The sequence below is a fragment of the Bradyrhizobium sp. CCBAU 11357 genome, assembly GCF_028128865.1.
GTDB lineage: Bacteria > Pseudomonadota > Alphaproteobacteria > Rhizobiales > Xanthobacteraceae > Bradyrhizobium.
Window position 1 is genome coordinate 1 of record NZ_LBJW01000012.1, and the last position, 41,789, is coordinate 41,789.

A 41,789-nucleotide genomic window follows, 5' to 3' on the forward strand; every position below is an offset into this window, starting at 1 on the left:
GTATGCTGCCAAAAATCCCTTGCATCCGCGGGGCCGTCTATACATGAAGCTTTCGATGAAGCCATTCTGCATGGGCTTGCCGGGAGCGATATAGTGCCAGGCGACGCGACTCCGATCGGCCCAAGTCAAGATGGCGTTGCTGGTGAGTTCGGTGCCGTTGTCGCTCCGTAAGCGGCTACGCTTCATGCTCTGGTCCTCGTCGTGGGCCAGAACGAACTTCAAACTGGATTAGGCCCCGGGGGCAAGGTCAGCGGCCACGATGCCCAAATCACCGTCGCGTCTTCATCTCCGGCCAGAAGCGCGGCGTCTTCGGTGTCATCAAGCGGGAGCTGCGCCGTCGCTCTGCCATCGAGCCCATCATCGGGCACATGAAGGCCGAAGGCGACCTCGGCCGCTGCTACCTCAAAGGCCGCGCCGGCGGCGCCGCCAATGTCGTCCTCTCAGCCGTCGGCCACGACTTCCGCCGCATCCTCGCCTGCCTCAAGAACTCTTGGGCCTCTTTCTGGAGTTGCTAATAGCGAACGCTCGCCACTCCAACACAGCTCAATCCGGCTTCTTAACTCAGGAGTTGGAGCCTGTGGGAGCCCAAGGTGCGGTTCATTCGGCCACTGGATCCGGATGCGAAGAAGACCGATGCCGTACCACAAGCGGCACTCTATCGAGTCGTTTAGCTAGTCTCGTATCGGCTCACCTGCGCCCCGCGCTGCGTTCCGGCAAAAGGATACCCTGGATGGGCGCTAAAAGCGGAACCTAACAGGGACTTGCAGAACGCAGGCGTGAGCTTGCCGCGATGGATCACGACGTCTTCGTGACCCGTTGCAGCTCGAGCGTTCTGCCAGAGGCGATTGTAGCCGCGCTGTTCGTTGGATTTCACGTGGCAAGCGGCAAACTTGGCGTCATCCAATGTCGTTAACTGCCACGCATAGACCGGCCGCTTCGTATGGATGTGCACCCACATCGGATTCACCGTACCATTGCGCAGTGGCGTAGGCTGCAGCTTGATCTCGAACAGCGTTCCTGGCTCCCCCTTCAACGCGCGCGGTATCTCCAAGGGAGCCAACTCCTCGGCCGCCTGCAACCGTTCGAGGTACTTCTGCGAGGGAAACGCATAGGTTTTCATGCAATCGATCCCGATCGAAGCCTTTTGCGCCTTCAAAGCACGTGCCTGCCCCTTAACCTCCGACAACATCGCCTTGAGGCGGACTATTTTTTTTGCACTTCGGGCACTTGCATAGGCGTGAGTAGGCCGCGTCGGCGAGGTTCGTCCAGCGCGGCTACACAGGCCTCAATCTCCGCGGATTGGCTCTGCAGCCGCTCAACCACGGTGTCCACGACGTGCTCGGCATCTTCGGGCTTCATGTGGCGCGCATGCGAAATGGCTCTTTGCTCACTGCGCAAATCGGTTCGCAAGAGTTCGTCCAATCGCGCGCCATCGAAGGAGACACTGACGCGCCTGCTCGCGCAGCCTGCCATATCGCCAAGTGTTCCCTCGCCGACGATGACATCCTCGTATGCGCCTCCTCCGCGCTCGCGAGTTTCTTCGTGCCCAGATCCGAGAGCACAATAACCTTGGTGGTTCGCGTCGTGTCGGCGTCGGGCCTAGCGAGCTGCGGCTCGGGCTGCCCGGCTGCCGAACTCCCCGCACCTCCGGCCTGCCTGCGCTTGCCCTTCCCTTTCCTGCGCGCTGGACTGCCTTCGGCCGCCGGGTCGTTGCCGGCAGCGTCGGCCGGTAACGCAAGGCCAGCCTCCGTTGGCGGTGCAATCATGGCTGGCTTCGGCTGCACTGCTAGGAGGCGCATGACCTCATGGGCAGTGACCCACGATCCTTCCACGATCTGATCCAACAGATCCAACGGAAGCTCGGGACTTGCTTCCTTATTCCTTAGCTCGGCAACCATGTTGGGCAACGCCGACGCAAATTCCGATAGCCGCTCCATGACCCCTTCCAGAACGGCACAGTGCTCCGCGTCGAGGGCTTGTCCTTTGCTCTTCAGAACAGCGTCGCCCGTTGAGAGGAATGCCGGAACAACATCGCCCATGAAGGTTCCAAGTAGACGTGCCCGACCGTTCTCACCCAAGAGGATTTGCCTGAGGGCCGGGTCGAGCGTGCTCGCAGATGCACGCACCTCGTATTCAGTGCCCAGCCGGTATGCAGCCGTAGTGTCGCCTGTTCGGCCTGTCGCATTTCGGCCGTTGCACTTGGCAAGTTGGCAGTGGCTGCGCAGACGGACTGCATCCGTTCAGAGCGCAATGCCTTCTTTTCCCACCACTCCGTGCAGGCCAAATAGTGTTTCGCCGCACTGGAAGCCGCTCGGATCAGTTGGTCGGGCGGAGCATTGGATTGGCGCATCCGCTCGAGTATCTTTCCCGCATTCTCCCTACGCTGCTCCAAGGCGTAGATAGTCGGTGCGGCCAGCGCGTTGCATTCGTTCCCCGCGTCCAGAGTCCGGTCACGAACTCGGCGAGCCTGATCTACGCAAAGAATGCTGCGCGCCACATCTGGAGACAGGCTCGCGTAGTAGTCCAGAACTGCTGCGCCTGCTTTGACAACCTGATCGACCAGCTCTTGCGCCTCAGACGAGCTCTGAGCGCCCATGGCAGCACTGTGGCAAGCATCAAGTTCCTCAAGCAGGCCATCCATGTTTTGTTTCGCTGCGTTGATCCCCTCACCGCTTGAGGAAATGGGGCCAGCCAGACCCGAACCTGAGGGCACGCTCGCGAGCGTCGCCATTCTATCTTCAGGCGCTAAGCACATCCGCTCCAAGACAGAGTTGAAAACTCGGTGGCCTTCCGCAGGGACAAAATTTGGCTCCGAATGCGCACTGCTCGATCCCGACGTGCTGTCGGCTCCTGCAGCCCCAACGTGCGCTTCCCCAGGTCGGCCAATGCCCGTCATGTTCCATCTCCCATACGGTCAACAATGCGCAGCGTCCCTGGGCGTCGTGGCCGCGGTATCCCTTGTCGACATAGGCCCGCTCGATCGCGCAGCCGGTGAGTGTCTCGGTGCGGTCGATGACGTCCCGCAAGGTGTGACCGTCGTACGGGTTGTCGGGTAGCGCCCTGGCGTGCAGCACGAACAGGCCCCCGGGAGAACGGCGGTTGTTGGTGACGATGGAGGCTTTGACGCCGAACTCGTAAGGCGCGGCTGCTTTGCACTTGCCGATGCACTCCACCTCCGGGGCGTGGAAGGAATAAAGCTTGAAGCCGCGCTGGCGCTGCTGCTGCGAGCGGATCTGCGAGGCCCGGCTGAGCGGGAGGGCGAACGTGTTCTCAAGCACAGCCTGACCTTCGTCGACTGCGCAGGATGCGCAACTGCCGCTGATGCCGCTTGAATTGCTTGGCATGGCCGTAGCGTCCCGCCATCATTGTCGCGGTTTTGGCAGTGCGCAGATAGGAATGCCGCAGCTTGACCCCGTGGCTTCCTCGCCAGACGGTTGAGCCGCTTCTTATCGTTTCCGATAAAGCTGCGGCATTCTTCAACGCCTGGGCAATCGACGAAGAGCGCCACACTGACGGATTCATCCGGATCATTGAACTTGTCGCCAATGAATCCGAAAAGGATCTCCGGGAGAGATTAGACGCTCGATGTCATGATTTTGGTCCGGTCATGGAACACCTGAAGGACGAATTCTCTCTATTGGCCATGATCGCATTTGATGAGATGTGCACTTGCCGCGCCTATGCAGCGGAAAAGCCGTTTTATGACACACTTGGGAACAACACATTCCATCATTGGCTGCGGGAGGTAATTGCCGACGAGGCCGTCCACTCGATGAACGCCGTTAACGTTATCCGCGCGCGCTATCGCGACCGCATTAGCCAAGTCGGCACAATTCTCGATAACCTAATCCGCGCGGCCGATAATGTGCGCTATTCTGGCACCTTCGTCCTGGACTACTTCGGCGCAGTGTACTCCAAGGAGCTGCTCGCCGACTCCCGTCGCGCGACCATGAGAAATATTGCCAAGCCACTGTAGAGCGAGTTCGGTAACAGCGCGCCGCCGAAAGATGCACCGACGTCATATCGCCGCATAATCCACTTTTCTGCAAGTTTCCCATTTGATCAGTTGACGCCATGTTGTCCTACGGCGTTGAGCGCAACGTCGTGTTCACGACATGGAGACGGTCACCTTTGTCCAGAATAGTGGCGCCGGTTCTATTTTGTGTCTAGTTGGCGTGCGCGGCCGTGAGTACGCCACCCCGACAATTGGTCCGACCCTTGCTCTGCTGGCTCCCCGCTTTGTCGGATTGTCAGCCACAAACATGGATCAGTATGGAACGAAAGGCGATGCCATGAACCGGATTCCGGTCACCGCCAAGGCGGGAGGTAACACCGCTAATTCCTCCAACTTGACGACGCCCACGCGCTGGCGATCGAGCACAGAACGGATGATAGCACGGATTTATATCTTCCGAAGAGGGTAGCGACGTTGCCGACGCGGTCGGATTAGATCGACCAGCTGGTTTCAGGCTTCACAAAGCCTGCAGGTGGTCGATGATCCCGGATCATCGCACACCTGCTGTGACTCAGATGATCTTGTATAAGGTCAGTCCCGCCGACGAGCCGCCTGGCAAATCGGGCTTACGCATTTCCTCGAACACCTGATGTTCAAGGGCGCCTCCAAACACCAGGCGAATGAATTCTCCAAGGCCGTGCTGCGCGCCGGCGGCAATCAGAACGCCTTCACCGGATTCGACTACACCAACTACTTCCAGCACGTGCCGCGCGAGTACCTCGGCAAGATGATGGAATTTGAAGCCGACTGCATGACCGGTCTCGCTTCTCAAAGATGAGAACGTGCTGTCCGATCGCGACGTCGTGCTGGAGGAGTTCAATAAGCGCGTCGCCAACCATCCAGGTGAACGGCTCGCTGGCCCTTCGATCCACCACGCTCGCATTCTGACGCTACGTAAGATACGATCGCTTCATAGAGAGCGACAGCGATAGATAACGACGGCAATAGCAACGATCACCACAGACTGACCGTTGATTCTTGGCGACGCATTCCAGCCGCCCACAAACCTCACGTAGATCACCAGTACAAGCGATTTAATCACCTTCTCGGGCCTGCTTCGTCGTTGTGATCTAAGGACATCACTCGCTTCATGTTGAAAACGTTCATCGGCAGCAGAGCTCTCGCATCGAAGATTCATTGCCCCTTCTTTCTGCCATCTTCGCACCCAAAGCAGAGACGCGCCGGCGGCGCAGCTTGCGCCCGGCAACAGCGAGTGTCTCAGGAGATTTCTATGGTGAAGCCAGTTGTAATTGTGGTAGGTGCGGACAAGGGTGGAGTCGGCAAAACGACCGTATCACGAACGCTACTGGACTACTTCAGCGTCAACAACGTGCAAACGCGTGCCTTTGACACGGAGTCGCCACGGGGAACGCTGAAGCGCTTTTATCCCGAGATCACCGAGATCGTCGACATGACGACGACGGCGGACCAGATGAAGATCTTCGATACACTGAACGCAGGGCTTTCCGTCACTGTCATCGATGCTCGCGCAGGGTTACTATCCTCTGCGCTGGCTTCCTTGCGCGACATCGGATTTCTGGACTCGGCGCGGTCTGGCCAGATCACGTTTGCAGTGTTCCATATTCTGGGATCATCTATCGCTTCGCTAGACGAGATCGCAGAGACCGCGACCTTCATGAGCGGCGCGAAGTACTACCTCGTCAAGAACTTTATCAACGACACTCAATTCTTCCAGTGGGATCAAGCGACGTATAATTCCTATTTTCACCGCATCAAAAATGCGACTGAGTTGGTGATACCGAAGCTGAACGAGATGGCATATGAGCAGGTGGAAGTCGCATCCGTGCCTTTTGTAGACTTCGTCGCAAACAAGGGCCGCAACGATGAACCCGCGAACAATTCCTTCGTACTTCGCGGCTATGTCCGACACTGGCTGACAAATGTCTGGAGCGAGTTTGATCGCATCAACTTGACGGAATTGGCCGGCGCCAAGTCCGCGACCCGCTCCGGCGAGAAGTAGCGCATATTCGGTGAGCTGGGCCCACGCACGAACCGCAATTGACCTGCAGGCTATGTTAGCGACCCCCATCTACATTATCTGCTCTCCTAGCCCGCAGGTCGGCAAGACCCTCATAGCCCGGCTCATGAGCGAGTTCTTGTTGCTAAAGAACGGCACAGCGCTGTCGTTTGATGTCAACCTAAATGAGCCGTCGCTGCTCGACTACCTGCCCAAGATCACAGAGACCTCGGATCTGATCGACACTTACGGTAAGATGCAGCTGATGGACCCTCTTATTATCCACGACGGTGTACCCAAGGTCATCGATCTCGGCTTTCACGCGTTCGAAGAGTTCTTCAAGATGTGCGAGGAGATCGGCTTCATAAAAGAGACGGCGCGCTGCTATGTCGCTCCCATAATCCTCTTCGTCGCGGGCGCTGAACGCATTTCCTTTCGTGGTTATGAAATGCTGCGGCGGCGAATTCCGGCGGCGTCGCTGGTCACCATCCACAATGAGTTCGTGCTGCGCGGCGAGTTACCTGAGGCGATGGATGGCGGCCGGGTGCTTCGGATTCCCGCGCTTCCGCTGTTCCTCAAGAGATATATAGACCGACTTAGCTTTTCTTTCACTGGCTATCTGCGCAACGAGAAGGATTGGTCAACGGAGCTTCATCAATGGATCAGGCGGAACTACAGCATGTTTCGGGACCTGGATTCGAGCGTGATGCTGCGGACGTCCTATCGATGTCGGGGCACGGACATCGACAGTCTACGCTGCACGCGGGCTACTTGAGTTTCCGGTCGGCTCGGCATCATTCGTCGGGCTGGAGCCTTCTGCGTGCCGGACACGGATTAATGCTCCCCAGTCTTCGGTTTCTGTTCGCGGACCACCAATTCGGGTGCAGCGCAGGAATTGTGCAAATCACACGACGGCAGCGCCGTAAAACACGATTATCTGCGACGATTTCTCGTCACACGCGCGGTGCGGTCGTGATATTCGCCTGAGAAATGGTAGGAGTAGCGACTCATCGTATCTCACTATCCGGCAGCAGTGCGGAGCCAAGGAATGGGGCTCGATAAGGTCCCGATGCTTGACTTTCTAGGACGAAGCGAACCACATCGGTGATGACTTCAATTGACGATACGTTAAGTGAGATCAGATGGCTACGGAGCGAAATCTGGCGCTGCCGTCGACTACTTAAAAGCGGCCCATCTGGGGCGGAGCGCAAGATCATTCAGAAGCGTCTGACTGAACAGCTTGCTGCGTTTGAATACCGCTTGGCGACGGCATTTCCTTTGGCCCTGAGCGCTAAAATGTATTCGCCCCAAAGCACTACAATCAGGCGCACCGACTCCCCCGAGGCTCCCACCCCAAGCGCAATGCCATCAAGCGATCCCTTCGGGAGGTCGATGGGCAGCTGACAAGGAGGGTTTTCCTAGCCCTACCTGTACTTTGAGCCTAGCAGGTCGGGTCCAAGCTAACTCACCGCTGGAGCAGCGCTGTAAAGTCGTACTGCTACACTCCACAATTCTAGGTTCAGAACGGATTACATCTTCGTAACACGCAGGCGCACGATCGATCTTTGATCGAGCCCTACTGGTTCAGGGAGCCCAGTCTTCTGATGGATGAACGGTGGCTGGGTAGGCTGACGCTTCCGGACAGACCGATATTCGGCCACCCAGGCTAACCAAACTCCGGCGCCCGCCGGCCTGAACTCATCGCGGCCGCTCGGCTTTTGCAGCTGCCACTCAGCACCCTCACTCTCGATGGAGGACAAGCGGAAACCTGTTGAGATGTCGCATCGACCCGTGATTTCTCTCTGCCGCAGTTGGCATCATTCGGCGGCATTCGCTGCGCAAGTTCTTGAAATTATCCCTAAGACAAAAAATAGCCACGTCCACATCGCTACGCCCTGTAAACCGGTCACAGAAACGCATCATGTCAGGTCTGCACGACGTCAAGACCTGCTCGGCCCGCCGATCTCGCGCATGTGCGTGTCCTGTCCACCGCGTGACTGCGACCGCGATCATGATCACAGCGAGGGCGGCCGTACAGGGATGCGCACTGCAAATGCAGCTCATTCGTTGATCTCGATTCCCCAAGCCTGTCCTAGGCTGCATATCTTTCATTATTGTTCTTTGCTCCGCGAGCATATCTGTTGATCCGATTGAGTGTCTCGGCAGCGGCTGTCGCAATGTTGCAGGTAGCCGCAATGATTACGAGCTCCTGCATTATCGCCCCGACACGCGCAACACGTTCATTGGTAATACAAATTAAAGCAGAGGTTGGCCATTTAGCGCTTGTGCGGCGATGCTCGCTCCGAACGCCGCCTTCTCCTTCGCTAGGTTTACAACCTGACGCCACTGTCGATTCAAGCACTTTGACGTTCCGAGAGGGAGATGCCGGGGGCAGTCCAACGAACTTCCCACAACTGCATGCTTAATCGGCTGTCCGCAAGGTACGAAGGTCCCGGTGTTGCTGGATGACGCTTCACCTCTTGTAGGAGTTAAAGGTGCAAACAGCTTGTATCGGGACTATCAACGACCAAGCTGCGTCCGCGCAGCTCGGCCGCATGAAGGTCGAGGTATCATCTCCAATGCAAGAGGCGCCGGATGATCCTTCTTCAATGACGTCGCCTCCGTATGTGCGGTTGGTGACGCGAGCGTCTAAAGCCCGACAAGAAGTGCGGCTGATGACGGCGAGTGGAGCCGGATACAGGGCCTGTCTTGCTCGCTAGTTGCGGCGGTCTTTGTCGAAAGGCACGCGAATTGCTGGGCAAGGATCAACCAAGCGCTGCGAAGAAAGTGGTGGCGGCAGGACCGGAGTTCCAATGAGGCTTATCCGATACATTCTGATCGACCTGGCTTTGACGCTACTCGGACCCAAGAATGCACACGCCATCGCTATCGCGCCCGGTGCAAACCAGATCAGCTAGTAAGGCTCGGGGTTTCTTGATGGGATTCCCGGCCCCGAGGCCAGCATTCAACTCTGGCCGTGAGCGGACATGTACGCCGTCAAATCTCTCAAGGCGCCATTTGGACATTCAGCAGAAGCGCTTGGCACCTCGAAGTGAGCTGATGCCGGAAAGGGGTCTCGATTCTCTTTCGCAAGCGCACGGGACAGGACCCGGCTGTCTCGATCCTCACGGCGCGAGCACGTACCAAGCCACTGATATTAACATGGCTCTGCAGTCCGCCGCCGCACCTATGCCCTTCCGCTGGCGGAGGCGCCGTCCTGGAGCGGCGGAGTGAATGGTCAAAGTCAGAGCCATCATCTCCATTTCCGCGAGTTGTGTTCGCGGCTTGATGGGAAGATACAGCACAGGCACAGGTTCATGAGAGAAGTAAAAGCAGGCTATATTGAGGTCTCCTTCGACGGCTCTCTCGCGAACATTCCGCTGGATGCGCAATTCAGCTTACCAGCCAAAGGCGTCACAGCGATCTTTGGTCCGCCCGGGTGCGGCAAGACCACGCTCGCGCGCTGCATAGCTGGCGTGCAGCGTCTGCACGACGGGTTCTGTGCGATCGATGGAGAGATTTGGCAGGATAAGACAACCTTTCGACCGCCTCATCTGCGTCCGGTCGCATACGTATTCCAGCTGCCTACCCATTTTTCTGGCTGGTCTGTACGGCGCACCCTTCTCTACAACACATCAAAATCGACATCGGCACTGATCGATTTTGATGGTGTGGTCGAATTGCTCGCGTTGGCGCCACTGCTCGAGCGTTTGCCGTCACATCTTTCTGTGGCCGAGCGACAACGACTTGCCCTTGGCAGAGCGTTGTTAAGCCAGCCTCGACTGCTTTTGCTGGACGATCCGCTCATTGTGCTCGATCGCTCCGCCAAACGCGAGATCATGCCATTTCTCGTGCGCATGCGGGACAAGCTCCCATTGGCGATGATATACGTTAGTCATGACATGGCTGATATTGAGCATTTTTCCGATCATCTTGTCATGATGAAAGATGGCGCCGTGACTGCAGCCGGACCGCTCAACGTCGTTCAGAGCGCTCCGGAGCTTGCCAGGCAGGACGAAGCGGCAGTCTGTCTTGATACCCTGGTCGGCGGCTATGACGGACGCTATGGGCTGCTCAAGCTCCGCCTCAAGGGAGAGCGGCTTCTGATACCCGGAGCGCCGCTGAGACCGGGCACGAAACTGCGGCTCCGAATCGCAGCCGGCGACGTCAGCATTGCGTGCAAACCCCAGCGTACAAGCTCTATCCTTAATGTATTTCCGGCACGCATCAAAGCCTCTCTGCCGTTCGACGAGGCTGAAGTCACCTTGGTTCTGTCTATGGGAGCTTGCAATTCTGGCGTGCCGCTTTTGGCCCGCATCGCGCGTCGCTCCTTTGATGCACTAGGGCTCAGCGATGGAGCGGACGTATTGGCGGAAATCACGCGCGCTGTTCCACTCGGGGCTGCCCAGCCGCTGTTGCAGCGTCTGCCAAATCCGTATGAGAACGTTCGATAGCTGTGCCTCATGCGAGAACCACATCAACAGATCCCGTTCGAGAATCGATACTATGAATAGATGAGATTCGAATACGGTGGCGCAATTATCGACTACCGTATCCCTAAGCTACGGGCCGATTTTGCTTACGATCTCGCGCAGCAACCGTACGCATCGATGGCATCGTCCAAAATCGAGGCGATCTGGGGAGATCTGGTGCCCCATCTGAGCGACTAGAAAATTGTTTGGCTCTTCCCTCCAGATTTGGGGCAGCTGGCCCGCTCGACTTAACTGTCCTGTTGATTTTATCGCTACCGGTTTGGAGCAAACTCGGCAACTTGGCGCAACCGATTGATCTCGTGCGGCATAACTGGAGTGGGGGACAAATCATGCGCTTGCAGTGGACATCCCAGTCGCTAGCCCGGCGGTATGAGAGCTTGGGTATAATCACGGCAATCGCGCCGAAGGTCTCTGCTGGTTCGCAAGACGAGATGGGCAAGGCAATCCCGGCGCATGTACACATCAGCCGCGCAGCCGATCGTGATCTCGGGATGGGCTTGCGAGGGGGAGCCGCCACACCTAGCCAGCTGGATCGCAACAGAAGGCCATCTTTCTGCAACGAGGAGGCGCTCGCGCGCCCTGTGCCGTGCGCGCCGGCACAAAAATCACTATTTCGGCTTGCCAGCAGCCAAAACGGGCTGAGGCGATCCCTCGGTTCTTAGCGAAGCTGAACTAGGAGTCAGGCCAAGGATCCAATACTCACTCTGACGATGGGGGCAAGGTAAACGACGGCCAGGAGATTTCTCGCAAGCTTGTCGTAGCCGGTTGTAACGCGCTGAAACCTCCTTGAGCCGGCAGAAGCACGCATCGATAACTCCGCATGCTCGTCGGCGAGTTGGGGGTCCACCCGTTTAGATTTGTATGCACGGAGGGAATTCGCCCTTTGTGCGCGCACGCGGTGATGATGACGACTACTGGCTCTAGTGGGTTTGCTGTACCCCCAAATGAGTTAGCGATCAGAAATGCTTTGATAAATGGGTTCCGCGCACAGGGTGCGCGCCGGGACAGGAGAAACTCGATGCATTTGACCGCGCTGCGCCACACCTCTCTGGCGCTTATCCTGTTTGCCTGCGGGGGAATGGAGAGCGCTCTAGCCGCCGATTCGGCGCCTGTTCAGGTCACTACGCCGCCCGGCCAGAACGCTGGCGCCGGGCAAACGCCGAGTATGCGATCGCCGGCCGAGCAGCATCGCCTGCCGCCGGACTCCAGCACCGCGCAAACGCTTGAGCTCCCCGGGCGGACGCTTTCTTTCGTCGCGACCGCCGGCTCCATCCGCCTATTCGACGACAGGGCGAGCCCCAGGCCGACATCGCCTATACTGCCTATCAGCTTGACGGAGCCGACCGCGGCTCGCGCCCCGTAACATTCTTCTTTAATGGTGGACCGGGCTCATCATCGGCCTGGCTGCACCTCGGCAATGCCGGACCGTGGCGGTTGCCGATCAATGCGGACGAGGTCACGCCATCGACCTTTCCGGAGGCGCGGCCAAACGCGGAAACTTGGCTCGATTTCACCGATCTCGTGTTTCTTGACCCCGTAGGCACCGGCTATAGCCGCTTCGTCGGAACCGGCGATGATGCGCGCAAGCAGCTCTATTCCGTTGACGGCGACGTCAACGCGCTCGCGCTGGTGGTCCGCCGCTGGCTCGAAATGCATGACCGGCTGTTGTCGCCGAAATACATCGTGGGTGAAAGCTATGGCGGGATTCGCGGGCCAAAGGTTGTCCAGCAGTTGCAGATGCAGCAGGGCATAGGCATCAAGGGACTGATTATGGTCTCGCCAGTGTTCGACTACAGTCAGTTTACCAGCACGAGCCTGCTGCGATACGTCGCAACCCTGCCAAGCTATGTCGCGACCCTGCGCGAAGCCGAGGGTCCGGTAAAGCGATCTGATCTTGCCGACGTGGAAGCCTATGCACGCGGCGAGTTTCTGGTCGATCTCATGAAAGGCCAGGCGGACAATGAAGCGACCACGCGCCTGGCCGACAAGGCCGCAGCGCTGACCGGCATCGACCAGAAGGTCAGTCGTAGGCTCGCGGGCCGCTTCGGCCTCGTGGAGTTCCGCCGTGAACTCGAGCGTAAAACCGGTAAGTTAATTGGCAATTATGACGCCTCGGTGCGTGGCCTCAATCCGTATCCGGACTCCGATTTCCCACTTTCCGGCGATCCCTCCAGCGATACGCTATTGGCGCCTCTGACCAGCGCCACTGTCGATCTGCTTACGCGCAAGCTTAATTGGCGGCCGGACGGGTCTTACGAGCTGCGCAACGGCGCGGTTGGCCGGGCTTGGGATTTCGGTCGCGGCTCTCCAGAGTGGCTTTCGCAGCTGCGCCAGATTCTGGCAACGGACCGGAAGATGAAATTGCTCGTCGCACACGGCCTGTTTGACCTCGTCGCCCCTATTTCGCATCGCAGATCGTGCTGGATCAGTTGCCGCCATTTGCCTCGGCGCCGCGCCTCAAGCTTGTAGTCTATCCGGGCGGCCATATGTTCTATTCACGAGATGCCTCGCGCCAAGCTTTTCGTGCAGAGGTCGAAGCGATGATGACGTAACGCCGACGATTTGGTCACAAGCAAGTTCGCGTGAGGCGAATGACTCGCCGAAAGACTTGTATCTCACCTAAAGTCAGGAGCAATGCTCCTGGACGGCCGCGGTTATGATGCGCACCGGAAGAAGGCGCATCGGCCAACATTCCGCCGCGCTGCGCCCGCATCTCTATTTGAGCCCGGAATTCCGTCGATCGCTTCCTCAACAAGGTCAAGCATACCGGCGGGTGGCACGCGAAGACAAATTCACCGCCAACTACCCGGCCTTCGTCCAACTTGCGTCGCATCAATCAGGCTGTGGGTGGATGTTGATGAATGCCCGTGCCAAAGCTGGAACGATCTTTGCTACCCGCTCGCGGCTGGCTCAAGCATGCAAGGAGAACCGGCGCGGTGAGAGTACATCGGGTCGGGCACGAGGCAAATGTTGTACGGCTGTGAATCAAGATATGTCGCTTGCAAGAGCAAACTCATCTTGCTCCTGGCCTCGACCATCGTTTCGCTCTCTGCAGCGGCACCGCCATCCGCCGCGACTTTTGCGTTGCCATCCGCCGCCTCTGAGACATCCCCGGCAGCGACCCCAATTCTGCTAGCCCGCGACGTCGCACAGCCTCTGCCTGGAGCGCCAGAACGCCACAAAGCGGGGACGGCACTAATAGCTCCAATGAAAGTGGACAATTGTCGCTGCAACGACCCCCTAGGGACCCTCGAGCCGGCGACATTGCACGTCGTAGAATTCTTAGCAGCATTTTTCGGAATATGCGGGTTGGTGCTTTACCAGTTAGTGAAGCTCCACGACAAATACAAAGGTGGGAGATTTAGCTAACACTACCTGGCAAAAACTGACGTCGCGCAACCGGCTGAGGGTGAATCGGTCACGAGCAATGTCAGTACGCCCTCTCAGAGGCGAGAGCACCGTTGCGCGCAGCGCACGGGAGTTGTCTCGGGTCAAGGACCGGTTCGAGTCCGAGCGAGGTCCGCCAAGCACTCGGTGCCCGTTCATGGCTTCTGCAACACGGTGGAGAGCGCCGAACCATCGTTCAAGATCGAGAAGATCTCCCGCGAAGACAAATGCTCTGCGGCCTCCTCGAAAGTCTCGCTCGCATCGACCTTGGCAAGGCCGACGGCCAGGTTGGCGTCGACCGTGTCGGGCCTGGCGGCGCGAGGAGGCGGCAGCTGCGCGAGGTGGAAGGCCAGGAGCGCGGGGTCTTGGCGCAGCTCCAGCAACGCGCGGTTGCCTCCTACGTCCGCCGACGCGCTTAGCTCGTTCGCTCGCCGCAGTACGGAAGGCGGTTCTCGTTCTTCGGGGGTGACAAACAATTTTCCGGAGGCGGGCATGGCGGTCAGCGCGCCTATGGGAACGGCGAACAGCAGCCCAACGATGACCGGCGACATCCAAAGCAGAAGGGGCAGCGAAACGGCGTACGCGCATGCGACCATCGCAACGCCGCACAGGGTTGGAATGCCGTACTTCCGATAGAGTTCGCGGCGCTCCACCGCGCCGTCGTCGCGCCTCTGCGTCTGCCAGCCGGCATCGCGCCCGGCCAGAATCTCGACCACCGCGATTGATTGAAAGATCATCATCACAGGCGCCATCAACGCGGAGACGACGATCTCTGCCAAAACTCCGGCCGAAGCACGCAACGCGCCGCCGAATTGGCGCCCCACCGAGCGGCGCAGCCAAAGCAGGACCAGGCTGAGCAGCTTCGGCAACAACAGCAGACCCATGGTGGCGACGAACACCCAGATGGCGAGCACAGGATCCTGGGCCGGCCACGTCGGAAATAACGAGAAACCCTTCGGAAAATACTCCGGCCGCACGAATCGAGCCTGCAGCGAGATGAGCATGCCCAGCAGCAGGAACAGCAGCCAAAGCGGCGCCGTCAGATATGCACCTATCCCCACCATGAAATGCAGGCGCGACACCCAGTGGAGACCCCGCGCTGGCACGACAGCCAGATGCTGAAGATTGCCCTGACACCAGCGTCGGTCGCGCGCCGCGAAATCGAGCAGCGAAGGCGGCACTTCTTCGTAGCTTCCGCCGAGCGTCGGCAGCATGTAGATGCCCCAGCCGGCACGCCGCATCAGCGCAGCCTCGACGAAATCGTGGCTGAGGATGTGCCCGCCGAATGGCTTGCGCCCGCGCAGCTGCGGCAGCGCGGCCGATTCCGCGAACGCCTTCACGCGGATGATTGCGTTGTGGCCCCAGTAATTGCCTTCGGAGCCGTGCCACCAGGCGACGCCGGCGGCGATCATCGGTCCGTACAGGCGGCCCGCGAATTGCTGGACTCGGCTGAACAGACTTCGAGCGTTGACAACCATGGGGAGCGTCTGGACGAGTCCGGCGCTCGGATTGCTCTCCATGGCATGGACCAGTCGGACGATAGTCCGTCCGCTCATGAGACTGTCGGCATCGAGCACGATCATGAAGTCGTACGTGCCGCCGAACCGCGTGATCCACTCGGAGATGTTACCGGCTTTGCGCGCCGTATTCTCGGCTCGATGGCGATAGTACAGCCGTGGCGTCCCGACGGCCTGTCGCAGCGCGAGCAGCGCTTTTTCCTCGGCGACCCAGATGTCCGGATCGGTGCTGTCGCTCAGAACGTACCAGTCGAACAGCCTTCTTTGCGAGGTCGTCTCCAAGGATTCGATGATTGCGCGGAGCCGCGCGGCCAATCGGTGCGGGTCTTCGTTGTAGGTAGGAAGCAGCATGGCGGTGCGGCCTGCGATCGCAGGCAGCTCCTCCTCTGGCGCGAGGGCGCCCGGACGATGGGCCAGCAGCACGAAGAAGCCGGCCAGCGCGGACGCGAACGAGAAGGCGATCCAGGCGAGCAGGACCAGGAAGAGCGCCAGCACCATGGCTTCAAGGACGGTGACGCCCCCGACCTCCAGCACGCGATACATCTCATATCCGCCGGCCCCCGTGAGCGCCGCCGTCGAGAGCATGATGAGGCTGCGCCGCCAGGCCATTGCGGGCGCCACTGGCGCAGGAATGCGTTCGGGTACACGGTTTTTTCCGAGGTCGCCAGGAACCATCGGAAGGGGAGCCTCGGGCGGCAGCAGGCGCTGGGTCGCGATATCGCCGGCAATCGGCCGCGGCGCCGTGCTCAGGGTGCCCATCGGTAGACCCAGATTTCCGACAAGGGCTTGTCGCCTTCTGCCAGAAACGCCCGCAGCTCGATGGGCTCGCTTTTCACCTGGCACTGGAAGCTCAACCGCCACCCACCGGTGTGGGGATTGGGCTGCGTGACGATGTTCTTCACTTCGGACTTTTCCGCCGTCACGACGCCTTTGACAGCGGCAGGATCGATGCCTTTGAAGTTGTCGCCGAGCAGATCGAGCACGAACAGGCGCGCGTCCTCACCCCTCGCCCCGATGCCACTTCGCGTAAATCTGGCCAGCGAATGCGGCTTCGGGCTATCCGGCCCCCAATGCAGCCGATAGGTGTAGTTGTGTTCGCCCTTGGCCTGCAGCGGGTTTTTCGGCCGCCAGAATGCGGCGATGTTGTCGTGGACCTCCTCCTTGGTCGGGATCTCGAACAGCACGACCCCGCCCTCGCCCCAATCGCCGATCGGCTCCATCCAGAGACTTGGGCGTTTTTCGAAGCTGGATTCGATGTCCTGATAGGCGAAGAAGTTTCTCTCCCGCTGCATCAGCCCGAAGCCATGCGGATTGAGATCCTGGAAGGTGCTGATCTGGAGATCGCGGGGATTGCTGAGCGGCCGCCACAGGCTTTCGCTCTTCCCATTGAAGATCGCAAGGCCATCGGAATCGTGGACTGAGGGGCGGAAATCGTCGATGTCGTTGCGGTCGTTCGGACCGTAGAAGAACATGCTGGTCATGGGCGCGAGCCCGGCCCGCGGCATCTCGACGCGCGGGTAGACCGACATTTCGACATCGAAGACCGTCGTCTCCCCGGGCCGCACCGTGAACCGGTAGCTCGCGGCGCAGCTCTTGCTGTCGAGCAGGGCATGGATGACCATCGAGGTCGCACCCGGCGCCGGCCGCTCGAGCCAGAAGGCCTTGAAAAGCGGAAATTCCTCGCCCTTGGCTTCGGCCGTATCGATCGAAAGTCCCCGCGCGGAGAGCCCGTATGTCTGTCCCTTGGCCACGGCGCCAAAGTAGCTTGCGCCCAGGAAGACGCAGACCTCGTCGTAATAGTCGGGACGGTTCATGGGCGCGTGGATGCGAAAGCCCGCGAACCCGAGACCGACGTCCTCGAACGCCGGGATCTTCTCGCCGAAGGAGAAGTCCGCCTTGCGGTACTTGAGCTCGGTGGCTTTTCCGTCCGCGACCTCGAAGATGGTCACTCTGTTCTTGTAGAAGAAGCCGCGATGGAAGAACTGCGCCTCGAACGGAAGATTCTTGCCGCGCCAGAGCGCACGCTCGGGCAAAAAGCGGATCGAACGATACTGGTCGTAGTCCAGGTCCTTCAATCCACTCGGGAGCTTCTCGTCCGGCGCCTCGTACGGCTTGCCCGCCAGCCTCCGCGCCAGGTCCCTGACGGTGGACGGCCCGAACATGTCATCCGAAGGGGCGGCCAGACTGCATCGGGAAGCAAGCAGCAACGCCGGCAGCACTGCCGACCCTTGAACAAGCTGGCGTCGGTTCACGTGCTCTCCTACTCGCTTGCTATTGCCGCGGCCAAGCAACGACCACCGCGCCCGCGAGTTCCATTAGCAGCCATCTCCGGGGGAAGGACGGGCACGATCAATGAGCCCGCCGCGCGGTCGCAAGCCATGGGCCGACGGGCGGCTAGCGCCTCCTGCCAGTGGGCTTGCTTCGGCGAGGGCGCTTCGTCGGCTTGGGCCTTGTTGGCTTTTCGCTCTGTTCAGCCGCGAGAACTCGGGCTCGGGTTTCCTCTAATTCAACCAGTGCAGAAACGATGCTCTGAAGAGCTCGGGGTGTTCCCTTTTCGGCGAACCTGGTCTTTAACAAATTTAAAAGACGACCACCGTTCCCGGAGGCAACACTGCAGCATCCTGCTAACCGCGTATTCTCGATACCTCAGTTCGACCTGCTCGTTAAGCAGCAGGAACGCGCCAGGGGCGATTGAGCGCCGGGTCGGGTGCGTGACGAGCCCCGATAGACAGACATCCGTATCATCGCCGAATGACGAAATGTCTAACAGTTCGATGAAGAGCGCGGTGCGCTCGGTGAGCACGACAACCATGCGCGAACAAGATGTCCAAAAAAAAGAACTGCCTATCGGACGAAATAGATGCGACGACGCGAAGGATTCGATGATGGCCTCGCGATAGTCGAAGGGGTTGTCATGAGCGAGTCGAAGGCGCCGTTGTAACTGCTCGCAGATATTCGCCAAAACACACGTCGAACGGCGGGGAGTAGTCGATCGCAGCAGAGGAGTGAACTGGACTACAAGTCGAGATAATATGGCGCGGGTTCCTCAGCGGACAGGTGATCGTGAGATCGAGCCCGCAATCCACCCGACTGGCCCCTCCATTCGCGCAATCGCGTTCGACGGCGCTCCGCTGGCTTCTTCAGGTTGAAGCAGAAGGCGCGACGCGTTGCATATTTGCAACCCGCGCGCCCGCTGAAGGGAGTAACCTGGTTGACCGGAATAACGAGAACATACTTCGTTTTTTGCTTCGAACGATCAACGGGGGGCGAAAAGTGTTTGATGTCTAACGCAATGGTAAACGTGACCTGCTCGTTCTAAGCACAGGCTCCGCGATACCCGATGCTTACTCCACCATCAAGTGGCGCAAGAGTAGAAAAAGACTTCTCAGAGTAAGCGACGAGATTAGGTCAACCGTTCAACGACAAGGGTATTACGCCCGTAACTTGCTGGATGCGAAGAAGTGATTTGGGTTCGGCGCTTAGGAAGGGGTAGTTTTTGCAATCTCGAAACCACCACCCAGTCGGCAGCTCTGCTCCCGCTTTCTCGGGGTGGCCGCCACTTGCCAACTTGGAGCCGCCCCCGGCCCTTGCCAGAATTTCGATAGTGCACAGAACGCAACGCACATACCGCGATATCTGCTGCTCGCAACCCCATAATTGTTTATCAACCGGTTTGGCGTATATCTATCTAAGACCGGTCGGCGTGGCCGTGGTTGTCGTGGCGGGGCTTAATCCTCATTGGCTTCTCGTTGCACTCGTGCATACTTGCAGTTTTCATCGCCTTTTTTGATCACTCTCGGCACCGGCGCCGCACTAAATAGAGATTTGCGACAATATCGGTCGTGCTTACATTTCGCCAACCGCACAACGCGAAGTCTAAGACAACCGCCTCGCCCCAGAAACTGCCTGAGATTCTGGCGAACGTCGCTGCTCTGTTGGCGCAAGTTCAATCTCTCAACATCCAAACAACAGACGACATACGTCGCGCAATTTTCATTCTCGAACTCACCAATTGCTGCATCCGGTTGCTGATCGAGCAGACCACACTGGATGAGACGATCATAACGAGCTTGCTGACGCGGTCGGCGATGATTGATCTGCGTATTGCCGAGACGCGAAGGGAGGCGGCGCATCTGTTTGGAGAAAATGATTTGAAATTGAGGATTGCGGACTATGGAGAACAATCGAAAGGCGCACCGTGTTCGGTTTGAACATAAGCACATCGTAAGCATCATGGGTGTCGATGGAACATGGCGGCGAAGCTGCATTCTCGTCGATGCCTCGGCGAGCGGTGCCAAGCTTGAGGTCGAGGGCTCAACAGACCCCCTGAAAGCACAAGAATTCTTCTTGGTGCTGTCCTCCACCGGCTCGGCTTTCCGACGCTGCGAGCTGATCTGGGTGGATGGCTCTCACGTCGGGGTTCAATTCGTCACCGCAAAGACAAAGGCCAAGACGAACGCAGGAAAACATCTCGTCAGCTCACAATGATGTTGTCGAACGCCGCTATGAAAACACCAAAGCCAAAGCAGTGGAGGTGCCAGGAGGTTCGGCGCTTAGCCAGGCTCGCTCGCCAAGGAGTTGGCGTATCGAAAATCGCTGCCGACTTGGGCCGCCACGCCGGTTCGATCATACGGATGGCGCGGACATAGGAGTGCTGCTGAAGAAGTAGGGCCCGTCGCGGACACCTCCGTAACATTGCCGAGTGCTGTTTAGCGTCTACTTGCGACCCGATCTGTGACCAGCTAATTTTTGGACAGTGGCGCATGACCGTTGAAGCCCTGGGCGAGGATTCTTCAGAACGAACTTCATTGGGCAGCCGCATTCATTGCCTTCTCCGATCATGATGATTTCGCTTCATCGAGGACAGCTGAGCTGACTGTTTGCGTGAAGATAAGGGAGGCGCTGATGATTTCGCCCTATACTGAACCGGCAACCATCAAATCAGTGCTGTTTGTGGTCGCTGTTGAGCTACGAGCGTTCATCTGGGGCGCCAACCGAGGTAATGAGGCCGCTAGCAGGGAAGTAAGCGCCACACCCATGCCGGCGCGTGTGCCCGCCCTTGTGCTGCGCCGCCTGGCCTGCCGCCTTGCTCAAGTACCGAGCCTTCGAACGAACCAAACCGAAACACAAAGCGATAGGGACGCGCGACGACAACCCGCACGGTGTCCGCGGCTCCTTCCGCTGCGGTCGTTTGGGACTTGTATCGTCCTACCTCCGATTGCATACTCTTCCCGTTGTCGCCTTCGCATCGTTTCAATAGTCATTGTTCGAGGCAGTAACGAGTAATCGAGTTCAGGTTTACAATTATTCGGCTATTCTGCGTGAACGGGTCGAGGGCCTCATCGCACTATTTGACGAACTGCAGACGCTCCGGCGTCGCCTGCGAGCCGCTAACGCGAGAAGGATTGGTCGGCGTATTCCGAAGCCGGTGCGGAGGCGGAGGGTTCTTCTTCGGTGATGGCTCGTTCAATGCAACGATCACGCCCCCCCCGCTGCGACATTGCTACGAATGCGCATCAGTCGCTCTAAAAAACCTCCGTCGCGTCAGATCCAAGCTTGGACAGAGCGACGGTCAAAAAGTCGTCGATGGTGGAGATGTCCTCCGGCTGAGCCGACAATGCTTCACGTCCCATCAGTCGGGCGCCGGCACCGACAGCTTGGAGCCCGTCAGCCCCGATCCTGCGCAGATGAGACAGTGCCGCGCTGAGGCGGTCACGATCATCGCCACCAGATTCGACGTACTCGTCGATGTCGGCAGCGAGCGACCTTGGTTCATTGAACGCCCGCAGAGCCAATGGCTCCTTGTTCTGTGCTCGGAGCCAACGAGCAAACGGGTTGAGCGCATGCACGTTGGACTTGATCGTAGCAGGCGGAACCTTTCCAGTGCCGCGGCCTCTGGTACCATCGGGAGCAATTCTGTAGTCTTTGACCTTCTCCACGAACTGGCGGATCATCCGCTCGTTCTGGGGAGGCATCGATTGCTCTCGCGTATTCACAAAAGCTGGAGCCGGAATGGGATTTCCAGCCTGAAAACTGCGGAGTGTTTCCAATGCTCCACCCACATAGTTCCTGCTCTTGGCGCTCGCCACCTTCATAAATTCATCTTTATAGACGGTCAGCAGATCAGCGTTGCCAAGCAGGTCCTTTTCGCGTGATGCCTTGGGGTCGGAGGAACTCGCTGAACATTCGAATAGCCGTCAGTTCTCGATGGTCTTGGTCTTACCGTTCGCGCTACGAGACGCCGTCTTGAACTCTTCAATCACCTCCAGGTCCTATTCGGACGGTCGACTGCGCTTTGCGAAAGCGATGCGGAGCTCTGAATAGAGGGCGTCGGGGGACGAGCCGCTGGACAACTTTTCCCGGCGACTTTCTCCAAAGACCTTGCCGAGCCCTGATTTCACCCGAGAGACAGTCCACGAGACTTGCTGTCCTTCGTCCGCGCCTCCGGTTGTGCTTCCGACGGCGCTGTGTAGCGCATGCTGCTGAATGATCTGCTCCGCAAGTCAGACTGGTAAGCGTTTGCGGTCGAGCCAAGGTGAGCGTGCGGAACATCGACACTATAACGCGTACTGCTGAAGGAATTGTCCCGCAGGTTGGAGCTAGGCGGCATCCGCATCGAACCACCAATGTCCGTACGGTGGATATTTTCATGCGACCGGGCGGCTGGAGCCTCGGGGGAACTCGCGTCAGGCGAAACTTGCCTCATCGGAAGAGCAACGGGTACTACTCCCGGGCAAGATCGCATGCGGCACATCGGGATCGAACTTGGGATGATCGATTGCCGTTCGAAGACCTACCGGGAAAGTTCTGCTTCGCATCAATTATGTCGATTCCCTCACATCTACGACAAGCCGGGTCGCGCCTGCACAGCCACATACGCAATGCACCTAAGATCTTGAGACCTTGAGGTCTCTCCTTGTGATCAGAAGCTTCAGAGTGATCGCCGCATGTATCATCCAGACTGTACAACCTGCGCGAACCGCCGTCGCCTATGATTACTCGCACCGTGCTTGGCAACGGCGAGCATCCGCCCTGACTAGCGCAATCTGTTGTCGCGGCGATACAGCCGCTCTTGTTTGCGCCAGATGCTACGAACCTCGCGCTTCGTCAGGTTTGGTAATTTCCATTAGATCGCGGCAGGCCGACGGTCCTCTCACATTGATGGCAAGATGAGGCAGTTTGCTCTGAGTGGCGCAGAACTGGGCTTTGACCAGACGCTTGCAGGCGAACATCTCAGGTCGCGCAAAGCAAGAACGTTTTCATTGGCAAGGAAGCGATTGGCTACAGATTCATCGCCGATCGACGCTCCAAGCTCGCGGGCATGCCGTGTCCAAGCCGTTGAAATCCCAACCCTGAGAATGGATGGCATATTGTTTGCTTCAACAGTGAAGTGACAATCTACAAAGCGCAAGTTTGCGAGGACAGCATGCTCGGAATTGGAAGTCAGTTGCCGCCATTCGACATCACAGGCGTGAAACCCGGTTTTCATATACAGGAAGAAGAAGGGCAGAGTGCATTTGAGACGCTGACCGAGCTGAGCTTTCCGGAAAAATGGAAGATCATCTTCTTTTATCCCAAGGACTTTACCTTCGTCTGCCCGACAGAGATCGCTGAATTTGCCCGACTTTCCGAGGAATTCGCTGACCGCGATGCGGTTGTGCTGGGTGGTTCGACTGACAACGAGTTCTGCAAACTTGCTTGGCGGCGCTCACATGTCGACCTACACAATCTGCCAATCTGGCAGTTTGCTGACACAAAGGGAACGCTCGTCGACGGCCTTGGCGTGCGTTCACCCGAGGGAGTTGCCTATCGTTGCACGTTCATTGTTGACCCCCAAAACACGATTCAGCACGTCTATGCTACCAATCTCAGTGTCGGGCGCAGTCCTACGGACACGCTCCGCGTGCTGGACGCGCTGCAAACCGACGAGCTCTGTCCCTGCAACCGCGAAATCGGCGGCGAAACCTTGAAGGTTGCTTGAGGCAGCATGTCGTCGATCGAACAAATAAGCAACAGAATTCCCGATTTCGCAAAGGATGCCAGGCTTAACTTGACCTCCTTGGTGGCCGATGAGACGCTTTCGCCGCAACGAAAATACGGGCTGCTGCTAGCGAGTGCGGCTGCCACCCGCAATGCAGCCCTGGTGGCCGCGCTGGAATTCGCGGCGTCCGCCGTGATGACCTCTGTAGAGATCGCCGCAGCGAAAGCCGCCGCCACTGTGGAGGCAATGAACAACGTCTACTACCGCTTCGCTCACCTCGCTTCCGACCCGGAATACAAGACGATGCCGGCACGGCTACGTATGGACGTGATCGGCAATCACGGGGTGGACAAGACAGATTTCGAGCTGTGGTCGCTTGCGGTCTTCGTCATAAATGGTTGCGGAGTCTGCATTGATGCCCATGAGAAGACACTGAGCGCCGCGGGCGTTGATCCCGGAGCGATACACACCGCCGTGCGCTTCGCTGCGATCACGCAGTCAGTGGCGATCGCTATCGAGACCGCTGGGCCCGTCCCCGCTCTAGCGAGAGGCTGATCTCTACTCTGCCATTCGATGAACCCAGTTGGGTCGCCCCACGCACTGGCCCCCACAACGAGGCCTTTGCGGCTACCGAACGAGCGTCACTGCGCGTCACCTCGGCAAGTCATGTTGCGCAGCGTCCATATGAAGAGCGTCGGGTCGAATTCCCGCCGTCCACAAATGACATGCCATGCGGCACGGATCGGATGAGTTCCCGTTTGCCTAGCCTCGGTCTTCCGACGGGCCTTTCGTTCACCGTCATCCAAACTTGAACAGCACACCATACCCGCCGCGTGGATGGCTCCATTGGATGTCGCCGGTCGGCTCAGCGATAACGCGACAGGTACCGCACTCGATGCATCCGTCAACCGCTACCTCGACCTGGCCGCCGTCGTTGAGCTCGTAACACCGAGCAGGGCAGACTTTCAAAAGTGCAAGTAGCTGCGGCGATGGCGTCGTGTGCGCACGGACCTTGACGTGAGGGTTTCCGACGTCGACAAGATAGCGGTTGTAATACAGCTTGTCTGCGACGCGCACCGCGGGTTCGGAACTCATGCTTTGGCTTTCCATTGTTGGATTTCACACTGTTGCGGTCAGCGCCAGGCCCGCGCAAGACGACAGGCATCGCCGAACAGACCTGACCATGACCGCGCCTTGACAAAGGATTTCAGGCTCGCTTTCTCCTTTTCAGCCTTGGGCGTACCATCGACGCGCACAAAGTTCTGCATCGCCTTCGAGATGAGCTGCGGATAGGTGAGAAAGAAGTTCTGGGAATGAGTATGCATTAGGGGCGGCAAATCCTTGTACTTCTTCAGATCTTTGAGGACGAACGAATCGTCCAACATCTTCTTGTAGATTGACAGATTTGTTGCACTCATCGGTTCGCCGCGTGATTTGACCATACCTATCGCTTCGGCGGCGATACGGCCGGAAGTCATCGCTAGATTCGAGCCTTCACGATGAATGGCATTGTTGAGTTGAGCCGCATCGCCCACCACGACCCAGCCTTCCCCATAAAGCTGAGGGATCGACTTGTAACCGCCTTCGGGAATGAGATGCGCCGAATATTCCTTGACCTCGGACCCTGCTATCAGGGGCGTCACTGAGGGATGCCTCTTGAATTGATCGAGCAGTCCGTACGGCGTTTGGCCCGTGCGCTGGAAGTCGCCGACGAGACAACCGATGCCAAGCGAAATGCACTCTTTATTGGCGTAGATGAAACCCATCCCGGTCATGCCACGAGAAATGGTGCCGGCCGCCTCGATCACGACGCCTTCATCGCCCCTGAGATTAAAGCGCGCCTCGATAGTCTCGCGAGGCAGGAAATGCATTTCCTTAACCGCGAGCGCAACCTTGTCGGCTGTCGGGCGCGCGCGTAAGCCAGCACGTGTGCCGAGCAGGCCATTGACCCCTTCGGCCAGGACGACGACGTCGGCATGTATTTCGCCGTCTCTGCGATCAGTACGAACACCGACGATCCTTTCATGATCGTCCCGTACGAGCTCGGTGACGGTGGTCTCGCACAGCACGATCGTACCAGCTTCACGCACCTTGGAAGAAAACCATTTGTCAAACTGAGCGCGTATGATCGTATAGCGGTTCGGCCGCTCCTCGTTGAAGTCCTCCGAACGGTAGTGCATGCCGACATGGGAGCGGTCGTCCATCATCCAGAACCGCTGTTCGATCAGGTGGCGCTCGAGCGGCGCCTCCTCTCGAAACTCTGGGATCAGCTTTTCCATCATATCGGCATATAGGATGGCGCCCTGCACATTCTTCGATCCGGGATATTCGCCCCGCTCGAGCTGCAGCACCTTCATGCCGCGTTTGGCCATCGTCAATGCCGCCGCGTTTCCGGCCATACCGGCTCCGATCACGATCGCATCGAATTTTTCGTCAATCATCCTCATCTCCTCTAGACCGCGATCCGAGCGCGCGACTCTGGCAAAAGCCGCGCGCGGAATGCAGCCGTCAGCGTCGGTAGCAATTGAATGGCATCACTGACGATCGCGAGATGGGCGAAGTCGAAGATCGGAGCGTTCTTGTCAGTATTGACCGCGACGATCAGATCCGCGCCCTCGACGCCAACCCGGTGCTGGATCGCACCCGAAATGCCGGCGGCAATATAAAGCTTCGGCCGGATCGTTTTGCCTGTCTGGCCGATCTGCCGGTCAGACGTAACCCACCCTTTTTGCACGAGAGGACGCGAGCAGCCATATTCAGCCCCAAGCAGACTTGCGAGCTCGCGTACCAACCGAAAGTTCTCAGGCGATCCTAGTCCTAGGCCGCCCGCAACCACGACATCGGCATAGGCCAGATTGGACGTTTGTGCATCGCGATCGGGCAGGAATGACAATACTTTTGTGACAATATCGTCTTCGAAAAGGCCGAGCGGATGAACGACGATACGAGCGGCATCGCGCTCGACACGCTCAGGCATCGGCATGACCCGCGGGCGGACGGTGGCCATCTGCGGGCGATAATTCAGGGTGTAGATCGTGCAGAGCAGCGAGCCGCCAAAGGTCGGACGCGTCGCCGCAAGCGAACCATCAGCGTCCACGTCCAGCGCGGTGCAGTCGGCAGTGAGCCCCGTCGACAGGGTCGTCGCCACGGAACCTGCGAGATCCCGGCCGAGCGTCGTCGCTCCCAACAGCAGGATCTCGGGCTTGTAGGCGTTGACGAGTTCGGTTAGCGCCTTGGTGTAGGATTCGTTACGGTAATCCGACAAAACATTGTCGCTCACGAGATAGGCCACATCGGCGCCATAGCAAAAGGCTTCAAGCGCGGCATTACGTGTGTGCTGCCCCTCCGGACCGATAATTACAGCGGCGAGATTCACTTTTAGCCTGTCGGCAAGGCCGCGCCCTGCACCCATAAGCTCCCAGGAAACGGGATGCACCTGACCACGCTCAAGCTCGACGAAGACCCAGACGTGCTTGTACGACTTAAAGCGCTCCGGCAGCTCTTTTTTGGCTGCTGCGCGGCCGCCGGCCGCTGGCATGGCCGTTCTGCTGACGTTGCTCATACTTTCAAATTCCTCCTCAACAATAGGGGCGCCGGCGCCATGGGTTGTTAGTTCGCTTCGTTAACTGAAGATCACTTTCGGTTAGCAAGTGGCTGGCTGCTCAGCCCCGCCTGCGTGCTCGGACCGGCCGGACAACAACACACGTCGTCGCAATAGAAGCACCCGTCCGCCTGAATTTGGAGGGCCCTTCCAAACCGAACCCTTACTCGCCCGGTTCGACGAGCGCCACCGCGGCTCGCCAGGCCGCCGTGGTGATTCTAACCGATAGCTTCGATACCTGAGTGGGCGATTTCGTACGCTGCGCAGGACCTGCGACCCAGTTCGGCCCAACGCCTCCACATTGGCGGCGAAGACGAGGGCGATCCTGGCAACACTTCTGTCACGCAATCCATCCCGCCCCTCAAAGCAAAGCATTCCGTATGGGCCGATGCTGGCGCTGTTCGTGGCACGGTTCCCATCCGCCAAGAGATGGGCACCGACCTGAGCGGGATCGGGAACCGCTTTGATGCAGATGTTGTTGTGCATACCGACTGCAGGAGTAACGCGAAGCGAAGACTTACCATTGACCAGCATCTGACCGACGCTGCGGAGCTCTGGTCGCTTCAAAACCCGTATTCAAGGAAGCTAACGCGACTATGGGCCTCGGGATGCTAGCGCAGGTCTCAGCAGGTCGTAAGAGCAGCATCATAGGTCCTCCTTCAAACTCATGCGGTCGACTGCCATCTGTCGGCATCGATGGCAGGACAACAGCAAGTGTCGTACCAGTTGCAAAGACCATTGAAAGCCAGTCGAAAGTAATCGTCCTGCGACACAATTCAACGAACCGCTGATACGGTTGACACGAGCAGTCCAGACATGGGTCGGGAATACGACAACCGCCGCTCCGGTCATGGCTTCAGATAGTTGAGCACGATAAAGAGAAGGCCCCAATATCGGATCGCCTCGGCGCGAGGTCGGTCGCAATTCGCTTACAGTGAAAGGCTACATCACTCCAACTCGCTCAACGGGACAAAGGCCGCGGCCTTCTTAGTGTCTGCGACGGCATCCTTTAAAACCTTGAACACTCGCTGATCGATCGGTGACGATCTCACGAAATCTGCATAGGCTTGCTCCAGTATCGCCTTGCACCTAGCTCTGATTTCCGCCTCTGGAGCGCCAGTAAATTGCTCATCGGCCAAATATTGTCCCATGCGCTTTAAGATGTGAAGGCGCGCGACGTTCACTATCTTCGGGTCGTACTCTACGCCGAGAAGCGAAAAAAACTCCTCTGCGGATGAGGCCTTGCCGAGGCGATCCAGGGTACCGGCTACCGCAGTCGAGTTGATCATCGAACATCCTCCTTCGGGTTAGCTCCGGACAGCCCCCACCAACAACGTGGTCGACAAGGGTACCGATTCTTCCAATGACATGAATGCCGGATTCGTGCACAAATACACGCTCGCCGACAACAAACGGTGCGGCCAGCTAGGGCTGTGCCAACGCTCTCGAGTTCCGAGAGTATGATGCCGGCCTCGCGTGAAGCCGCTTGAGGCGAACGCGATTTCCTCGAGCCATGCATTTCCGGCTGCCTAGCCGAAACCCAGTGACGATACTGATGCGCGACTCGCGGCGGCCTTGATGGTGGATACCGCGTTCCCGGCTGCGAGGCCCGGTCCGGCCGCCTTGGACACACGCGGTCCCAAACCAAACGGCATATCCACACCTCCTCCCTCCGCGCGGCCTACAGATCCGGCGAGGCTTTGTCGGAGGAATGTGCAATCGCCGGCTCTTCTGCCCGTTGAGATGACGGGGCGCCGACCACAGCTATCCCAGCTGCCGCCTGCGACAGCAAATCGCGCCGGCGCTCGGCCATCCGGCTCTCACCGCGTTCTTCACCGAAGCAGATGTTGAATTCGCTACATTCATTGCACACGGGCGTCGTGCACATCACAGAGCCTTCGTTCTCGCAAAGCATGCGGTAGAAGAAGCGCTTCCAACGCATATTATTAGCATTTCGCGCGGCGAGCGGCGAGAAATGACGGCTCAACAGCCGAGAGAGCTCGCCACGATTGCGCAAACCGAGAGCTTCCCACAGATGGTCCGGCTCTATCGCGCGGCGCGCGATCATCGAAGCCAGCCAGCGGCCAATATCCCCTTCGGTCGAGCGTTGCGTTAGCAAAAGATCGCGAAGCATTGCGATCTCCTCGTCCTCTTCCCACTTGAAAGGCGAGACCTGCTCCGCGGCCTTGACCTCGGTTGTGGGGAAGTACTGCTCCAGTAAGGCCGCCAATTCAAGGCCGGGAAGGCCGACCTTCTCAGGAAGGGAGCCGCCATCCATCGTGGCAGCCGCCAGGATAGACGCCAGGACATGGCGATCGAGATTGCTGTCGGTCGCGATATCGGCATCCGCAGGAGGCACGCCGGTGAGCAGGCGGTAGATCCCAATTTCGCTTTGAAACTGGCTTTTGCCATCAACGGCACAAGCGGTCATGAACGGAACGATGTGCGGTTCGGACATAATTCTGCGGGTTTTCACAATGGCGTAGTTCGCACCTGCGAATTCGACTTCGATTTTGCGTGAGGGTCGAGCGTCAGTATGCCGGTCTCCAGGGAGGAATAGTGTGGGAGACCGGCATCTGTCACGCGCCCTTACAACGCCGTGACGCGCGACCTTTACGAGGCTGCGAGTTCGGCCGCGGTCTTGCCGATGATGGATTCATCCACGGGCTTCATAATGCCATGCTCCATCAGCATGTCCTCGAGTTCATCCATGGAGATCGGGGTGGGGATAATGCCTTTGCCGCCATTGTTGTGAACCTTGGTCGCAAGATTGCGATAGTGATCAGCCTGCTTGGAATCAGGTGCATATTCGAGAACCGTCATCCTCCGCAATTCTGCATGCTGCACCACGTTGTCGCGCGGAACGAAGTAGATCAGCTGAGTGCCTAGCTTCTTGGCCAACGCCTCTGCCAACTCCAGCTCCTTGTCGGTCTGCCGCTCGTTGCAGATCAACCCGCCCAGCCGCACGCCGCCAGAGTTCGCGTATTTCAGGATGCCCTTGGAGATGTTGTTCGCGGCATACATCGCCATCATTTCACCGGACATCACAATGTAGATTTCCTGCGCCTTGTTCTCTCGGATTGGCATAGCAAAGCCGCCGCAAACAACGTCGCCAAGCACGTCGTACGAAACATAGTCGATGTTCTCGTAGGCGCCGTTCTCTTCCAGAAAATTGATCGACGTGATGACACCGCGGCCGGCACAGCCGACACCTGGCTCCGGACCACCGGACTCCACGCAACGAATGTCCTTGTAGCCGACCTTCATTACGTCCTCGAGCTCCAAGTCCTCCACGCTGCCGGCGCTAGCGGCAAGGCTCAAAATCGTGTCTTGCGCCTTGGCGTGCAGAATCAGGCGGGTCGAGTCCGCCTTCGGATCGCACCCTACGATCAGGATTTTCTGACCCATCTCGGCTAACGCCGCCAGCGTGTTCTGCGAAGTGGTGGACTTACCGATTCCGCCTTTGCCGTAGAACGCGATTTGTCTCAGTGAAGACATGTTGCTCTCCATCAACCGATTTGCCAAACGTTGCGCGCTTCTTGTGCGAGCTTGGTTCTCTCACAGAAGCGGGGGCACACGGGTTCAAGGGAAGGAGCGCATCGCTCGCCTTGGGCGTCGACGTGCACTCAGCCCTCACTCAGTGTTGCTGCAGCTCATTAGCAACAGCCGTGCCAGCGCCTGACTCCGTACATTAAGCCTCTGACTACGCTTACAAAAGCCACCCAGCCGGCGCCTGATCGTTGGCTGTCTTGGATGTGACGCGATCTGCGCGGCTGTCGGAAAACAAACAAACAAGCTCAAACATCAACGACAAAAGCCGGAATCACGGGATCTATTCCGATTTCTCCAGTTGTGGAACGGAACTTGCTGTTCCTCTCGCAAGCGGAGCGATATCGGGAGAATGAATATGCCGGACGGGCTCGAAACCTGACGGACCAGCGGCGAGTGTTGCAAATGCGCAGCGGCGCTTGGTGCACAGATATCGGATTTGACCGAAGAACTTCTAATGGGATCGCGGTAGCCGCAACGGCTTTGCCACTCGGTCAGTTCAGCCCCCCCTACATAGGCAGGCCATGGCGACAATCATCGTATATCAGAAGCCCGGCTGTGCTAATAACGCGCGTCAAATTCAAGGGCTCAAGACCGCCGGCCACGACGTGGTCGTGAAAGACATCTTGAAGCAGCCATGGCATGCGGACGAACTGCGCACCTTCTTTCGCAATATGCCGGTTAACTCCTGGTTCAACCGAGCCGCGCCCCGTATCAGGTCAGGCGAAGTCAATCCCGATGCTATCGACGCGGCAAGCGCACTCGCATTGATGGTAGTGGATCCGCTCCTAATACGACGACCGCTGATCGACTTAGACGGGGCACGAACTGCCGGGCTCGATCGTGAGCCAGCGCTGTCGCTGCTCGGCGGCAAGACGCAAGATGATCTCGAGGTATGCTTGCACGAAGGACACTGCACGCCCTGCCGGTAGGCGTGAAGACGCTGAGCGTCCCTCAGCCAACAAGCGAGCCACACAATGTGGTTTTTCAGTTCGGGCTTGCTTCACGCGAAGTGGCCACGGGACCCTCCGCCAAGACGGCGCGCGAGTGATTGCTCGTAGGCGGCATCGCCGGTATTGCATTGGAATGCCGCGCTCGCCGCTTTGTAACGGCGACAGACGTCGCCGCATTCTGTAACCCTTATCACGCGCGGCTTCCGCAGCCCGCCTTGAATCGGAGCGCCAACGCCGCGAAGCACATTCTTCAAAGGATTTGTTTAAACAGACCACTGGGATTCAGTCAAAACAGAACATGTTTCGCGGCCGTGATCCTAATGCAACTTAGCGGGACAATTGTGCTGACGGTCCCTTTGTTCTTGATCGGTATCAACTACTGCTCTGTTCATCATGTGTGACAGAGATCTCGCGCGGCTGCTCGCGCGAGTTTTGGAATGGAGACTTAGATGAGAGTACTAACAGTTCTGACGAGGGCGTCGGTCCTCGCGCTTGCGAGCTCGTTGGCCAGCAATTCGGTCCGAGGTGCGGATCTGGGCCCGGCGCCGGTCTACTATAAAGCGCCTCCAATTGCGGCCTCCAGTCCCTGGATGATCCGCCTGCGCTTGCTCGGCGTTCTGCCGGATACCGCAGGTAGCTCAGTCAACGTTGCGGGAACGCAATCGCTGTCGTCACCGAATTCAGGGCTTTCGCTCAGTGACCGAGCCATACCCGAGCTCGATATCACTTACTTCTTCACAGAAAACGTAGCCGCTGAACTTATTGTCGCCGCGACTCGCCATCACATCAGCGGCAATGGCGCACTCTCGGGGCTCGATATCGGCACCGCCTGGCTGTTGCCGCCAACATTAACCCTGCAGTATCACTTCACCGATTTCGGCCCGCTGAAGCCGTATATCGGTGCGGGCATCAACTACACTGCATTCTTCAACCAATCTGCAGCCAATTTGTCGTTCGGCGGCGCTACCGTCACGGATCTACACATCAGAAACCAATTCGGCGCGGCGGTCCAATTCGGCTTCGATTATATGCTGACCGTCACTGGGGCCTCAACCTGGACGTGAAGAAGCTGTGGCTGCGGCCGGAGTACTCCGCGACCGTAAACAATGCGGTTGCCGTCACCGGGCGCGGCAATATCGACCCATGGCTCGTCAGCGGCGGCGTCGGTTACAGGTTCTGAGGGCGAGAACAGGGTCAGGGATTCCGTTTGATCGACTCGGACGCTGCGAGCGCGTCAAGCATGTCTCCTACCCTCACCGTGTGCAGTGGGGAGCCGGCTGACACGTTATCGCCGCGTCAGCTGGCCAGAGGCAGACAATCATTCCCAGCATTGCTCTCGCTGTGAGCTACGGATCGGGCGGCACGTAAGTGACGATACACGAACAGATTGGCGCGTTATAATTCTATTACTGCTTCGGCGCGCGTTGGAAAGAGAGCCACTTTGCCTATTTTGTCTCATAAGAGGCGATGCGCCGCGCCCATGACAATGACCTACTGCTAGCGACCCAGAGCTCGAGTTGGAGTCAACCTCAGACGATCCGAGCTCCGAGCGGCCGAGCAGCTCCTGGACGAACACGCCGTCCATGCTTGCGGCCCGGTCAAGTGGTCGCCAGAACGCCTCTAGCTTCGCTTGAGCACCATCACAAGGCGGTCGACACGTTTGCCTTGCTTGAGGTGGGATTTGACGATCTCGTCAACGTCCTCAGGCCTGGTCACGCGGTACCAGATTCCGCCGGGATAGACGACCAGCAGGGGACCAGAGCTACAAAATCCAAGGCAGCCCGCCATCGTGAAACCGATGTCGTTGAGGCCTTGCGCTTCGATCGCCTTGCCCATTCGATCCCACAGGGCTTGCGCGCCTGAGGCGCCGCAACTGCCATGGGGATGTCCTGGTGGACGCTGCGTGTTGCAGGCAAAGACATGATGCCGATAAAGCTGCGGAAGCTCAATTTCTTCTGAGTTCATGCGCCTATCCTCTGTTAATGCTGAAGGAATGAGGTGCGAGCACGTAATGCCGAGTAGCCTCTTAATTGAACGCACCATGATTCCCGGTCGCGCTTGCGGAACAGGCGCGATGAGCCTGCGCCATAGCGGTTCTCGTCGCCAAAGATGAGCGATAGATACCTGCGCGTCCCAGCGCAGCCTACTGATCAATTCTAACCTCCTCAAAACCCTCCGACCTATTTACTCGTCAAGTCGCGCCGGCTTTTTGTTCATTCATCTCGGCCTCGCAGTTTCCTGCTTGAAGACATCAACCGCAGTCCGGCTCAGCCGAAAAATCCCGCGGCCACGAGTGAGCGGCCGATAAGATGAGCTGGCACGAGTGTTCAGGACATCAAACCATTGGCCGGGCGTGAGCTTGGCCGGACGCTCGCTGATTTGTATCACCCTCCCGTTCGGGGCGAAGCGGACGTGGATGACAATTTCTTGCGAGTTCATACGATCCCTATTTGGTAACCCTCACGATCACGGGCCGAAGAGACCGATGATCTCGATTATAACCTGCTTGTCGGGCACTCGGCGCAGGCCTCAAGCCGAGCCTTGGACGCGGAGCCTTTTTATGATTGAGCAGCCTTTCTCCGCGCTCGCGTGGAACATCTCTCCTCCTCCCCTTCCTGGACGAGTACATGTTGCCGGTGACTTCCAGCGCGCTCCTGCATTACTGTGGAGCACGATGTACAAAGCACATATCCTTGGTCCGCGTGCTCATCTCTCGCAGTGAAAGGTGTGCGCGCGCCATCCAGCTGAAACTCTGCTAATTCAGTGTTCACCGAACACCGTTCCTCTTGGCCAACTTCAGTCGGTCGCGTTGGGTCGGCCGCAATCTGCACGCAGCGATCCGATCGATCGAGAAGATCGAGACGCGAAAATTGTCGGAACGGCTGATGTGATAACTCTGACGCATCACGGCGGCCCCAAGAAGCTGCGGAAAACGGCGCCGCAGCCCAATAAACGGGCCCAAGTCGGCGCCATCCGCGCAAGCTGGTCGTTCGATTTCGATCAATTTCTGCTCGGTGAGCGCCATCGTGACTTCTCTTCGACTAAAAGGCTGGTTCCCTTATTGCCAGAACAGGCGCTCAGGATCCGCGTTCAATTCGTCGATTGCAGAAGGCAAGCGGAGATAAAGGCTGTAGAATTCCCAGATTCCTCGCGCATGATTCTTCCGAAAAACCTTCCAGATCCCGCTCACGGTATCAAAAAGAATTAGGGCGACATCGATGAGAGCGCCATCCGTGTCTATATTGCGCGAACAACAAGGGCTCTCGACGAGGTAGCCACCCCTCACCGGCGCCACTTTCGGCGAGACGTAAAGATAGCGCTTTCGCGCGCTCAAGCCGCGCTCAATTCGTTTGCGATCGAGCTCGTTTGGGTGAGGCATCAGCCCCGTCTTTGCTTTCCTCATCAGCGCGGCATTCATGGCGAAAGCCTCCTTCAAAGCACTGCTACTTCTTCTTCGAGACAGCCGATGAGCAGCGCCTCACCAAAATCGACAATATAGATGGGCACGTTCGCTTCGATGTGGATAGCGACCTTGACGATTTCGCCGGTTGCTCCGGCGGTGAGCAACACTCCCTCGGGCTCCGCGTTCGGAAACGAGCTATCGTTGGTGAGGTCGACTGCGGCTTTGACTCGCTGGCCCCGTCGATATTTCGGACCACCTTGCTGAGTCATGACTCCTCGGGTAGTGGCAGATCATCGATCTCCTCGTAGGTGTCGGCCGGCTCTAGTTCCTTGCGTTTCATGCCAACGCGGTGGCCGCTGTCCAGAAACTCCACACCGTAGATGTAGAATTGCTGCAAGAAAGTGCCGATCGAGACGACGTAACCCACCTCCCCCTTCTTGACTAAGACGTCACCAATTTCCTTGCCGGGATAGGTGCCATCGTTTCGGATGGTGCGATTGGCTCGGAGCTTTTGGCCAAAGCTGAAGACGGGTGGGTCGCTGAGCTCGACGATGTCGATGCGACGAACGATGCTGCTCATATACCGGTCCTCATGCGCCGCTACCTCTTCAGATGCGGAGAAGCCGCCTAGCTCACGCGGCCAACCCTCTGCATCATTTTGTTCTCGCGCGCCGTATCGTCAATCACATCGGCCACGGAAGGGATGCCTCGGAGGCCGCTCTCGTACCACGAAGCGCCCTTGCATCGCCGAGATGCCGCCAGGCCGTGCTGCCGGCCCAACAGCACGACCGCAGGACAATGCAGAGCAGTCGCCGTCCGGAAAGGCGCGAACGCCCCCGCCTGCGACGCCGCCAGCCCCAAGGGCGACGCTTGCGCCGAATTCAGCACCAGGTCTTACCTTGCCGCTCATGAGACCTCACGCTTTAGCCTTGCGCATGATACCGCGGCAAGGACGTGTCGACCACGCAGGTATTGTCGACAGGACAGGCGGCTACACATTGCGGCTCGTCAAAATGGCCGACGCATTCGGTGCATTTTTTCGCTTCAATGACAAAGCTCCCCTCCTTCTCCGATATAGCAACGTTCGGGCATAAGGGTTCGCAGGCGGAGCAGCCCGTGCACTGCGAGGTGAAGATTTTGAAAGGCACATCTTCCCCCTTACGGCGCGGAGATCCGAGCTTCTACCGGAATCGCGTCGCCGCGCTCCACATGCTGGATCTCCCCGCGCTTCACTTTGTCAAGATAGGATCTGAACCAAGCGATCGTCGAGTTCTCAATGAACTCATAGGCGAATTGATCGACCGGCTCGATGCCCGCCTTCATCAAATTGCTTTTCGGGCCCCCGCCAATCTTGGCCACGAAGACCGCATGGCAGTCACGGATATCGCGCATGATAGTGGAAAGTCTATCTTCCTCGCCATAACCGCCATGGCAGTAAACCTCCACACGGCGTCGACCGACGAACTTGGCGCCGGATTTGGAAAGCTCGTACACTTGGAATTCTTTTGCATGCCCAAAGTGCTCGTTGATCAACCCCGAGCCCTTGGTTGCCACCGCCACCAGAAGAGTGATCGCGCTGATCTCTCCGGAAAGCTTCTCAAGCTCCTTTTGGCACGCCTGGGCTTTGGAGACGCGCTCATTCTCTACTCTTTGCTGATAAGCCTTGCGCATCTCTAAGTCATACTGGACGTCCATTTTCATCACCTGATCAGTGGTGAACTCTGGGCCTCGATCATCCCCGAGTAGACCAACCGCGTCGGCGCGGCACTGGCGACAATGCCGCATCATGTTTATCCGCCCTTCACAAGCATCTTGCAGCGCTTTCAGTTCTTGCGCGGTCGGGCCGCGCTGACCGTTGAAGCCAAATGCTGTGCCATGCTCAGGTGCGGAGATCAGCGGCATGATATTGTGAAGGAAGGCACCGCGCGACGTGACGGCCTTGTTGACCTCGACCAAGTGGTCATCATTGATGTTGGGGATCATCACCGAGTTTATCTTGCACAAAATACCCCGTTCGCTAAGCATCTCGAGGCCTTGCAGCTGGCGATCAGTGAGTATCTTTGCCGCATCGATGCCCGTGTATCGCTTGTGGTTGAAGAAGATCCACGGGTAAATCTTGGCTCCGATTTCGGGATCAACCATGTTGATCGTGATGGTGACGTGGTCAACCTTGGACCTGACGATGGCATCAACATAGTCCGGCAGTGCGAGTCCGTTGGTTGACAGACACAGCTTGATGTCGGGAGCGGCCTTGGAGACCAGCTCGAACGTTTCGAACGTCTTTGCTGGATTGGCCAGAGCATCGCCCGGTCCAGCGATGCCAAGCACTGTCATTTGCGGCATGGTGGTCGCGACCGCGAGCACTTTTCTCACCGCCTGCTCAGGGGTGAGCTTCTCGCTCACTACGCCCGGACGCGATTCATTGGCGCAGTCGTATTTTCGGTTGCAGTAATTGCACTGGATGTTGCAGGCAGGCGCGACCGCGACATGCATGCGAGCGTAATGATGGTGCGCGTCTTCGCTATAGCAGGGATGGTTTTTGATCTTTTCCCAGATTTCGGTCGGCAGATCGCCTTGGCTGGCCTTCGAGCCGCAGCTCGCCTGCCCGGTCTTCGCCGAAGCGCAGCAGCCCTTATGATCGGTGGTGGGCTGCATCATCTTGCCGTGATTTCCTGTAGCTTTGACATATGTTCCGCGACCGACGACCGCGTTCATTCGCTTTTTCCCTGGAGACATCGTCGCCCTCCCAGGACCATCCTTGAGCGAGCCTCATAAAGATGGGTAGCAACTTGCATGCCATGGCCAGAATGATGCAATCGCAGCCGCAGGCCATCGAGTTAGCGCGACGTTAGCACTGGCGCATGCAACAACAGCCATGATGAGCTTGTTAGCAAAACGACAGATACGTCGCCATTCTCACCCAGAGCTTTATGCCTTGCGCATTCATTCTCGCGCTAAGCTCCCCCTAACGCCGCTCCATCTAACGCGTTTGCCGCGCTGCGGCTCTCGCAAGCACGATACACGCGGGGGGATCCGGGCTCGACAAGGCCAGTAGTGGCTACCACGGATCCTGCTGGACGCCCAACGACGGGGCGCAGGATGGAGTTTAACGGCCTCGGCTCAACTGTGCGAGCGATTGTCTGCGTCATCAATTCCGTTGCGACATCTCTATGTTTGCTAATTTCGATATACTGGGGTCGCCCCTGACCGCATTGCCCGTAACTCGCTGCGGCGGCGTAAATTTGCTGGCGAAGAAGCCGGCCAATGCGTCTGGCGTTGTCGGCAGAACGGATCTGCGCCATTCAGCGTGGCCAGGACGATATGGAACGATACTCGGTGCCCTCAAACCAACGAGAGCGCCCCATGCAGCCGCCGCAACGACAAAGTCGATCTGCGGGAGTGTCTTCACGGATCGTGCCCGGTCTCGTCCCGCTTTTTCGCATTGATTGTAATCGGCAACCGGGTGTCGCTCGCCATCTCAGGCAAATCGAACACCCAGCCATTAGCGACTTTGATCCAGCCGCCCCATAGCGTCTCGTACTCGGATTCCACGATTTGCTCTTCGAGATCCTTTTTTGGCACGTAGATGGACAGGCCCTCCGGAGACCGGCGGATCATGATCTTCACGAGGTCTACTCCCTAACAGTGGCGCCGGAGATGGCGCGCATGCGAGCCACAATGTCGGATACAGCGCACACGACCTCATCGACCTCCGCCAACGAGGTCTCACGCGACAGAGAAAAGCGCACGGCGCCGTGCATCCGCCACGTCGGCACCTGCATGGCACACAGAACATGCGATGGCTGCATTGAACCGGAGTTGCAGGCTGATCCGAGCGACACGGCTATGCCCGCCCGATCGAGATGGTGGGCGATGGCTTCGCCTTCGAGGTGGTCGAAGGCAATATTAGCCGTGTTCGCCAACCGATTGCTGACGTCACCGAGCACAACGCACTCCCCATTGCGCAAAACTCCATGTTCAAGGCGGTCGCGCAAAGCGCCAATGCGAACGCGCTCGGGTTCAAGCCGCTCCGCCGCAAGCCCGGCAGCCTTCCCCAGGCCGACGATCCCGGGAACATTCTCGGTCCCGCCGCGGCGCCCTCGTTCCTGTGATCCGCCGCAAATTAGCGGCCGGAATTTAGTCCCTTTGCGCAAGTATAACGCGCCGACCCCCTTGGGACCGTGCAGCTTGTGCGCGGATAGCGACAGCATGTCGATCGCGCTTTCCTTTAGGTTCAAACGCACCTTCCCAATTGCCTGGACCGCATCTGTGTGAAACAGCGCGCCCGCCTCACGGGTCAATCCGGCCAGAAACTCCACAGGAAACAGCGTTCCGGTCTCGTTATTGGCCCACATAACGGAGGCAATGGCTGTGCGTGGCCCAAGCGCGCAGCGAAACGCCTCGATGTCGAGCCGGCCGCAAGCATCTACGGATACTACGTGCGTCTTGACTCCCCTTGTCGCCAATTGATGAGTTAGCGCAAGTACAGCGGAGTGCTCAACCGAAGTAGTGATAATTTCGTCTCGCTCTTCCTGCGTCACCAGAGCAGAGAGGATCGCGGCATTATTGGCTTCGGTCCCTCCCGAGGTGAAGACGATTTCATGATCGTATGCGTTACCCAACAGGTCCCTCAGGCTTCGCCGGGCCTGCCTCACAGCAACTGCGACGTCGTTGCCAAAGGCATGCCTGGATGAGGCATTGCCGAAGTTCTCAGTGAAGAACGGCAACATCGCTTGCACGACGGACGGATCAGTCCGTGTCGTTGCATTGTTATCGAGGTAAATCGGCGCTCGATCTTCGCTCAATCCACTGCCCCACCAGTACCAGCAAGGAGGATTAGCCGACTAAATCCGCGGATTTTATCCACCAGCCGCGCCTGTACGTCCCACGCTCGCCCTCGAAAGCTTACACGACGTACAGCCACGGGCCAGCCTAGCCATAAACAGGCTGCCATCGATGCCGATCAGCTGCCAGCCGCCAACGTGGAGTTGTAGAATGAGGCATGATATCTTCAAGCGCGTCGCGAATGCGACGCTCCCGCTTTGCCGTAGTGGACGACGATTGCCTCAGTTCTTTTGGCTCGGCCGGCGCGCTTCGATGTTTTCCTTCTCATCCCCTGAACAATGTTTTTCATCAGCAGAACGATTTCCCGCAGGAGCAGTTTGCGGTGGCGTTCGGGTTGTGAAAGGTAAATCCAGAGCCCTCCAGCGCCACGACGAAATCGATGGTCGTACCGACTAGATGCTCGCAGCTCTTGCTATCGACGAACACCTTCAGCCCATCGCATTCGATCACGGTGTCGTCAGGCTTCGGTTCCTCGGCCAGACCCATCTTGTATTTGAATCCACTGCACCCGCCTGCTTCAATCATGACCCGCAGACCGCCGGACGGGGGCGTCGACGATGACATCGCACTCTTGATTGCATTCACTGCGCTATCGGTCAGGTTGATCACGTCTTTCCCTCATCAGCTTGAACTAGCTAAGAGCAAGTCACGTGCCAGCGCGCAGACGCTTAATGATGCGCGCCTTCGCACGTTGGCTTTGGAACAGGTGTCGGATTGCTTACAATTGCTTGAGGCGGTGCCAGCCAATGACACGTTGTCTTCTTAGGCTGGACCGCTAGCTGCGGCGGCAGGCAATTTGCATCGTATCTGACACCGACCAACGAGTCGGTGAAGAGCTTAGATTGAGGACGAATTTAATGACTGCAATCGAGAACACCGCACTCGGCAGATTCGAGAAGGAGGGCCGCCTGCTCAACGCCGTACTCAAAGGTGCGACTACCAAGCCGGGCCGGTTCGGCTTTCGTGGCGACGTCGCACTGAAGTTCCAGACTCAGGTCGCGGACGAGAAACGACCGCCGGACTATTCGATCGAGCAGGTTCTGACGATCGCGCAGGACGGAGAACGCACTATTCCGGTGCTGGCCGGCTACCTACACTCCTTCGCGTATCTTGCTGACGTCGCGACCGTCCTTGACGGCGCCTTAAGCCCAACCGGCAGCTACTTCATGTTTTGCAACAACATCGATTTGCTTGCGAAATATCGAATCAAGTTCGGTGATATCAACTTTCACGTCTTGCCCTGCGATGAATCCACCGTTTGGAAGGAGATGATGGAGCTAGTCGGGCTCAACAAGGACGATATCAAGAAGCTCGATCCGGGCGGCAAGCTTGATTACCTCCTCGATGCCGCAAAGGATCTCGATCTGTCCTATGAGGAGATCTCTTACGACAGCGGGCTAAAGAGGATGGAGCCGGTGAAAAACCGCAACGAGAACCGCCCGGTCTGAGGCGGTCTTCAGTTGTTGGGCGATGCATCGTCTTCGACAAGACGCACGCCGAGGACACAGATATCACCATCCAGAACTGCCAACGCGATCGGCGTGAGCGTTCTACCCTGACATGGACCTTCGACACACCGGCCGGTGCCGAGTTCGAAGGTCGAACCGTGCTTGCCGCACATCAGTCGGATACCATATGGGTCCAGGAATTGGTTCCGCTCCCAGTCCAAATTGACGCTGTGGTGAGGGCATTGATTGATATAGCCAAGTACCTTTTTGCCCCAGCGCACCACAATGATTGACCACGGTCGGTGATTGCCATCATCATCGACGACCATAAGATGGAATCCCATGGCCTGGCGGCTCGGAATGTCGTTAAAGCCGCAAATCGCATAGATCGCGTCTGGCTGCATTCATCGCTCGTTTATTGCAAAACGTTCTTCATTGTCGCCGTGCAATCAAGCCTGCAAGAACCGTACAAGTGTCAGAACGTGTTTCCGGCAATCCAACCGCAAGTTTCGCCGTCGCAGCATACCTCATTGGCGTGGGCGCACAATTCAGAAGAATTCGCAGGAGCATTGAGCCTTGCTGCCCTTTCCATGCCTGGCTGCGCAGCTACAGCTTTCGC

General features: G+C 58.1%; 30 protein-coding genes and 7 pseudogenes. 14 read left to right on the top strand and 23 right to left on the bottom strand.

Features of this window, described 5'->3' with window-relative positions:
- Positions 1–165, bottom strand: a pseudogene (locus XI05_RS01830) (integrase core domain-containing protein); the annotation flags it as partial.
- A gap of 87 nt (positions 166–252) precedes the next feature.
- Between XI05_RS01830 and XI05_RS01835 the strand changes: the two are divergent.
- Positions 253–560 (top strand): annotated as a pseudogene (locus tag XI05_RS01835) (IS5/IS1182 family transposase); the annotation flags it as partial.
- A 107-nt stretch (positions 561–667) separates the two neighbouring features.
- Here XI05_RS01835 and XI05_RS01840 read toward each other — a convergent pair.
- Positions 668–2,896, bottom strand: a pseudogene (locus XI05_RS01840) (hypothetical protein).
- A 37-nt stretch (positions 2,897–2,933) separates the two neighbouring features.
- A pseudogene (locus XI05_RS01845) lies at positions 2,934–3,445 on the bottom strand (IS5/IS1182 family transposase); the annotation flags it as partial.
- A gap of 3 nt (positions 3,446–3,448) precedes the next feature.
- Here XI05_RS01845 and XI05_RS01850 point away from each other — a divergent pair.
- The 6 genes and pseudogenes from XI05_RS01850 to XI05_RS01875 all read left to right on the top strand — a co-directional run bounded on the left by XI05_RS01850 (position 3,449) and on the right by XI05_RS01875 (position 13,038).
- A complete protein-coding gene (locus XI05_RS01850; protein WP_442869225.1) occupies positions 3,449–3,976 on the top strand; it encodes a hypothetical protein in 528 nt (175 codons plus the stop codon).
- A 518-nt stretch (positions 3,977–4,494) separates the two neighbouring features.
- A pseudogene (locus XI05_RS01855) lies at positions 4,495–4,869 on the top strand (M16 family metallopeptidase); the annotation flags it as partial.
- Positions 4,870–5,246: 377 nt separating this feature from the next.
- Entirely contained in the window at positions 5,247–5,996 is a 750-nt protein-coding gene (locus XI05_RS01860) for a hypothetical protein (RefSeq protein ID WP_271498293.1), read from the top strand.
- A 52-nt stretch (positions 5,997–6,048) separates the two neighbouring features.
- Positions 6,049–6,768: a hypothetical protein gene (locus XI05_RS01865; RefSeq protein WP_271498319.1), complete on the top strand. Its 720-nt coding sequence runs from the start codon at positions 6,049–6,051 to the stop codon at positions 6,766–6,768.
- Positions 6,769–9,310: 2,542 nt separating this feature from the next.
- Positions 9,311–10,447, top strand: coding sequence for a molybdenum ABC transporter ATP-binding protein (gene modC / locus XI05_RS01870; protein WP_271498294.1), 1,137 nt, complete (start codon positions 9,311–9,313; stop codon positions 10,445–10,447).
- A 1,117-nt stretch (positions 10,448–11,564) separates the two neighbouring features.
- Positions 11,565–13,038, top strand: a pseudogene (locus XI05_RS01875) (S10 family peptidase).
- A gap of 990 nt (positions 13,039–14,028) precedes the next feature.
- On the opposite strand, the gene mdoH reads toward XI05_RS01875, so the two are convergent.
- Together mdoH and XI05_RS01885 are read right to left on the bottom strand one after the other, a co-directional pair.
- Positions 14,029–16,149 (bottom strand): glucans biosynthesis glucosyltransferase MdoH, encoded by a 2,121-nt coding sequence (gene mdoH, locus XI05_RS01880; RefSeq protein ID WP_271498295.1) that lies wholly within the window; start codon positions 16,147–16,149, stop codon positions 14,029–14,031.
- Entirely contained in the window at positions 16,137–17,642 is a 1,506-nt protein-coding gene (locus XI05_RS01885; RefSeq protein ID WP_442869224.1) for a glucan biosynthesis protein G, read from the bottom strand. Before XI05_RS01885 ends, mdoH begins: the two co-directional genes overlap by 13 nt.
- Positions 17,643–19,232: 1,590 nt before the next feature.
- Here XI05_RS01885 and XI05_RS01890 point away from each other — a divergent pair.
- A complete protein-coding gene (locus tag XI05_RS01890) occupies positions 19,233–19,601 on the top strand; it encodes a hypothetical protein (protein ID WP_271498297.1) in 369 nt (122 codons plus the stop codon).
- A 22-nt stretch (positions 19,602–19,623) separates the two neighbouring features.
- Positions 19,624–19,878 carry a PilZ domain-containing protein gene (locus XI05_RS01895; RefSeq protein WP_333939810.1) on the top strand — a complete coding sequence of 85 codons (255 nt, stop codon included), beginning with the start codon at positions 19,624–19,626 and terminating at the stop codon, positions 19,876–19,878.
- 1,037 nt (positions 19,879–20,915) lie between these two features.
- On the opposite strand, the gene XI05_RS01900 is transcribed toward XI05_RS01895, so the two are convergent.
- The gene (locus XI05_RS01900; RefSeq protein ID WP_271498299.1) at positions 20,916–21,485 is read right to left on the bottom strand and encodes a hypothetical protein; all 570 of its coding nucleotides are present in this window, start codon (positions 21,483–21,485) and stop codon (positions 20,916–20,918) included.
- 1,331 nt (positions 21,486–22,816) lie between these two features.
- On the opposite strand from XI05_RS01900, the gene XI05_RS01905 reads away from it, so the two are divergent.
- The gene (locus XI05_RS01905) at positions 22,817–23,371 is read left to right on the top strand and encodes a peroxiredoxin (protein WP_271498300.1); all 555 of its coding nucleotides are present in this window, start codon (positions 22,817–22,819) and stop codon (positions 23,369–23,371) included.
- 6 nt (positions 23,372–23,377) lie between these two features.
- A complete protein-coding gene (locus XI05_RS01910) occupies positions 23,378–23,926 on the top strand; it encodes a carboxymuconolactone decarboxylase family protein (RefSeq protein WP_271498301.1) in 549 nt (182 codons plus the stop codon).
- 243 nt (positions 23,927–24,169) lie between these two features.
- On the opposite strand, the gene XI05_RS01915 is transcribed toward XI05_RS01910, so the two are convergent.
- The 6 genes from XI05_RS01915 to nifH form a co-directional block, all read right to left on the bottom strand.
- Positions 24,170–24,466, bottom strand: a complete 297-nt coding sequence (locus XI05_RS01915) for a ferredoxin family protein (RefSeq protein ID WP_271498302.1) — start codon at positions 24,464–24,466, stop codon at positions 24,170–24,172.
- A 38-nt stretch (positions 24,467–24,504) separates the two neighbouring features.
- Positions 24,505–25,812, bottom strand: coding sequence for an FAD-dependent oxidoreductase (locus XI05_RS01920; RefSeq protein ID WP_271498303.1), 1,308 nt, complete (start codon positions 25,810–25,812; stop codon positions 24,505–24,507).
- Between the two features lie 11 nt (positions 25,813–25,823).
- Complete coding sequence (locus XI05_RS01925; RefSeq protein ID WP_271498304.1) at positions 25,824–26,933, bottom strand: electron transfer flavoprotein subunit alpha/FixB family protein; 1,110 nt, start codon at positions 26,931–26,933, stop codon at positions 25,824–25,826.
- A gap of 986 nt (positions 26,934–27,919) precedes the next feature.
- Positions 27,920–28,258, bottom strand: coding sequence for a nitrogenase stabilizing/protective protein NifW (gene nifW, locus XI05_RS01930; RefSeq protein ID WP_271498320.1), 339 nt, complete (start codon positions 28,256–28,258; stop codon positions 27,920–27,922).
- 395 nt (positions 28,259–28,653) lie between these two features.
- Positions 28,654–29,430, bottom strand: a complete 777-nt coding sequence (locus XI05_RS01935) for a nitrogen fixation protein NifQ (protein WP_271498305.1) — start codon at positions 29,428–29,430, stop codon at positions 28,654–28,656.
- A 155-nt stretch (positions 29,431–29,585) separates the two neighbouring features.
- Positions 29,586–30,470, bottom strand: coding sequence for a nitrogenase iron protein (nifH, locus tag XI05_RS01940; RefSeq protein ID WP_027571409.1), 885 nt, complete (start codon positions 30,468–30,470; stop codon positions 29,586–29,588).
- 575 nt (positions 30,471–31,045) lie between these two features.
- On the opposite strand from nifH, the gene XI05_RS01945 reads away from it, so the two are divergent.
- Both XI05_RS01945 and XI05_RS01950 read left to right on the top strand, forming a co-directional pair.
- Positions 31,046–31,453 carry an ArsC/Spx/MgsR family protein gene (locus XI05_RS01945; protein ID WP_271498306.1) on the top strand — a complete coding sequence of 136 codons (408 nt, stop codon included), beginning with the start codon at positions 31,046–31,048 and terminating at the stop codon, positions 31,451–31,453.
- 470 nt (positions 31,454–31,923) lie between these two features.
- Positions 31,924–32,654: pseudogene (locus XI05_RS01950) on the top strand (OmpW/AlkL family protein).
- Between the two features lie 440 nt (positions 32,655–33,094).
- Here XI05_RS01950 and XI05_RS01955 read toward each other — a convergent pair.
- The 10 genes from XI05_RS01955 to XI05_RS02000 all read right to left on the bottom strand — a co-directional run bounded on the left by XI05_RS01955 (position 33,095) and on the right by XI05_RS02000 (position 40,331).
- Positions 33,095–33,439, bottom strand: a complete 345-nt coding sequence (locus tag XI05_RS01955; protein WP_271498307.1) for a (2Fe-2S) ferredoxin domain-containing protein — start codon at positions 33,437–33,439, stop codon at positions 33,095–33,097.
- 802 nt (positions 33,440–34,241) lie between these two features.
- Positions 34,242–34,499, bottom strand: a complete 258-nt coding sequence (locus XI05_RS01960) for a hypothetical protein (protein ID WP_271498308.1) — start codon at positions 34,497–34,499, stop codon at positions 34,242–34,244.
- 33 nt (positions 34,500–34,532) lie between these two features.
- Entirely contained in the window at positions 34,533–34,892 is a 360-nt protein-coding gene (locus tag XI05_RS01965; protein WP_271498309.1) for a DUF3024 domain-containing protein, read from the bottom strand.
- A gap of 14 nt (positions 34,893–34,906) precedes the next feature.
- The gene (locus XI05_RS01970; protein WP_271498310.1) at positions 34,907–35,146 is read right to left on the bottom strand and encodes a nitrogen fixation protein NifZ; all 240 of its coding nucleotides are present in this window, start codon (positions 35,144–35,146) and stop codon (positions 34,907–34,909) included.
- Positions 35,143–35,457, bottom strand: a complete 315-nt coding sequence (locus tag XI05_RS01975) for a nitrogen fixation protein NifZ (protein WP_271498311.1) — start codon at positions 35,455–35,457, stop codon at positions 35,143–35,145. Before XI05_RS01975 ends, XI05_RS01970 begins: the two co-directional genes overlap by 4 nt.
- Before the next feature lie 343 nt (positions 35,458–35,800).
- Positions 35,801–36,025, bottom strand: a complete 225-nt coding sequence (locus tag XI05_RS01980) for a 4Fe-4S binding protein (protein WP_271498312.1) — start codon at positions 36,023–36,025, stop codon at positions 35,801–35,803.
- 10 nt (positions 36,026–36,035) lie between these two features.
- Complete coding sequence (gene nifB, locus XI05_RS01985; protein ID WP_442869226.1) at positions 36,036–37,532, bottom strand: nitrogenase cofactor biosynthesis protein NifB; 1,497 nt, start codon at positions 37,530–37,532, stop codon at positions 36,036–36,038.
- Positions 37,533–38,282: 750 nt separating this feature from the next.
- Positions 38,283–38,504: a putative nitrogen fixation protein NifT gene (gene nifT / locus XI05_RS01990; protein ID WP_271498314.1), complete on the bottom strand. Its 222-nt coding sequence runs from the start codon at positions 38,502–38,504 to the stop codon at positions 38,283–38,285.
- Positions 38,505–38,509: 5 nt separating this feature from the next.
- Complete coding sequence (gene nifS / locus XI05_RS01995; protein ID WP_271498315.1) at positions 38,510–39,682, bottom strand: cysteine desulfurase NifS; 1,173 nt, start codon at positions 39,680–39,682, stop codon at positions 38,510–38,512.
- Positions 39,683–40,010: 328 nt separating this feature from the next.
- Entirely contained in the window at positions 40,011–40,331 is a 321-nt protein-coding gene (locus tag XI05_RS02000; RefSeq protein ID WP_271498316.1) for a HesB/IscA family protein, read from the bottom strand.
- 248 nt (positions 40,332–40,579) lie between these two features.
- Between XI05_RS02000 and XI05_RS02005 the strand changes: the two genes are divergently transcribed.
- A complete protein-coding gene (locus XI05_RS02005) occupies positions 40,580–41,170 on the top strand; it encodes a hypothetical protein (RefSeq protein WP_271498317.1) in 591 nt (196 codons plus the stop codon).
- A gap of 8 nt (positions 41,171–41,178) precedes the next feature.
- Here XI05_RS02005 and XI05_RS02010 read toward each other — a convergent pair whose 3' ends face one another.
- Positions 41,179–41,574, bottom strand: coding sequence for a Rieske (2Fe-2S) protein (locus XI05_RS02010; protein WP_271498318.1), 396 nt, complete (start codon positions 41,572–41,574; stop codon positions 41,179–41,181).
- Positions 41,575–41,789 lie beyond the last annotated feature (215 nt).

Excerpts from the sequence above, each read along its gene's own strand:
- XI05_RS01860 (WP_271498293.1), top strand. The coding sequence starts at position 5,247 with ATGGTGAAGCCAGTTGTAATTGTGGTAGGTGCGGACAAGGGTGGAGTC.
- XI05_RS01865 (WP_271498319.1), top strand. The coding sequence starts at position 6,049 with ATGTTAGCGACCCCCATCTACATTATCTGCTCTCCTAGCCCGCAGGTC.
- modC (WP_271498294.1), top strand. The coding sequence starts at position 9,311 with ATGAGAGAAGTAAAAGCAGGCTATATTGAGGTCTCCTTCGACGGCTCT.
- mdoH (WP_271498295.1), bottom strand. The coding sequence starts at position 16,149 with ATGGGCACCCTGAGCACGGCGCCGCGGCCGATTGCCGGCGATATCGCG.
- XI05_RS01895 (WP_333939810.1), top strand. The coding sequence starts at position 19,624 with ATGGGTGTCGATGGAACATGGCGGCGAAGCTGCATTCTCGTCGATGCC.
- XI05_RS01900 (WP_271498299.1), bottom strand. The coding sequence starts at position 21,485 with ATGAAGGTGGCGAGCGCCAAGAGCAGGAACTATGTGGGTGGAGCATTG.
- XI05_RS01905 (WP_271498300.1), top strand. The coding sequence starts at position 22,817 with ATGCTCGGAATTGGAAGTCAGTTGCCGCCATTCGACATCACAGGCGTG.
- XI05_RS01910 (WP_271498301.1), top strand. The coding sequence starts at position 23,378 with ATGTCGTCGATCGAACAAATAAGCAACAGAATTCCCGATTTCGCAAAG.
- XI05_RS01915 (WP_271498302.1), bottom strand. The coding sequence starts at position 24,466 with ATGAGTTCCGAACCCGCGGTGCGCGTCGCAGACAAGCTGTATTACAAC.
- XI05_RS01920 (WP_271498303.1), bottom strand. The coding sequence starts at position 25,812 with ATGATTGACGAAAAATTCGATGCGATCGTGATCGGAGCCGGTATGGCC.
- XI05_RS01925 (WP_271498304.1), bottom strand. The coding sequence starts at position 26,933 with ATGAGCAACGTCAGCAGAACGGCCATGCCAGCGGCCGGCGGCCGCGCA.
- XI05_RS01935 (WP_271498305.1), bottom strand. The coding sequence starts at position 29,430 with ATGTCCGAACCGCACATCGTTCCGTTCATGACCGCTTGTGCCGTTGAT.
- nifH (WP_027571409.1), bottom strand. The coding sequence starts at position 30,470 with ATGTCTTCACTGAGACAAATCGCGTTCTACGGCAAAGGCGGAATCGGT.
- XI05_RS01945 (WP_271498306.1), top strand. The coding sequence starts at position 31,046 with ATGGCGACAATCATCGTATATCAGAAGCCCGGCTGTGCTAATAACGCG.
- XI05_RS01955 (WP_271498307.1), bottom strand. The coding sequence starts at position 33,439 with ATGAACTCAGAAGAAATTGAGCTTCCGCAGCTTTATCGGCATCATGTC.
- XI05_RS01960 (WP_271498308.1), bottom strand. The coding sequence starts at position 34,499 with ATGGCGCTCACCGAGCAGAAATTGATCGAAATCGAACGACCAGCTTGC.
- XI05_RS01965 (WP_271498309.1), bottom strand. The coding sequence starts at position 34,892 with ATGAATGCCGCGCTGATGAGGAAAGCAAAGACGGGGCTGATGCCTCAC.
- XI05_RS01970 (WP_271498310.1), bottom strand. The coding sequence starts at position 35,146 with ATGACTCAGCAAGGTGGTCCGAAATATCGACGGGGCCAGCGAGTCAAA.
- XI05_RS01975 (WP_271498311.1), bottom strand. The coding sequence starts at position 35,457 with ATGAGCAGCATCGTTCGTCGCATCGACATCGTCGAGCTCAGCGACCCA.
- nifB (WP_442869226.1), bottom strand. The coding sequence starts at position 37,532 with ATGCAGCCCACCACCGATCATAAGGGCTGCTGCGCTTCGGCGAAGACC.
- XI05_RS02005 (WP_271498317.1), top strand. The coding sequence starts at position 40,580 with ATGACTGCAATCGAGAACACCGCACTCGGCAGATTCGAGAAGGAGGGC.
- XI05_RS02010 (WP_271498318.1), bottom strand. The coding sequence starts at position 41,574 with ATGCAGCCAGACGCGATCTATGCGATTTGCGGCTTTAACGACATTCCG.